Origin of the sequence: Anaerocolumna sp. AGMB13020 (assembly GCF_033100115.1) — a bacterium.
Taxonomy (GTDB): Bacteria; Bacillota; Clostridia; order Lachnospirales; family Lachnospiraceae; genus Anaerocolumna.
In genome coordinates, this window is the sequence record NZ_CP136910.1 from 57,672 (window position 1) to 115,342 (window position 57,671).

61 protein-coding genes (2 of these 61 cut by a window edge) are annotated in these 57,671 nt (G+C 37.9%); 56 read left to right on the plus strand and 5 right to left on the minus strand.

The genetic code is table 11. The features are described 5' to 3' along the window. The 15 genes from miaA to R2R35_RS00345 all read left to right on the plus strand — a co-directional run. Nucleotides 1-492, plus strand: partial view of a tRNA (adenosine(37)-N6)-dimethylallyltransferase MiaA gene (gene miaA, locus R2R35_RS00275; RefSeq protein ID WP_317732506.1) — the 3' portion only. Its footprint begins 453 nt before the window's first position; only the last 492 of its 945 coding nucleotides appear in the window; the start codon falls outside the window, past its left edge; its stop codon occupies nucleotides 490-492. Between the two features lie 23 nt (nucleotides 493-515). Next, entirely contained in the window at nucleotides 516-1,835 is a 1,320-nt protein-coding gene (locus R2R35_RS00280; protein ID WP_317732507.1) for a methionine gamma-lyase family protein, read from the plus strand. An 84-nt stretch (nucleotides 1,836-1,919) separates the two neighbouring features. Next, complete coding sequence (locus R2R35_RS00285; protein ID WP_317732508.1) at nucleotides 1,920-2,195, plus strand: DUF4321 domain-containing protein; 276 nt, start codon at nucleotides 1,920-1,922, stop codon at nucleotides 2,193-2,195. 48 nt (nucleotides 2,196-2,243) lie between these two features. Next, the gene (radC, locus tag R2R35_RS00290) at nucleotides 2,244-2,942 is read left to right on the plus strand and encodes a RadC family protein (RefSeq protein WP_317732509.1); all 699 of its coding nucleotides are present in this window, start codon (nucleotides 2,244-2,246) and stop codon (nucleotides 2,940-2,942) included. Nucleotides 2,943-3,014: 72 nt separating this feature from the next. Further along, nucleotides 3,015-4,037 (plus strand): rod shape-determining protein, encoded by a 1,023-nt coding sequence (locus R2R35_RS00295; protein WP_317732510.1) that lies wholly within the window; start codon nucleotides 3,015-3,017, stop codon nucleotides 4,035-4,037. 33 nt (nucleotides 4,038-4,070) lie between these two features. After that, on the plus strand, nucleotides 4,071-4,925 hold the full coding sequence (gene mreC, locus R2R35_RS00300) for a rod shape-determining protein MreC (RefSeq protein ID WP_317732511.1): 855 nt from the start codon (nucleotides 4,071-4,073) through the stop codon (nucleotides 4,923-4,925). Nucleotides 4,926-4,940: 15 nt separating this feature from the next. After that, the gene (mreD, locus tag R2R35_RS00305) at nucleotides 4,941-5,450 is read left to right on the plus strand and encodes a rod shape-determining protein MreD (protein WP_033166365.1); all 510 of its coding nucleotides are present in this window, start codon (nucleotides 4,941-4,943) and stop codon (nucleotides 5,448-5,450) included. Further along, nucleotides 5,451-8,387: a penicillin-binding transpeptidase domain-containing protein gene (locus tag R2R35_RS00310; RefSeq protein ID WP_317732512.1), complete on the plus strand. Its 2,937-nt coding sequence runs from the start codon at nucleotides 5,451-5,453 to the stop codon at nucleotides 8,385-8,387. It begins immediately after the preceding gene. A gap of 73 nt (nucleotides 8,388-8,460) precedes the next feature. Further along, nucleotides 8,461-9,126, plus strand: coding sequence for a septum site-determining protein MinC (minC, locus tag R2R35_RS00315; protein WP_317732513.1), 666 nt, complete (start codon nucleotides 8,461-8,463; stop codon nucleotides 9,124-9,126). A 22-nt stretch (nucleotides 9,127-9,148) separates the two neighbouring features. Beyond that, the gene (minD, locus tag R2R35_RS00320; RefSeq protein WP_033166362.1) at nucleotides 9,149-9,940 is read left to right on the plus strand and encodes a septum site-determining protein MinD; all 792 of its coding nucleotides are present in this window, start codon (nucleotides 9,149-9,151) and stop codon (nucleotides 9,938-9,940) included. A 16-nt stretch (nucleotides 9,941-9,956) separates the two neighbouring features. Next, the gene (gene minE / locus R2R35_RS00325) at nucleotides 9,957-10,229 is read left to right on the plus strand and encodes a cell division topological specificity factor MinE (RefSeq protein WP_033166361.1); all 273 of its coding nucleotides are present in this window, start codon (nucleotides 9,957-9,959) and stop codon (nucleotides 10,227-10,229) included. Between the two features lie 21 nt (nucleotides 10,230-10,250). After that, nucleotides 10,251-11,372: an FtsW/RodA/SpoVE family cell cycle protein gene (locus R2R35_RS00330; protein WP_317732514.1), complete on the plus strand. Its 1,122-nt coding sequence runs from the start codon at nucleotides 10,251-10,253 to the stop codon at nucleotides 11,370-11,372. Between the two features lie 8 nt (nucleotides 11,373-11,380). Next, on the plus strand, nucleotides 11,381-11,779 hold the full coding sequence (locus R2R35_RS00335; protein ID WP_033166359.1) for a methylglyoxal synthase: 399 nt from the start codon (nucleotides 11,381-11,383) through the stop codon (nucleotides 11,777-11,779). Beyond that, nucleotides 11,760-12,770 carry a D-alanyl-D-alanine carboxypeptidase family protein gene (locus tag R2R35_RS00340; protein ID WP_317734860.1) on the plus strand — a complete coding sequence of 337 codons (1,011 nt, stop codon included), beginning with the start codon at nucleotides 11,760-11,762 and terminating at the stop codon, nucleotides 12,768-12,770. Before R2R35_RS00335 ends, R2R35_RS00340 begins: the two co-directional genes overlap by 20 nt. A gap of 211 nt (nucleotides 12,771-12,981) precedes the next feature. Next, nucleotides 12,982-13,401: a twitching motility protein PilT gene (locus tag R2R35_RS00345; RefSeq protein WP_317732515.1), complete on the plus strand. Its 420-nt coding sequence runs from the start codon at nucleotides 12,982-12,984 to the stop codon at nucleotides 13,399-13,401. Between the two features lie 63 nt (nucleotides 13,402-13,464). Here the strand turns inward: R2R35_RS00345 and R2R35_RS00350 are convergent, their stop codons facing one another. After that, nucleotides 13,465-13,683 (minus strand): DUF378 domain-containing protein, encoded by a 219-nt coding sequence (locus R2R35_RS00350; RefSeq protein WP_081848686.1) that lies wholly within the window; start codon nucleotides 13,681-13,683, stop codon nucleotides 13,465-13,467. A gap of 355 nt (nucleotides 13,684-14,038) precedes the next feature. Between R2R35_RS00350 and R2R35_RS00355 the strand changes: the two genes are divergently transcribed. From R2R35_RS00355 to R2R35_RS00405, 12 genes are all read left to right on the plus strand, one after another. Continuing rightward, the gene (locus R2R35_RS00355; protein WP_317732516.1) at nucleotides 14,039-15,427 is read left to right on the plus strand and encodes an HlyD family efflux transporter periplasmic adaptor subunit; all 1,389 of its coding nucleotides are present in this window, start codon (nucleotides 14,039-14,041) and stop codon (nucleotides 15,425-15,427) included. 59 nt (nucleotides 15,428-15,486) lie between these two features. Next, nucleotides 15,487-16,194 carry a YggS family pyridoxal phosphate-dependent enzyme gene (locus tag R2R35_RS00360; protein ID WP_317732517.1) on the plus strand — a complete coding sequence of 236 codons (708 nt, stop codon included), beginning with the start codon at nucleotides 15,487-15,489 and terminating at the stop codon, nucleotides 16,192-16,194. A 35-nt stretch (nucleotides 16,195-16,229) separates the two neighbouring features. Continuing rightward, nucleotides 16,230-16,793: a cell division protein SepF gene (locus R2R35_RS00365; protein WP_317732518.1), complete on the plus strand. Its 564-nt coding sequence runs from the start codon at nucleotides 16,230-16,232 to the stop codon at nucleotides 16,791-16,793. Nucleotides 16,794-16,825: 32 nt separating this feature from the next. Next, entirely contained in the window at nucleotides 16,826-17,065 is a 240-nt protein-coding gene (locus R2R35_RS24615; RefSeq protein WP_442872307.1) for a YggT family protein, read from the plus strand. A 1-nt stretch (nucleotide 17,066) separates the two neighbouring features. Continuing rightward, the gene (locus R2R35_RS00370) at nucleotides 17,067-17,828 is read left to right on the plus strand and encodes a YlmH family RNA-binding protein (RefSeq protein ID WP_317732519.1); all 762 of its coding nucleotides are present in this window, start codon (nucleotides 17,067-17,069) and stop codon (nucleotides 17,826-17,828) included. 13 nt (nucleotides 17,829-17,841) lie between these two features. Next, a complete protein-coding gene (locus tag R2R35_RS00375) occupies nucleotides 17,842-18,462 on the plus strand; it encodes a DivIVA domain-containing protein (protein WP_317732520.1) in 621 nt (206 codons plus the stop codon). Between the two features lie 164 nt (nucleotides 18,463-18,626). Further along, nucleotides 18,627-19,760: a 3-dehydroquinate synthase gene (gene aroB, locus R2R35_RS00380; RefSeq protein ID WP_317732521.1), complete on the plus strand. Its 1,134-nt coding sequence runs from the start codon at nucleotides 18,627-18,629 to the stop codon at nucleotides 19,758-19,760. After that, complete coding sequence (gene lspA / locus R2R35_RS00385) at nucleotides 19,748-20,338, plus strand: signal peptidase II (RefSeq protein WP_317732522.1); 591 nt, start codon at nucleotides 19,748-19,750, stop codon at nucleotides 20,336-20,338. The genes aroB and lspA overlap by 13 nt, the downstream gene beginning before the upstream one ends. Before the next feature lie 79 nt (nucleotides 20,339-20,417). Continuing rightward, nucleotides 20,418-21,341 carry an RluA family pseudouridine synthase gene (locus R2R35_RS00390; RefSeq protein WP_317732523.1) on the plus strand — a complete coding sequence of 308 codons (924 nt, stop codon included), beginning with the start codon at nucleotides 20,418-20,420 and terminating at the stop codon, nucleotides 21,339-21,341. Nucleotides 21,342-21,361: 20 nt separating this feature from the next. Further along, on the plus strand, nucleotides 21,362-22,684 hold the full coding sequence (locus tag R2R35_RS00395) for an AAA family ATPase (RefSeq protein ID WP_317732524.1): 1,323 nt from the start codon (nucleotides 21,362-21,364) through the stop codon (nucleotides 22,682-22,684). Nucleotides 22,685-23,209: 525 nt separating this feature from the next. Then, the gene (locus R2R35_RS00400; RefSeq protein ID WP_317732525.1) at nucleotides 23,210-23,575 is read left to right on the plus strand and encodes a BlaI/MecI/CopY family transcriptional regulator; all 366 of its coding nucleotides are present in this window, start codon (nucleotides 23,210-23,212) and stop codon (nucleotides 23,573-23,575) included. A 127-nt stretch (nucleotides 23,576-23,702) separates the two neighbouring features. Beyond that, nucleotides 23,703-25,088 carry an NADP-dependent glyceraldehyde-3-phosphate dehydrogenase gene (locus tag R2R35_RS00405; protein WP_317732526.1) on the plus strand — a complete coding sequence of 462 codons (1,386 nt, stop codon included), beginning with the start codon at nucleotides 23,703-23,705 and terminating at the stop codon, nucleotides 25,086-25,088. A 697-nt stretch (nucleotides 25,089-25,785) separates the two neighbouring features. Here R2R35_RS00405 and R2R35_RS00410 read toward each other — a convergent pair. Then, nucleotides 25,786-26,997: an alanyl-tRNA editing protein gene (locus R2R35_RS00410; RefSeq protein WP_317732527.1), complete on the minus strand. Its 1,212-nt coding sequence runs from the start codon at nucleotides 26,995-26,997 to the stop codon at nucleotides 25,786-25,788. 701 nt (nucleotides 26,998-27,698) lie between these two features. On the opposite strand from R2R35_RS00410, the gene R2R35_RS00415 reads away from it, so the two are divergent. Together R2R35_RS00415 and R2R35_RS00420 are read left to right on the plus strand one after the other, a co-directional pair. Beyond that, on the plus strand, nucleotides 27,699-29,582 hold the full coding sequence (locus R2R35_RS00415) for a peptidase U32 family protein (protein WP_317732528.1): 1,884 nt from the start codon (nucleotides 27,699-27,701) through the stop codon (nucleotides 29,580-29,582). 82 nt (nucleotides 29,583-29,664) lie between these two features. Further along, complete coding sequence (locus R2R35_RS00420; protein WP_317732529.1) at nucleotides 29,665-30,909, plus strand: aspartate aminotransferase family protein; 1,245 nt, start codon at nucleotides 29,665-29,667, stop codon at nucleotides 30,907-30,909. Nucleotides 30,910-31,146: 237 nt separating this feature from the next. On the opposite strand, the gene R2R35_RS00425 is transcribed toward R2R35_RS00420, so the two are convergent. Continuing rightward, nucleotides 31,147-31,686 carry a PadR family transcriptional regulator gene (locus R2R35_RS00425; protein WP_317732530.1) on the minus strand — a complete coding sequence of 180 codons (540 nt, stop codon included), beginning with the start codon at nucleotides 31,684-31,686 and terminating at the stop codon, nucleotides 31,147-31,149. 481 nt (nucleotides 31,687-32,167) lie between these two features. Between R2R35_RS00425 and rplU the strand changes: the two genes are divergently transcribed. From rplU to R2R35_RS00475, 10 genes are all read left to right on the plus strand, one after another. Next, the gene (gene rplU, locus R2R35_RS00430) at nucleotides 32,168-32,476 is read left to right on the plus strand and encodes a 50S ribosomal protein L21 (protein ID WP_033166343.1); all 309 of its coding nucleotides are present in this window, start codon (nucleotides 32,168-32,170) and stop codon (nucleotides 32,474-32,476) included. A gap of 17 nt (nucleotides 32,477-32,493) precedes the next feature. Continuing rightward, nucleotides 32,494-32,811: a ribosomal-processing cysteine protease Prp gene (locus R2R35_RS00435; RefSeq protein ID WP_033166342.1), complete on the plus strand. Its 318-nt coding sequence runs from the start codon at nucleotides 32,494-32,496 to the stop codon at nucleotides 32,809-32,811. A gap of 40 nt (nucleotides 32,812-32,851) precedes the next feature. Further along, nucleotides 32,852-33,139, plus strand: a complete 288-nt coding sequence (rpmA, locus tag R2R35_RS00440; protein ID WP_033166341.1) for a 50S ribosomal protein L27 — start codon at nucleotides 32,852-32,854, stop codon at nucleotides 33,137-33,139. 109 nt (nucleotides 33,140-33,248) lie between these two features. Continuing rightward, nucleotides 33,249-34,535 carry a GTPase ObgE gene (obgE, locus tag R2R35_RS00445; protein WP_317732531.1) on the plus strand — a complete coding sequence of 429 codons (1,287 nt, stop codon included), beginning with the start codon at nucleotides 33,249-33,251 and terminating at the stop codon, nucleotides 34,533-34,535. 108 nt (nucleotides 34,536-34,643) lie between these two features. Then, nucleotides 34,644-34,955 carry a ribosome assembly RNA-binding protein YhbY gene (gene yhbY / locus R2R35_RS00450; RefSeq protein WP_317732532.1) on the plus strand — a complete coding sequence of 104 codons (312 nt, stop codon included), beginning with the start codon at nucleotides 34,644-34,646 and terminating at the stop codon, nucleotides 34,953-34,955. A 40-nt stretch (nucleotides 34,956-34,995) separates the two neighbouring features. Beyond that, nucleotides 34,996-35,649 carry a nicotinate-nucleotide adenylyltransferase gene (gene nadD, locus R2R35_RS00455; protein ID WP_317732533.1) on the plus strand — a complete coding sequence of 218 codons (654 nt, stop codon included), beginning with the start codon at nucleotides 34,996-34,998 and terminating at the stop codon, nucleotides 35,647-35,649. Further along, on the plus strand, nucleotides 35,609-36,193 hold the full coding sequence (yqeK, locus tag R2R35_RS00460; protein WP_317732534.1) for a bis(5'-nucleosyl)-tetraphosphatase (symmetrical) YqeK: 585 nt from the start codon (nucleotides 35,609-35,611) through the stop codon (nucleotides 36,191-36,193). Before nadD ends, yqeK begins: the two co-directional genes overlap by 41 nt. 10 nt (nucleotides 36,194-36,203) lie before the next feature. Then, nucleotides 36,204-36,563 (plus strand): ribosome silencing factor, encoded by a 360-nt coding sequence (gene rsfS / locus R2R35_RS00465; RefSeq protein ID WP_317734861.1) that lies wholly within the window; start codon nucleotides 36,204-36,206, stop codon nucleotides 36,561-36,563. Nucleotides 36,564-36,827: 264 nt separating this feature from the next. Then, nucleotides 36,828-38,246, plus strand: a complete 1,419-nt coding sequence (locus R2R35_RS00470) for a polysaccharide biosynthesis tyrosine autokinase (protein ID WP_317732535.1) — start codon at nucleotides 36,828-36,830, stop codon at nucleotides 38,244-38,246. Between the two features lie 85 nt (nucleotides 38,247-38,331). Beyond that, nucleotides 38,332-39,081 carry a CpsB/CapC family capsule biosynthesis tyrosine phosphatase gene (locus R2R35_RS00475; protein WP_317732536.1) on the plus strand — a complete coding sequence of 250 codons (750 nt, stop codon included), beginning with the start codon at nucleotides 38,332-38,334 and terminating at the stop codon, nucleotides 39,079-39,081. Here R2R35_RS00475 and lexA read toward each other — a convergent pair. Further along, nucleotides 39,078-39,692 carry a transcriptional repressor LexA gene (gene lexA, locus R2R35_RS00480; protein WP_317732537.1) on the minus strand — a complete coding sequence of 205 codons (615 nt, stop codon included), beginning with the start codon at nucleotides 39,690-39,692 and terminating at the stop codon, nucleotides 39,078-39,080. The genes R2R35_RS00475 and lexA overlap by 4 nt on opposite strands. 314 nt (nucleotides 39,693-40,006) lie before the next feature. Here lexA and yneA point away from each other — a divergent pair, with 314 nt between their 5' ends. The 3 genes from yneA to R2R35_RS00495 all read left to right on the plus strand — a co-directional run bounded on the left by yneA (nucleotide 40,007) and on the right by R2R35_RS00495 (nucleotide 42,755). Continuing rightward, nucleotides 40,007-40,369 carry a cell division suppressor protein YneA gene (gene yneA, locus R2R35_RS00485; RefSeq protein ID WP_317732538.1) on the plus strand — a complete coding sequence of 121 codons (363 nt, stop codon included), beginning with the start codon at nucleotides 40,007-40,009 and terminating at the stop codon, nucleotides 40,367-40,369. Nucleotides 40,370-40,570: 201 nt separating this feature from the next. Then, entirely contained in the window at nucleotides 40,571-41,890 is a 1,320-nt protein-coding gene (locus R2R35_RS00490; protein ID WP_317732539.1) for a nucleotide sugar dehydrogenase, read from the plus strand. Continuing rightward, a complete protein-coding gene (locus tag R2R35_RS00495) occupies nucleotides 41,841-42,755 on the plus strand; it encodes an NAD-dependent epimerase/dehydratase family protein (protein ID WP_317732540.1) in 915 nt (304 codons plus the stop codon). Before R2R35_RS00490 ends, R2R35_RS00495 begins: the two co-directional genes overlap by 50 nt. Nucleotides 42,756-42,883: 128 nt before the next feature. Here R2R35_RS00495 and R2R35_RS00500 read toward each other — a convergent pair whose 3' ends face one another. Then, on the minus strand, nucleotides 42,884-43,216 hold the full coding sequence (locus tag R2R35_RS00500; protein WP_317732541.1) for a hypothetical protein: 333 nt from the start codon (nucleotides 43,214-43,216) through the stop codon (nucleotides 42,884-42,886). A gap of 195 nt (nucleotides 43,217-43,411) precedes the next feature. On the opposite strand from R2R35_RS00500, the gene R2R35_RS00505 reads away from it, so the two are divergent. The 14 genes from R2R35_RS00505 to R2R35_RS00570 all read left to right on the plus strand — a co-directional run. Continuing rightward, nucleotides 43,412-44,527, plus strand: coding sequence for a UDP-N-acetylglucosamine 4,6-dehydratase family protein (locus R2R35_RS00505; RefSeq protein ID WP_317732542.1), 1,116 nt, complete (start codon nucleotides 43,412-43,414; stop codon nucleotides 44,525-44,527). Between the two features lie 69 nt (nucleotides 44,528-44,596). Then, nucleotides 44,597-45,274, plus strand: coding sequence for a PIG-L deacetylase family protein (locus tag R2R35_RS00510; protein ID WP_317732543.1), 678 nt, complete (start codon nucleotides 44,597-44,599; stop codon nucleotides 45,272-45,274). Nucleotides 45,275-45,355: 81 nt separating this feature from the next. Next, nucleotides 45,356-45,955, plus strand: coding sequence for a sugar transferase (locus tag R2R35_RS00515; protein ID WP_317732544.1), 600 nt, complete (start codon nucleotides 45,356-45,358; stop codon nucleotides 45,953-45,955). A 35-nt stretch (nucleotides 45,956-45,990) separates the two neighbouring features. Continuing rightward, complete coding sequence (locus tag R2R35_RS00520) at nucleotides 45,991-46,674, plus strand: WbqC family protein (RefSeq protein ID WP_317732545.1); 684 nt, start codon at nucleotides 45,991-45,993, stop codon at nucleotides 46,672-46,674. Continuing rightward, on the plus strand, nucleotides 46,671-47,786 hold the full coding sequence (locus R2R35_RS00525) for a glycosyltransferase family 4 protein (RefSeq protein ID WP_317732546.1): 1,116 nt from the start codon (nucleotides 46,671-46,673) through the stop codon (nucleotides 47,784-47,786). Before R2R35_RS00520 ends, R2R35_RS00525 begins: the two co-directional genes overlap by 4 nt. Before the next feature lie 62 nt (nucleotides 47,787-47,848). Further along, nucleotides 47,849-49,210, plus strand: coding sequence for a phenylacetate--CoA ligase family protein (locus tag R2R35_RS00530; protein ID WP_317732547.1), 1,362 nt, complete (start codon nucleotides 47,849-47,851; stop codon nucleotides 49,208-49,210). A gap of 25 nt (nucleotides 49,211-49,235) precedes the next feature. Beyond that, the gene (locus R2R35_RS00535) at nucleotides 49,236-50,216 is read left to right on the plus strand and encodes a glycosyltransferase family 2 protein (RefSeq protein ID WP_317732548.1); all 981 of its coding nucleotides are present in this window, start codon (nucleotides 49,236-49,238) and stop codon (nucleotides 50,214-50,216) included. Between the two features lie 26 nt (nucleotides 50,217-50,242). Next, a complete protein-coding gene (locus tag R2R35_RS00540) occupies nucleotides 50,243-51,550 on the plus strand; it encodes a hypothetical protein (RefSeq protein WP_317732549.1) in 1,308 nt (435 codons plus the stop codon). Nucleotides 51,551-51,601: 51 nt separating this feature from the next. Further along, the gene (locus R2R35_RS00545) at nucleotides 51,602-52,738 is read left to right on the plus strand and encodes a polysaccharide biosynthesis C-terminal domain-containing protein (RefSeq protein WP_317732550.1); all 1,137 of its coding nucleotides are present in this window, start codon (nucleotides 51,602-51,604) and stop codon (nucleotides 52,736-52,738) included. A gap of 77 nt (nucleotides 52,739-52,815) precedes the next feature. Continuing rightward, nucleotides 52,816-53,835, plus strand: a complete 1,020-nt coding sequence (locus R2R35_RS00550; RefSeq protein ID WP_317732551.1) for a polysaccharide biosynthesis protein — start codon at nucleotides 52,816-52,818, stop codon at nucleotides 53,833-53,835. 111 nt (nucleotides 53,836-53,946) lie between these two features. After that, nucleotides 53,947-54,723, plus strand: coding sequence for an NAD-dependent epimerase/dehydratase family protein (locus R2R35_RS00555; RefSeq protein WP_317732552.1), 777 nt, complete (start codon nucleotides 53,947-53,949; stop codon nucleotides 54,721-54,723). Then, nucleotides 54,704-55,978, plus strand: coding sequence for a glycosyltransferase (locus tag R2R35_RS00560; protein WP_317732553.1), 1,275 nt, complete (start codon nucleotides 54,704-54,706; stop codon nucleotides 55,976-55,978). Before R2R35_RS00555 ends, R2R35_RS00560 begins: the two co-directional genes overlap by 20 nt. A 99-nt stretch (nucleotides 55,979-56,077) precedes the next feature. Then, complete coding sequence (locus R2R35_RS00565) at nucleotides 56,078-57,148, plus strand: EpsG family protein (RefSeq protein ID WP_317732554.1); 1,071 nt, start codon at nucleotides 56,078-56,080, stop codon at nucleotides 57,146-57,148. Between the two features lie 35 nt (nucleotides 57,149-57,183). Next, a protein-coding gene (locus tag R2R35_RS00570) for a hypothetical protein (protein WP_317732555.1) crosses the window boundary here: on the plus strand, nucleotides 57,184-57,671 show its beginning. The gene runs 526 nt beyond the window's last position; 488 of the gene's 1,014 nt are visible here — the first part of the coding sequence; its start codon is at nucleotides 57,184-57,186; its stop codon lies off the right edge, out of view.

Below are 57,671 nucleotides of genomic sequence, written 5' to 3' on the forward strand. Positions count from 1 at the left end.
AAAGCCATTCACCCAAACAATGTAAAACGCGTTATCCGCGCACTTGAATATCATAATCAGACCGGAGATTTAATCTCTGCCCACAACGAAGAACAAAAGCAGAAAGATTCACCTTATAACTTCTGCTATTTTGTATTAAACCGAGACAGAGAGGTCCTTTATGAAAGAATCAATAAAAGAGTGGATCAGATGATAGAAGAAGGACTTGTGGATGAGGTGAAGAGCCTGCTGAACAAAGGCTGCACCAGTAATATGGTTTCCATGCAGGGACTTGGTTATAAAGAAATTATCCGCTATTTAAACGGCAACTGCAGTCTGAGTGAAGCAATCAATAGTATCAAACAGGAAACAAGGCATTTTGCCAAACGGCAGATAACCTGGTTTAAACGGGAGAAAGAAGTAAGCTGGATACAGAAAGAAGATTACCAGGAGGATGAAGATATTTTAATAGCCCTGCTTTCACAAATAAAGGATAAGGGTATTATTAAATAAGAAAGGCAAAGGGCAGATCAGTCATGAAGCAGGAACTGGAAAAGATTTATAAGGAGTTTTCGATAGAGCCGTCTATCTTAAAACTTGGAAAAGAAACAGAAGAGAAACTAAAAGAAAGATTTGATGATATCGATCTCATAGCAGAATATAACCAGTTAAAGGTAATAAAGGCTTTTCAGGAGAATCGTGTCAGTGATATACATTTTGCTGCTACCACAGGTTATGGTTATAACGATCTTGGCAGAGACACAATAGAAAGTGTCTATGCCTCCGTATTTCATACAGAAGCAGCACTTGTCAGGCCCCAGCTGATCAGCGGTACTCACGCACTCAGCACCGCATTGTCAGGTAATTTAAGGCCAGGAGATGAGATCTTATCACCTGTTGGAAAACCTTATGATACCCTGGAGGGCGTTATCGGAATTGGGGAAGACAACCTTACAGAAGGTTCAAAAGGAGTAAGGCTAACAGGCTCTTTAAGAGAATACGGAATTACGTATTCACAGGTAGACTTATTAGACAATGGTGAATACGATTATGAAGGCATAAAAAATGCCATCAACGAGAGAACCAGGCTGATTACCATTCAGCGTTCCAAGGGTTATGCAACCAGACCTACCTTATCTGTAAAACGGATCGGTGAGTTGATTGCATTCATAAAAGCTATTAAACCGGAAGTTATCTGTATGGTAGATAATTGCTATGGCGAGTTTGTAGAAACCATCGAGCCTACAGATGTAGGGGCTGATCTGGTCGTAGGCTCATTAATCAAAAACCCGGGAGGCGGACTTGCGCCTATTGGAGGATACATTGCCGGTAAAGAAGAGTATGTGGAGAATGCGGCTTTTCGTCTTACAGCACCCGGACTTGGCAAAGAAGTAGGGGCTACCCTGGGTATTAACAGCCAGTTGTTCCAGGGCCTGTTCCTGGCACCCCAGGTGGTATCCGGTGCATTAAAAGGAGCTATCTTTGCGGCAAATATTTATGAGAAATTAGGTTTTGCGGTTGTTCCTAACGGTAGTGAATCCAGACATGATATCATACAAGCAGTGACGCTTGGTACCAGAGAAGGTGTAATTGCTTTCTGCCGCGGAATCCAGGCAGCAGCACCTGTTGACAGTTATGTGGTTCCAGAGCCTTGGGCTATGCCTGGTTATACCTGCGATGTCATCATGGCCGCAGGAGCTTTTATTCAGGGGGCAAGTATCGAACTGAGTGCGGATGCACCGGTTAAACCACCTTATAACGTATATTTTCAGGGAGGACTGACCTGGTATCATGCCAAATTCGGAATCCTCATGTCTGTACAGAAAATGTATGAAGAAGGTCTTATAACCTTATAAATTATATTATTCTATTGGTGTATACAAAATCAGGTTTATATGTTAGAATATAGGGGAAATTTTTGTAGTGGAGGTGCAAATCCGATGTCCAGATTCAATGCGAAGGATACAGGTGTATTATTGATCGTACTGTTAGCTGGTGTGGTCCTGGGTGGCTTCATAGGTTATCTTGCAAAGGATATCCCCTATCTGTCATGGCTTAATTATGGACAGCAATTCGGCATCGGAAGTGCCGGTCAAAATGGTACAGTAAAGTTGAATTTGGGTGTATTGGTCATAAGCTTCGGCTTAACCATTAAAATAACCATTGGCGGTATTATTGGCATTATTCTGGCAATAATATTATACCGTAAGCTTTAAAGGTTCGAAGTATCCTGCTTTTCCCGGAGAGAGAAGGTAGGAGGATAAATGAGAAGCAAATATTATACCCTGAAAGAGATGCCCATATCGGAGCAACCTTATGAGAAATGTGAAAAATCAGGTCCGGAGGCACTTTCAGATGCTGAACTACTGGCAGTTATTATACGTTCGGGTTCAGCAGGAGCGCGTGTTGTTGAGGTGGCATCCAGGGTACTTTCTTTTTCGGCTGCCTATCCGGGACTTATTGGCTTGAACCATATGAGTCTGAAGGATTTTACATCGATTAAAGGTATAGGTCGCGTAAAGGCAATACAGCTTTTGTGTGTGACAGAATTAACAAAAAGAATGTCTAAGGCAACCAATGAAAAGAAGTTATCCCTGATAACTCCCGAAGCGGTTGCCAGTTACTATATGCAGGAATTGAGGCATCTTGGGCGAGAGGTTGTTTATCTTATCATGATGGATGCCAAAAGCAGAATACTAAAGGATATGATTATATCAACCGGTACAGTGAGTAGTTCCCTGCTGTCGCCCCGGGAGATTTTTTTGAATGCACTTAAATACGAAGCAGTCAACATCATACTTCTTCATAACCATCCCAGCGGGGACCCAACCCCCAGCCGGGAAGATATCCAAACAACACATCGAATGAAAGAAGCCGGTAATTTAATGGGAATTCGGCTTATGGATCATATAATTATTGGGGATAATAAGTATATAAGCCTTGCAGAACAGGGTTATATTTAAGAAAGGAAAACATTGCAGAAGACAGAATCCCTGATAGAATAATAAGAAGACAATTGCAATGAGATATAAAAAATGCCAGGAAAGACATATGGAATAGACTTTGGTACCAGTACCATTAAAATATACCGTAAAAACGACGGAGTCGTAGTAGATGAAAAAAACATCATCGCAGTAGAAGGCAGGAAAAAGGTAATTGCTGTAGGAAATGAAGCTTTTGAGATGCATGGAAAGGCACCGGCCAATATCAATGTCAGCTATCCTGTGAAATATGGGGTAATTGCAGATATTAATAATATGCTGGAGCTGATTAACTATACCTTTAAGGCACTTAACAAAAGAGGAGGTATGCGAGCTGCTTCCGTACTGATTGCAACGCCCACAGATATTACAGAAGTAGAAAAAAGAGCCTTCTATGATTTGATCGCTAGTTCACAGGTTAAACCCAAATCAATCAAAATAGTGGAAAAGCCTATTGCGGATGCGGTAGGAATCGGTCTTGATGTTAACAACGCAAAAGGTGTTATGGTGGTAGATATCGGAGCAGATACTACAGAGGTATCCATAATGTCCTTAGGTGGTATTGTTATCAGTAAGCTGATTCCCATTGGAGGAAACAGACTGGACGAATCAATCCGGTCAACGGTTAAGAAGAGCTACAATCTGGTAATAGGTGATAGAACTGCCGAAACCATCAAAAAAGAATTGGCAACTGCCTCTCCCATGGAAGAAAAGACTATAAAAGCGTATGGCAGAAATGTGGTAACAGGTCTGCCTACGGAAGTAGATATCAGTTCTTCCTTCGTTTATGAATCTATTATTGAATACATCTATTCTATTATAGATGCAATTCGTATCATTCTGGAAAGAACTCCGCCGGAAATCTCCTCTGATATCATTGACTCCGGTATCTATGTAACGGGTGGATCCTCTGCAATCAAAGGCCTGGATGTCCTTTTGGCAAAAGAAACCGGACTTAAGATTAATATCTGCAATGATTCTGCGAACACAGTGGTAAACGGACTCGGAAAAATAATCGAAGATGCGAACCTGAAAGATCTGGCAAGTCCATTAAAAGAGGCTACAATAAAAGGGTAATGTATTTCAAAGTAAGCAAGGGAGCAATTCAATATGAAAAGGAGAACAGGGTTTTCCATTAATCCGAAACATCTCTTTGTCGGAGGTGTCGTATTATGTCTAATACTAATGTTTATATCATTCCGCTACAGTGAAATCTTATTACCTGTAAAAGGAGCAATCGGTTATGTAGTGACGCCCATGCAGAAAGGAATCAATTCCGTTGGAAAAGCCATTGCTGACCAGGGGGATAAGTTTGTCAGCATGAATGACCTGCTGAGTGAAAACGAAGATTTGAAACAACAATTGTCTGAGATTACTTATGAAAATAAAATATTATTGCAGGATAAATATGAGCTGGACCGGTACCGTGACCTTTATAAGCTTGACAAAAAATATGCTGATTATCCTAAGGTGGGTGCAAGAGTTATCGGAAGGGACCCTAATGATTACTGGTATAGCAGCTTTAAGATCGATAAAGGCACAGATGATGGTATAGCAGTTGATATGAATGTTATTTCCGGCAATGGATTAGTGGGTATCATAGTTGAAGCTCACAAGAATTATTCTATTGTTCGCTCTATAATTGATGATTCCAGTAATGTCTACGGAATGTTCATCAAGACCTCAGATACCTGTGTGGTTAGCGGCGGGATGGAAGCATATAGCACCGGTGTTATCGATGTATCTTTGATTGGAAAAGACGCGAAGATAGCCGATGGTTATGAAGTTGTTACCTCTGCCATCAGCCCCAAATACCTTCAGGGAATATTAATCGGTTATGTCACGGAAATACAGTTAGAACCCAATAACCTGACAAAAACAGCAAAATTGATTCCGGCGGTTGATTTCAGCAGGCTGGATGAGGTACTTATAATAACCGAATTAAAAGAGGAATTGAAGGATTGATAGATAGGAGATAAAGTGAAACGATTCGTAATAGTAATGGCTGAAATATTAATATGCTTTTTATTACAGACGACGGTATTCCAATGGCTTTCCCTTGCCAGAGTGGTTCCTAATCTTCTTCTGATACTTACAGTTTCGTCGGGATTAATGAAAGGAAGAAGAGAAGGGCTATTAACCGGATTCCTTTGCGGTCTGTTTATAGATCTGTGTTATGGCGGTATCGTCGGACTATATGCACTGATCTTTATGACAATTGGATATCTGAATGGGTTCTGCTACAAGATATTTGTAAAAGAGAACCTTACGATACCTGTAATACTTGTTGGAATTAGTGATCTGATTTACTTTTTTTTCTACTATGTATTCGAATACTTACTGAGAGGCAGATTAAACATAGGCTTTTATTTCTTCCATAAAGGTCTGCCGGAGCTGATTTATACAGTGATAATATCTGTCTTTTTGTATAAGCTGCTGAACATAATCCGAATTAAGACAGAGAAAAAGGAAGAGGAGGAGGCGTTTTAAATGTTGGATATTATATGGGAAAAGATAAAACAGGTATTCACCTCCAGAATGTTTCCGGTTACAATAATATTTCTGTCACTTATTGCTGTCCTGATCAGCAGAATGTATACCCTCCAGATCATCAAAGGGGATCAATACGAAGAAATCTCCCAAGTCAGAGAAACAAGAGAGCGTGAGATTAAAAGTACCAGAGGTAATATTTACGATGTAAAAGGTAAGCTTCTTGCCTATAATGAGATAAGTTACTCAGTGGTACTGGAAAATATTTCTAAAATCGCTTCCAATGAAGAGCTAAATAAGATGCTGTTTCATTTGATTACCATATTAGAAAAGTATGACAATACTATAGAGAATAATTTTGGAATAGCTCTAAATAAAGAAGGAAAGCTCTACTTTACCGTAAAAAATACTGCGGAGCAGCGTTTTAAGATGAATGTATACGGTAAATCTAATATTAATAAACTTTCCGAGGAACAAGTAGATGCTACGCCGGAAGAAGTGTTCGACTATCTTAGGAACGGTGATAAAAGTGTTGCCATGTTTAAGATATCGAAGGATTATACAAGGGAGGAAGCCCTTAAGATAATGGCACTTCGTTATGCTATTTTTAGTAACTGGCCTGCATACAATCAGATTATCATAGCTTCTAAAGTTAGTGATGAAACGGTAGCTGCAATTTATGAAAACAGTGCTGAACTACCAGGTGTGGAGATTAAGCAGCAGTCCTACCGTGTGTATAATGACAGTATTTACAATGCACATATTATTGGTTATACCGGACTTGTCAATGATACGGAGATGCAGAGCATGGGAGAAGGTTCCGGCTATAACACTTCTGATATGATTGGTAAACTGGGTGTGGAGAAAGTCTTTGAGGAAGAGCTTGCCGGAACGAAAGGTATTGAGACCATATCGGTTAACTCTTCAGGTAAATATCTTGAGACCATTAAAAGAACAGAGCCTGTTGCCGGCAAGGATGTCTATCTGACCATAGACAGCGATCTTCAAAAGGCTTATTATAAGATAATAGAGCGCGTACTGGCAGGAATTCTGCTCTCTAAGATAAACAACAGTACGGATGCGGGAACCAGAGGTGAATCAGCGAAAGATATCAAGATTCCTATCTACGATGTCTACTTTGCTTTGATTAACAACAGTGTGATAGATGTCACAAGCTTTAAGGCAGACGATGCAACGAATCTGGAAAAGCAGGTCTATCGTAAATACACTGATAAAAGAGATGATGTTTTAAAGGATTTAAAAGCAAAACTCTCCAGTAGTTCAGATGCATTGGATTCAAATGTATCCGAAGCAATGGCAGATTATCTGGACTATATCTATACCAAGCTGAAAAGTGAAGGAATTCTCATATCCAGACAAAGTGATATGAAAGACGGAGCTTCTCTTTTGGAACCGGTTGATGCCAGCGATGACACCTATATAAAATATACCGAAGATAAAATCAGCTTAAGCAAATTTCTTCAGTATGCCTTGTCTAAGAATTGGGTGGACTTGGAGAAACTGGATGTTGGAAGCAGTTATTACAGCACGGATGAATTATATGAAATACTTGTTAAGCATGTAATGGATTCTCTGGTGGAGGACTTGGCTTTCCAGAAGAAGATATATAAAGAACTGGTATATTCCTATAAATTAACAGGAACTGAAATTTGTCTTTTATTATTTGACCAAGGTGTGTTAAAATACAATAAGGAAGATATCACCAAATTAGAGAACAATACCGTTTCAGCTTATTCCTTTATTACTGAAAAAATACGTAATATTGAAATAACGCCTGCACAACTCGCCCTTGATCCTTGCAGTGCCTCTGTTGTAATAACGGATACGAAAACCGGTGAAGTAAGAGCTATGGTATCCTATCCCAGCTATGATAATAATTATTTTGCAAATAAAATAGATTATCAGTATTATACAAAGGTAAATGCAGACTTATCCCAGCCTACCATATCAAGAGCTACCAAACAGAAAACAGCTCCCGGATCTACCTTTAAGATGGTTACCTCTATTGCAGCGCTGGAAGAGGGCGTATTAGGCCCTCAGGAAACTGTCTATGATGAGGTTGTCTTCAATAAAGTAACCTATCAGCCGCCGAAAGACTGGTCAACCTCCAGTCATGGCAAAGTAGACGTCACTACTGCACTGGAAGTATCCTGTAACTATTTCTTCTATGAAATGGGATGGCGCTTAAGTCTTAATGGAAATGATTCTAATAAGACTGCCATCGGACTTGAAAAGCTATCAAAATATGCTACCTTACTGGGTTTGAATAAAAAATCAGGAATTGAGATCGAAGAAGCTGTACCAAAGAGCTCCGATATGGATGCAGTTCGTTCCGCCATTGGACAGGGTACGAACAATTATACACCAGTACAATTAGCCAGATATGTAACCACTGTAGCCACAGGAGGAACCTCCTATAAACTTACTCTTTTAAGCAAGGTAGTTGATAAAAACGGTAAGGTACTGGATAAAAATGAGCTTGAGAAGGATAAGAAGAACAAGGAAGAGAAAGAAAATGAAAAAGCTCAGGAAGAGGAAAACAGTAAGACAGAGCAGATTGACTCTATAAGCAGTACTTACTGGAATCTGGTACATGAAGGAATGTATAAGGTTGCAAACGGTAGCAGAAGTTCTGTGTCCTACCTGTTCAAGGATTTTCCTGTAAAAATTGCAGGTAAGACTGGTACAGCACAGGAAAGCCGTTCAAGAGGAAATCATGCGTTATTTGCTTCTTATGGTCCTTATGAAGATCCTGAAATTTCTATGATTGCTGTAATACCAAATGGTTATGCCTCCAGCAACGCTGTTGAGCTGAGCAAGAATTTATACGGCTATTACTTTAATGTAGATGGCTTTACAGATCCAGAGGGAAAAGCTATTATGCCGGAATCCCAGACAACATCCTTTACTGATTAAACCAAAGCGACAGCAGCGTCTTTGGTTTTGGTTTATCAGTTTGTTTTATAAGTTAAGTTATCAGGAGGTGTTTATGAACAACCCAGTTATTATAAAAGGCAATAAATATGGTATAATAGTTGTATTAGACAGTGATATGGACTATGAAAGCTTAAGAGAAAAAATAGCAGAGAAATTTCGGGAATCGGCGAAATTTTTTGATAAAGCTCAGATGGCTCTGAGCTTTGAGGGGAGAAAGCTGACCAACGAACAGCAAAGGGATGTACTTAATATCATTGCAGAAGAGACAATGCTTCATGTAGTGTGTGTGATTGAAGATGACCCGGGACAGGAAGAGAAGTTCAAAAAAGCCTTGGATGAAAAGCTTCTGGAATTATCCAATGCCAGCGGGCAGTTCTACAAAGGGAATCTTCGTTCCGGACAAGTTCTAGAGTCAGAAACAAGCATAATCGTAATTGGTGATATCAATCCCGGAGCCAGAATCGTATCGAAAGGTAATATCATTGTACTTGGCTCTTTAAAGGGAAGTGTCTTTGCCGGCGCCTCGGGTAATAACAACTCTTTTGTAGTTGCTCTTGACATGAATCCAGTTCAGATACGAATTGCAGATACCATAGCAAGATCTCCGGATAAACCGGAAAAAACAGCAGCGAAAGAAACCAAAATTGCTTTTTTGGAAGATGGAAATATCTATATAGAGCCTTTGAGTAAAGAGGTTATAAATGATATAAACTTATAATAAGTTTTTGGAGGATAATTTAATGGGTGAAGTAATAGTAATAACATCCGGCAAGGGTGGAGTAGGTAAGACAACAACAACAGCCAATGTAGGAACAGGCCTTGCAAAGCTTGACAAGAAAGTAATTTTGATCGATACAGATATAGGTCTTAGAAATCTGGATGTAGTTATGGGCTTAGAGAACCGTATCGTTTATAACCTGGTGGATGTAATAGAGGGAAATTGCCGTGTGAAGCAGGCACTCATAAAAGATAAGAGATATCCTAATCTGTATCTGTTACCCTCAGCACAAACAAGAGATAAAACAGCAGTTACACCGGAACAGATGAAGAAACTTGCAGATGAACTGCGAGATGAATTTGATTACATAATAATGGACTGCCCCGCAGGTATCGAACAGGGATTTAAGAATGCAATTGCAGGCGCGGACAGAGCATTAGTGGTTACTACCCCTGAAGTCTCAGCTGTAAGGGATGCTGACCGTATTATCGGTCTCTTAGAGGCCAATGAAATGAAGCAGACACATTTAATTGTAAACCGCTTAAGACCGGATATGGTTAAGAGAGGGGATATGATGTCCAGTGAAGATGTTGTGGAAATACTTGCTATCAGCTTAATTGGTGTTGTACCCGATGATGAGAATATCGTTATCTCAACCAATCAGGGAGAACCTTTGGTTGGTACCAGTACATTAGCTGGACAGGCTTATATGAACATTTGCCGCAGAATTTTAGGGGAGGAAGTTCCATTCCTTGATTTAAAGGGAAAACAGGGACTGTTCAATTGGCTGGCTAACTTACTAAAGAAGAATTAGGGAGAGGAGTATTAAAATGGGATTAGCTGATTTTTTCAAAAAAAAGACTTCAAGCGGTGTTGCGAAAGATCGTCTGAAGCTGGTGCTTGTCTCAGACAGGGCAGGATGTTCACCGGAATTAATGGAGCAGATAAAGAATGATATTATTGCCGTTATTTCCAGGTATGTAGAAATTGACACAGAAGGACTGGATATTAAGATTACCCAGACAGAGTCTGAAGGTAATAATGGGACTGTACCTGCGTTGTTTGCAAATATTCCTATAAGAGATATGAAGTCCAATAAATAATTGAAAAGTTAGGGTAAAATTATGTTTCCATTTAAAAAGTACAGTATAAGTAACTATGATTTCAGTATAATGACTTTGGTGATTATTCTAAGTGGTATTGGAATATACCTGGTTCGAATTGTCGATGAGGGCTTTTTCTTAAAGCATGTAATGGGTCTTTGTCTTGGTGTTTTCATACTGGTTTTTGTATCACTGGTGGACTATCATTTCATAAGTCAGTTCTATATTATACTATACTTTATAAATCTGATACTCCTGGTAGCTGTTAAGCTGGTAGGAGTAGAACATTACAGCGCAAGACGATGGCTTGATCTAAAAGTATTTGAATTTCAGCCATCGGAATTGACCAAGATCATACTTATCATTTTTATGGCAAAACTCTTAGTGATATTTAAAGAAAAGATGAATAAATTCTATGTATTCCTACTTTTGTCGGCACTGATAGGAATTCCAACTTTTCTTATCTTAACACAAACAAATTTATCTACGAGTCTTGTTATTCTGTTTATTTTTGCTATAATGATATTTGCAGGTGGATTAAGCCTTAAAATAATTCTGCCTATTCTTTTGGTTGCCATACCAGTTTTAATTGGTACTCTATGGGGAATACAGAATAATTATGATATCTTTTTCCTTACGAATTATCAGCAGACAAGAATAGAAGCATTCTTGAATCCTGAGGCTGATAAGTCCTCCGATACCCTCTATCAGCAGGATAATTCTGTTGAGGTCATCGGATCTGGTAAATTAACAGGAAAGCTTTTTACAGAAGGCAAAGATGCCATACAAAGCGATACTTACGTTCCGGTCGCTGAAAGTGATTTTATCTTTTCGGTAGCGGGAGAAAGTCTTGGATTTTTAGGCGGCTGTGTTATTATAGTGCTATTATCAATTATCATTTTTAAGTGTCTTATCATAGCAAGCCATGCTCCTGACAGATTGGGACGTATGATTGCTACCGGGATTTCTGCTATGTTTGTGTTTCAGATGTTTGTCAATATCGGTGTAGCGACAGCTGTACTTCCTAATACCGGTATCCCACTGCCTTTTGTCAGTTACGGACTCAGTTCCATGATAAGCAGCATGATATCCATCGGAATCATAATCAATATAAATTTACAGAGAAAATATAGAAGGGGGTAACACCACACATGAATATTGGTATGATAGCACATGATGCAAAGAAAAAATTAATGCAGAATTTTTGTATCGCATATCGAGGCATATTAAATAAGCATGAGCTTTATGCAACCGGAACCACCGGTAGATTAATCGAGGAAGTAACAAACTTAAATATCCATAAATATCTGGCAGGTCACTTAGGTGGTGAGCAGCAGATGGGTGCTCAGATTGAGCATAATCAGATGGATTTAGTGATTTTTTTAAGAGATCCCCTTTCACCCAAATCCCATGAACCAGATGTTAATACAGTAGTAAGGCTTTGTGATACACATAATATCCCCTTGGCTACCAATTTAGCATCAGCCGAATTAATGATAAAGGCTCTTGACAGAGGTGACCTTGACTGGCGTGAAATATTACGCTCTTGATATGAAAGCTGATAAGACAATGAAGAAAAAACTGTTTTGTATTGTAGTGTCTGTTTCACTGCTCACCGGGTGCAGCAGTAACGAAAATCTTGCGTTGCCCTTTTCAGATACTGCTGACACGAATCAGGTGTATACTAATTATACCGATGAGTTAAGCAGTGATCAATCTGATTTTTTTGCATCTGAGCTTGTAGTAATACCGGACGAACTAAATCACATGTCGGATTCTGCTATAACGGCAGAATCTTCTTTAATTGTCAATGATACGGATAATGATGTGATTTTTGCCAATAATGTATATGAAAGATTATATCCAGCCAGTCTTACGAAATTGATAACTGCACTGGTGGTACTGGAACAAGGTAATCTGGAGGATACTGTAACAGTAAGTTATAATGCTTCTCACATAACGGAAAGCGGAGCTAAGTTATGTGGACTGAAAGAAGGCGATACCATTAAGTTAAAGGACCTTCTTTATGCATTTCTTATCTATTCCGGAAACGATGCAGGGATCGCTATAGCAGAGCATATAGGAGGTACGGTAGGTGAATTTGCAAAAATGATGAATAAGGCTGCCAAAGATGCAGGCGCGGTTCATTCAAACTTTGTGAATCCCCATGGATTACATGATGATAATCACTATACCACTGCATATGATTTGTATCTGATATTTCATCAGTTGGTGAAGTATGAGGAATTCCTTTCTATTATTAAAACTACGGAATATACTGTAACATATGAAGATGCTTCTAAGGAATCAGTAACTAAGACCTTTCTTACGACCAACCGTTATCTTAAGGGGACAGAGAATGCACCAGAGGGAATAACTGTACTAGGCGGTAAGACAGGAACAACCAGTAAGGCAGGTAACTGCCTCATTTTGTATAGCCAGGATAAAGATAATAAAGATTATATCTCCCTTATTTTAAAAGCAGATAACGGTAACAGTCTTTTCACACAAATGACAGATCTACTGAAAATGATTAAATGACCGATTTCTATATTATAAGAACATAAAGCTGTTCCTATAATCGGATGGATGGCGGAAAAGCACCGTTTTTTATCAGAAAATTAATTTGCAATTTCTGATAAGGTATATTATGGTTGTGCTTTAGGTGAAAATATACTATAATGAAACTGTATTAAGGAATTATTTATAAGTTTTCACCTAATTAAATACACATCTTAAGGAGGAGATTACAATGATACAGATAATAGCAGGCGAAAAAGGTAAAGGCAAGACCAAAATACTGATCGAAAAAGCTAATCTCGCAGCAAGAGTAGCAAAAGGCAATGTAGTTTATCTGGATAAGAACAATAAGCATATGTATGAGCTAAGCAACAGGATAAGGCTTATTAATGTGAAAGATTATTGTATTGAGAATCCCAGCGAATTTATTGGTTTCTTATGCGGTCTTGTATCACAGGATCATGATCTGGAAGCTGTTTTTCTGGATAGTTTTCTAACCATCGCCTTTGTTGAAGGTGATCTCTTAACTCCCACCTTAAAGAAAATCGAGAAAATTTCAAAAGAATATGATGTGGATTTTACCCTGAGCATTTCCATGGCAGAACATGCCTTTCCTGAATTAATGAGAGAAAATATAGCAGTAGCTTTATAAAATATACACAAAATAGGAGGCAGGTTATGATTAACCTGCCTCCTATTTTTACGCCCATCGTTATTATTCGCTGCGAAGTCTTCCGAAATAACTCAGAGCATACAAACCTGCAATACCTACCAGAGCGTAAATAATTCTGGATACTACTGTCATGTCACCAAATATTACTCTTACAAGGTCAAATCCCAAGAAGCCGATAAGACCCCAGTTGATGGCGCCGATGATAACAAGCGTCAATGCGATATAATCTAATGTTTTCACTTGATTACCTCCTTCTTGCATTCAATATTGTTTCCAATTATGTACAAAATATTCTTCCTGAAAAATGTAGGTATTTACAATTTATTTTCTGTTAAAATATGAGTCTAAAAATATTAATTTAGGGCTTTCATTCTTCTCTGGTAGAAAGTATAATAGATAAAGATATATAGAAGTTAAGTTAAGATTTTTTACCACTTACAACATAAAAAAGGTGCATATAAACAGAATTATTTCTTACAGTAAGAGGAAAATATTATAAGTTAGCTTGTATAGAAGAGTAGAAGATTTCAAGCGCAGATATTGATTTTTCTAATGCAGTAAAGCTGTTAAAGAAAATAAAATCGATTCTGTATCAGAAATCGGAGGGGGTTTTAATTTGGGTTCTGATAAAAAAGTTGCAAAATTCAGAAGAGCCAGGACAATCAATATTGGATTCATAACATTTTTTATTATTTTTGTCTATGTGATTGTAAATATTTATATGTACTTCACAACGGAGCATTTAACCATATATGAAGTGAAGGAAGGTTCAGCTGCTGATGACTTTGTATTGGACGGGCTTATTTTTCGAGATGAGAAAATTGTAAGTACAGATACTGCCGGATATATAAATTATTATCATCGTGATGGAGAACGCGTTGCCAAGAATTCGGTGGTTTATTCCGTAGATGAAGGTAACGCCTATGCAGAAGAATTGGCTGCTGATAATACCAGTACTTCAATATCTTCCGATGATTCCCTGGCTATCAAAAGCGAAATCACAGATTTTCAGAAAGATTATAACAGCGGTGATTTTACATATGTATATCAACTAAAAGAAGAACTAAAGAATTCATCCATGCAGATATACAATGACAGTATGCTGACAAACTTAAAAACCTTAATGAAAGATAAGACTGCTTCCTTAAAAGTTGCAAAAAGTGATACAAGTGGAGTGGTATGTTATTATACGGACGGATATGAAAATCTGAGTGCGGATGCCGCTACTTCCGCCACTTTTGATAAAAGTACCTATCAGAAGACGCAGTTGCGAACCAACAAGCTGCAGGATAAGGGGAATGCGGTATATAAAATTATAACAAATGATAATTGGAGTATCCTGTATCTTCTTGATGAAGAACAATATAATAAAATAAAGGACAACGAAAAAGTTACAATAATCTTTACCTCGGACGGACTGAAACAAACTCTGCCGGTTAAGATATTTCAGAAAGGCAATGATTATTATGCACAAGTAACCTTAACACGCTATATGCCAAGATATATCAATCAGAGATTTATTTCTACGGAAATTGTTATAAATTCAGCAGAAGGGTTAAAGATACCCATTACTTCCATTGTTGAGAAGAAGTTCTATCAGGTTCCTCTTTCCTATTTTAGAAAAGGCGGGGATTCCAACAAAGAGGGTTTAACACGTGTTGTTACCTCTTCAAGTGATGGTAATGAAAAAACTACTCATGAATTTATCGCTACGGATATCTATTATCAGGATGAAAAATATGCCTATGTTGACACAAATCTTTTCGGAACAAGAGATATGATAATCGGGGAAGATGAAAAGGATACTTTTATCTTGGATAAGACGGAAACCTTTAAAGGAGTTTTTAATGTAAATAAAGGATATGCAGTTTTCCGCCAGATTGAAATACTTTATCAAAATGAAGAATACTGTATCGTTAAGAAAAATACAGTTAACGGATTATCCGTGTACGACCATATAGCTTTAGATAGCAGTACGGCAACAGAACAAGCCTTAATATATTAATGAAAATTTAGCATAATAATATAGCTCCTTAAAATCAACCAGGAAAGGATGACATAATTTTGAGTTCTGAAGCAATCAAAAAAAATCTTGAAGAAGTGGAATTAAGAATAAATGCTGCCTGTACCAGAGCAGGCAGGAAGCGGAAAGATGTAACATTAATTGCAGTCAGTAAGACAAAACCTGTTTCGGACATTGAAATAGCTATCAAGGAAGGAATGGGGGTATTTGGGGAAAACAAAGTACAAGAATTGACAGAAAAGTATGAAGTTCTATCGAAAGATTTACAATGGCATTTAATTGGCCACCTGCAGACAAATAAAGTCAAATATATTGTAGATAAAGCTGCGCTCATACATTCGGTTGATACCTATAAACTGGCTCAGCAGATTCAAAGAGAAGCAGAGAAAAAAGGTGTAATCTGTAACATTCTGATTGAGGTAAATGTTGCCAGAGAAGAGAGTAAATACGGTGTTTTTGAAGAGGATGTGTTGCCTTTGATTACAGAAATCGCCAAACTTCCGAATGTTCGGATTTGCGGTTTAATGACAATTGCCCCCAATGTGGATGAACCTGAAAAAAACAGAAAGTATTTTAGAAAATTGCGACAATTAAATGTTGACATAAAAATGAAAAACATTGATAATGTTACTATGGATGTGCTCTCAATGGGAATGACAGGGGATTACGAAGTCGCCATTGAAGAAGGAGCAACAATGGTCCGCGTAGGAACAGGTATTTTTGGGGAACGTAATTATACAAGCCTTTAGAGGGCAGATATAATTACAGATAGGAGACAAGGAGTATGGAAAATATATTTAAAAGTATTTTGGATTCACTAAAGCTTACTGAAGATGAATATGAAGATGACGATTTTGATGAAAAAGAATATAAGCGTGCAGAGAGACAAGAAAAGAAAGCGGTAAAAAACGCCTATCAGCCTGCCTATGAAACAGAAATGTCTTCCCAAACGGTCAATAATGTATTAAATGAGGCAAGAAAAGAAAGGCAGATGAAGATGGAAAGGGACAAATCCGGGCCGAGCAAGGTAGTGCCAATCAGGACAAGCCCCAAGGGTTTTGAAGTTTGTATCATGAAACCTGGTACATTTGAAGACTCTCAGGAAATCTGCGATATGCTGTTATCAGGAAGAGCTGCTGTAATCAACCTGGAAGGTCTGGATGTTGATCTGGCTCAGCGTATTATGGATTTTATATCAGGCGCAGTGTATTCCTTAAATGGTAAATTGCATCAGATATCCAGTTTTATTTTTATCATATCACCGGAATCCGTTGATATATCCGGAGATTATGCAGATATACTACAGAATAATGGCTTTGAAGTGCCTACACTAAATAAGGATTTCTAATAATGGTACAAACAATCTATTCAACCTTTTATATGTTTTTTGTAGTATTGCAGGTAATACTGCTATTATATATGATATCCTCCTGGTTTTCTGGGGGTGAAAAATTCAAAAATCTTCTATCCTTATTAATTGAACCGATTTTAACACCGGTACGTTTTTTGCTGAAATATTCGATTTTCGGCAATCCTGCCGCTGATTTATCGCCTTTGATCAGTTTTGTGTTAATCATGTTTCTACAGGATTTATTTGTAAGATTATTAAACGGGAGTTAAGATGAACACGGATAAAGAAGATAATCTATTAAAGAAGCGGTTATTGGAGTTAGCAAGGACTGCTTATAACAAGAACATAAATACTTATACTGATTTTCTTACACTCCATGATATCAGTATTTTTCATAGTATAAAACCGGAATTACCAAATGTAAATCATGAGCTTTTCGGCGGGTTTGAAACTGCTGAAAGGAAAATTCTATGCTTTTGCGGAGATTCCTCCGTGAAAGCTTTTTCCGATTATATTGCATGTATAAAGATTCTTCCTAACAATAAGAAATTCAGTGATGAATTCAGTCACAGAGATTTTTTGGGTTCTATTATGAATCTGGGAATTGAGAGAGGCAAAATAGGAGATATTCTTGTTAAGGAAAAAGAAGGATTTGTATATTGTGAAGCAAGAATAGGAAATTTTCTGGCAGATAACTTAGAGAAAATAAAACATACAAAAGTTAACTGTGAAGTTATTTATGGGGACTTACCAGATTTTCCGCCGGATTTCAAAGAAATTAAGGGCAGCATAGCTTCGCCAAGACTGGATGCAGTTATAGCCCTTGCTTTTCAATCCTCCAGGAGCGGTATATTGTCATTGATAGCAGGAGGTAAGGTCTATGTTGATGGAAGGCTTATAGAAAGTAACAGCTATCAGCTAAAAGTAAATGAGACGGTATCCGTAAGGGGATATGGGAAATTTATTTATAAAGGCCTTGAGAATCAGACGAAAAAAGGACGGTATTATGTATCGTTATTAAAATACATTTAGGAGGGGAAAAGTTATGATAACGCCGATTGAACTGCAAAGTAAAACTTTTAAATCAGGTATTGGATATGACAAAAAGGATGTAGAAGGTTTTCTTTCTGAATTGCAGAAAAGTTATGAGACCATGTACAAAGAAAACATGGAGTTAAATGATAGGGTTAATACTTTAAATGAAGGTATTAATTATTATAAATCTATCGAAAAGACCCTTCAAAAAGCATTGTTGCTTGCAGAACAGGCAGCAGAGGATACAAAAGAAGCAGCCAGAAAACAGGCAAAAGCAATTGAAGATGAAGCGAACGGTAAGGCACAGCTGATTATATCAGAAAGTTATAAAGAAGTCGTGATGCTGAAACAACAGACAATAAAATTGGTGCAGCAATACGAGGCATTTAAAACACAATTTAAACATCTTGCAGCTATGCAGACAGAGCTGCTGGAAAGTGAAGCCTTTAAAATACATACGGACGAGCTTGATCTGTCCCTGGAAAATATCGGAGCAGTTATTTCTAATAAACAGGCTGCAGTAACCTTGGAGCCTGGAGAGCAGACCGATAAAGAGGAGAAACCCAATGATGCGGGTGTAACGGCGGAAGAGTTAGATGCATTTGAATTCTTTCACTCCTCAGAAGCATAATATATAAGCAATGCCATATTAAATTGCAGCAAGACATGAGTGTCCGGATATAATGAGTCAGAACTGAACGGTTCATTGATACCGCTCTTTAGAAAATATGATATTTCACGTAAATTAATGCCTGCGGTCTATGTTTGCAGGAGTGAGAAAGGCATGGTTCTATAATGCAGAATTCCAATCGGATTACAATTAAAAAAGATAACTCACCCATTTATGATATTGTTCTTGCAGAAGATTATAACCCTTTTCTGAAAGAATTAGAAGCACTTAATCTGGCTGGCAGAAAGGTTTGTATTGTCACTGATTCCAATGTCAGTAAGCTTCACTTAAATAACCTGTTAGAAATCGTAAAAGACTATGCAAGAATTGTTGAAACCTTTACCTTTCCAGCGGGAGAAGACAGTAAAACACTGGCAACAGTAGAGCTTTTATATGAGAAATTAATACAATCCAATTTTGACAGAAATGACATGCTTTTTGCTTTAGGCGGCGGAGTGGTAGGTGATCTTACCGGATATGCAGCAGCAACCTATTTAAGAGGAATAGCCTTCTTACAAATACCTACGACCCTCTTAGCCTGTGTAGACAGCAGTATAGGCGGTAAAACAGGTGTTGATTTTAAGGCATATAAGAATATGGTAGGCGCTTTCCATCAGCCCAGACTGGTGTATATTAACCTTGCTCATCTTCATACCCTGGATGACAGACAATTCTGTAATGGAATGGGTGAAGTCATAAAGCATGGTCTGATAAAAGATATAGCATATTATGAATGGCTTAAGAGTAATAGAGAGGAAATCTTAAGGAGAGAACCCCAGGCCTTAAAAGAAATGGTACTGCGTTCCTGTGAAATAAAACAAAGGGTAGTCGAGATTGATCCTACAGAAAAGGGTGTCAGAGCTTTATTGAATTTTGGTCATACGCTGGGGCATTCCATCGAAAAATTAATGGAGTTTAAGTTATTACATGGAGAATGTGTATCCATTGGCATGGTCTCGGCGGCTTACCTTTCTCAGATACATGGCTATCTTAACAAAGACGATGTAACAGAAATTACAGATACTTTAAGCTCATTTAATTTACCGGTTAACATATCGGATACGGACATTCCTTCGGAAGAATTTGTAAGAGTATGCTTTCATGATAAGAAAGTAGATGGAAATCTGATTAAATTTATTCTTTTAAAAGAAAAGGGTGATGCAGTGATTGATACATCAGTAAGCAGAGAGGATATTCTGGATGCTGTGAACTGTTTTAAAAAAATGAAATTATTATCGGAGGCAATATGCGAAAATTAAGGCATTTAATCTATCTTATCCTGTTAATAGGATTTGACCAGTTCACAAAATACCTGGTAATACAGAATCTGCAGGATAGCCCATTTATCTTAATCCCTAAAATTTTTCAGTTTACCTATCATGAAAATGATGGTGCTGTTTGGGGCATATTAAGCGGACGAACAATTTTTCTGGTCCTTATGGCGGTAATTTTATTGAGCTTTATGGTATTTATTTATATAAAAGTGCCCGCTGAAAAAAGATATAATGCTCTTCATATTATCCTTATATTTATCTGTGCAGGAGCAGTTGGAAATCTCTTGGACCGAATCCTTAAAGGTTATGTTGTGGACTTTCTGTACTTTGAACTCATTGATTTCCCTATCTTCAATGTAGCGGATTGTTATATCACCATATCCTCTGTATTGTTGGTGCTTTTAGGCCTGTTTTATTACAAGGATGAAGACTTTGCTTTCCTTAGCTTTAAAAGTGACAAAGCAGTTACAGCAACCGTTCATGACGCTGGTGAGAAGGCTGTTGTGAATGACAATACCGAAGATTCACAGGCCGAGGAAAAAGAAGAGGACCAGATTCAATAACGAGTATTTTAAGCTATTTTACATGCAATATTATAAGAAATTCTAACTACATTAAGTAGAAATAAGAAAGTGGTATCTCATGAATGAAGAAATACTGGACTTCTTTGTGGAACAAGAGGAAGGTGGTCTGAGAATTGACCGTTATCTTGCTGAAGCTCAGGAGGATTTGACTCGTTCCTATCTTCAGAAGCTTATTGCAGAAGGCAGGGTAAAAGTAAATGAGAACACAGTGAAAGCAAATTACAAAGTGAATGATGGAGATATGATTCAATTGATTCTTCCGTCTCCAGTGGATTTAGATCTGAAACCGGAGAATATACCCTTAGATATTGTGTATGAGGACAAAGATATCATAATAATCAATAAAAGAAAAGGTATGGTAGTGCATCCTGCAGCTGGTCATTATTCGAATACTTTAGTAAATGCTTTACTGTATCATTGCAAAGATGAACTCTCCGGTATCAACGGTATTTTGCGTCCCGGAATCGTTCATCGTATTGATATGAATACAACAGGTGTCCTGGTTGCCTGTAAAAATGACAAAGCACACCAATGCATAGCGGAACAGCTCAAAGTGCACTCTATAACCAGAAAATACAATGCAGTTGTCTTTCAGCCCTTTAAAGAGCTTACAGGGACGGTAGAAGCTCCAATTGGACGTCATCCTGTAGATAGAAAAAAGATGGCTGTCAATCACAAAAATGGAAAACATGCAGTTACACATTACCAGCTCCTTGAAAATTTAGGAGGACGGTATGCACATATTGAATGTACCCTGGAAACAGGCAGAACACACCAGATAAGAGTTCATATGGCCAGTATTGGACATCCATTGCTTGGAGATGAACTATACAGCAATAATAAAAGTAATTTCAGCCTGGAAGGGCAGGCTTTACATGCTCGGGTTTTGGGATTTATACATCCTGCAACCGGAGAATATGTAGAATTTGAAGCTCCTCTTCCTGCTTATTATGAAGAACTTCTTAATAAATTAAGAAGATAAACAATGATAAGGAGTAAGCATTGAAACGAAAATTATTCGCTCAACTTAAAATCTGGAAAGAATCCTTACAAAAGAAACCATTAATATTAACCGGAGCCAAAGGAACGGGTAAGACTTACCTTGCATTAACTCTGGCAAAAGACTTTTACAAAAGATATATCTATATAAATTACGAATTGCAGGCAGACAAAGACAAATTGGCTGCCTGTTTTGAACGTTTTCTGTTAACTGGAGTAACTTCAGGACTTACACCCTTAGAAGGCTCACCGGAGGAGAGCGATAAAGGTCTTTTCCTTGTAGATGATATGAACTGTATAGAGGAAATCGATGGGATTGTAATGAAAATCAGCAAACTTTACCCCGATTGGGACATTCTAATAATATCCGGATATGCCACCTATCTTCAAAGAGATACCTATGGGATAAATAAATACACAACCTTCAAATTGTATCCCATGGATTTTGATGAATTTCTTTCTGCTGCCGGACATGAATGGTATGTTGAAATGATTGATGAGTCTGTTATAAAGAAGAGCAGTCTGCCGCAGATTTTTCATGAAGCTTTGGTAAATCTCTTTGAGACCTACCTTATTGTGGGCGGCTTACCAGCAGCTGTGAATGAGTACATAAATAATGAAAATACAGAGAATATTACACAAATACACAGGGACATACTCTATTCGTATTTCTATGAAACTGATATGAAAGAAGAAAATTGTGCCCTGAAAGTCAAACAGATGCTCTTTACACTGCCACAGCAACTGTCAAAGCGTAATAAAAAGTTCCAATTCAATCAAATAAGAAAAGGAGCTACGGAAAATCAATACAAAGAAAGCCTGACCTTTATAAAAAGCAGTTTTTGCGGCATGATATGCCCAAGGATATCAGATGAAAGAATCAGCAGTTATGAAAGTGAGGAGATTAGTAATAACTTTTCTGCATTTAAGCTATATCTTTTTGACATAGGGTTATATCATTCTCTGTCAAAAATCACAGGTTGTGACCTGAAGGAAGGGTTTCGGGAAGGATTGATTGAAAGTTACATTGCGCAAGTATTAACTGGGGCCGATATTCCTTTTGGATACTGGGAGACAGCCTCTGGAAACCATTCTTTGTTTTTGTTAAAGGCAGCTTATAAGAATAATTATCCTGTTTTACCACTGGAAATTAGAACAAAAATACAAAAGCGTTCCAAGCTTTTAAGTACACTGAAAGAAAAGCAACCTAAAATCAATCAAATGTTGGTAACCACTGATGAGTTTAGCAATGAAGATGTTTCAGGAGATATTATCCCTCTGTATGGAGTCAAAAATATCATTGACAACTTGATTCTATTTAGATAGAATAATGATAATGGTAAAAACTACTAGTGTAGATTTTAAATTGGTTCGATGTGCAACATCATTCGACAACTGTAGACTTATGATTCTACAATCAGCCATAGACAGACAGAAATGACCATATGCGCTAATGTGAATGATTAGGAAGTATAAATTATAGCCTGATTTGTGACAGTACCATAGCCGTACCACGCTATGAGCACTTCTTATTCTGACAATGCAGCAAGTGGACCTACGATGCGAGTAGTACTGTGAATTATTGATAGATTTCCTTCACTCAATTAGCTTAGAAGCATTGTTTTAAATCTGTGGGCATTGAGGGAGACTAGTGGTCCTTACAACGTTTATAATTTCTTAAATTACAATAATAAACCTGTTAATACACCTTGATTCTACAAATGTAGTGTGTAAGCAATCATCCTTTTTCAATCCTAATAGAGGAATCCAGACAGGAATCTTTATCAGGATTTCATATAGATCTCTTACTATATTTAAGCACAAAAAACGAAAGTGCAGATTGGAGCAAGAATGAATGAAATACGTCTACATGAAGGAGAATTAAATATTATGGAGCTTTTATGGTCAAATAAGGTTTTGGCCGCAAAAGATATCTCCAAAATAATAAAAGAATACATAGGCTGGGAAAAGAATACTACGTATACCGTTATTAAACGTCTGATTGATAAAGGTGTCGTAAAGAGAGAGGACCCTGGATTCTTATGCAGGGCAACCATTTCTAAAAGAACTGTGCAGAACACAGAAACACAGGCATTGCTTAACAAGTTTTATAATGGTTCTTTGTGTAACTTTTTTACGGATTATTTAAAGAACCAGAAATTAGCGGCCGGAGAGCTGCTGGAGTTAGAGAGGATAATTAGTGAACAGAAGCTCTGATTGATAATCATTATCAATGTAACTTAGTCACATACGAAATATTATTTTGCGTTTAAAATACCTTTATAATTTACACATATTTGATGGATAATAAACAATAATTGTGTTTATTTGAAAGGAGCTCTATATGCAAGAGATTAAGATTTTTTCTCCCCTTGATAACAGTCTTTTAGGTTCCATTAAGTCAATGTCAAAGGAAGAAGTAGATAAAGAAGTAGGAAAAGCGAAAGAAGCTTTCTATAGCTGGAAAGAAATGCCCTTAAGCCAAAGAGCGGATATAATGTATAAAGCCGCAGACCTTCTGGTTGCAAATACAAAGAAACTTGCGGATTTACTCATGATGGAAGTTGGTAAGGATCAAAAGAGTGCAACATCAGAAGTGACCAGAACAGCTGATTTTATTCGCTTTACAGCAGATACCGCTAAAAGTATCCATGGAGAGAGTATCCAGGGTGATACGTTTTCCGGCTTTAGCAAAGAAAAAATAGCAATGGTTACAAGAGAACCGGTAGGCGTTGTACTTGCCATCTCACCCTTTAATTATCCTATCAATTTGGCGGCTTCTAAGATAGCGCCTGCACTGGTTTCTGGTAACACCGTGGTATTTAAGCCAGCAACAACAGGAAGCCTCTGCGGAATAGAGCTAGCAAAGTTATTTATGGAAGCCGGACTTCCAGAAGGAGCCTTAACTGTTGTCACAGGAAAAGGCAGTGAGATTGGTGATTATATTGTAACCCATCAGGATATTAATTTTATTAATTTTACAGGAAGTACCGAAGTCGGTCTCGATATTTCAGGAAAAGTTCATATGGTACCGCTGCTTATGGAACTTGGAGGAAAGGATGCGGCAATAGTTCTTAAAGATGCCGATTTGGAATTTGCAGCGAAAAATATCGTTGCAGGAGCCTTTTCCTATTCAGGGCAGCGCTGTACAGCGGTTAAAAGAATTCTTGTATTAGAAGACGTAGCGGATAAATTGATTCATTATCTGAAAATTGAAATAGAAAAGCTGAAGGTTGGAAACCCCTTAAATGTCCAGGCGGATGTAGTGCCGCTTATCAGTGAAAAAGCTGCGGATTTTGTCTGGGAGCTTATCGAAGATGCAAAACAAAAAGGTGCAAAGCTTGTTATTGGTGGCACACGAGAAGGAACCCTGTTATATCCTACTTTATTTGATGAAGTAACGGAGGATATGCGAATTGCCTGGGAAGAACCATTTGGACCCGTACTTCCGATTTTACGTGTTAAGACAGTAGATGAAGCGGTAAAACTGGCAAATAAATCTGAATATGGTCTCCAAAGTTCTGTATTTACTGAGAATCTAACAGATGCATTTCATGTGGCAGGTAAGTTAGAGGTAGGAACCGTACACATAAACAATAAAACAGAACGCGGACCCGATCATTTCCCTTTTCTTGGTGTTAAGAAATCAGGTATTGGTACCCAGGGGATACGTTATTCTATCGAAGCTATGACAAGAGTGAAGGCAACTGTAATTAATCTGAACAGATAAAGGATGGAAGCTTCTGATTATGAATATGTCTGCAAGACAATAGAAGCGAACCTTTGGAATATATGTGGTTGCATTTACATGTATAGCAACAATGAAATTGAATAAATGTAATGACCTTAATGAAATAGGAAATCGAATATTGTAAATGTAATAGTATAAGTGTAATTGTTAAAATAAGTTAGATTGAATGAAATATATTAATTTCTAAAAATTATTTCCATTAGATAGGTAACTATTATAAATTTAAAATCCATGATATTTAATCAGGTCTATATGAATAACCTAACCTGTTAAATAATCATGGATTTTTTATAAATAATATTAAATGCTGAAAATAACTAAAACAGCATAATGCATAAATAAATTATCTGAAACTGCAATCCAAACAGCATCAGAAATAACTATCTGAAACAACATAATCTAAAACTGCATAAGCTGAACTGAACTAATTAGAACCGAACTAATTGTAAAGCATAAGCTGAACTGAACTAACTAGAGCTGAACTAATTAAACAGCATAATCCAAAACTGAATTAATAAGAACTGAACAATTAAAACAGCATAATCCAAAACTGTATTAATAAAAACTGAACAATTATAACAGCATAATCCAAAACTGAATTAACTAGAGCTGTGAACTAATTGAAACAGCATAATTTATACAGAACTATCTAAACTACATAATTTAAACTGAGCTCCTAAAAAGTGAAATTCTTTAAAAAATCAGCGATATCTGTTCTTCTCCCAGTTATACTGCCCTGGACCATTTCCTTACTGCCGCCGCCTCGTCCAAGAAAGCTTTTATTTAATTCGGCTCCCATAGGTCTTACATCCATAGCTTTAGCACACATAACGTAACGGTATTCAAGTGGTTCGTCTGTTTCCATTATTAAAGAATCCTTAGCAGAAGGAATGAAGATTCCAACAACGCCATTTCTGCGTTCTTTCACAAGATTCGCAAAATGCCTTAACTGATTATCCGGTATTTCGTAATCAAATAAGATATAAGGTTCCTCGCCAGAAGGTATAGAATCCGCTTTTAAATTTAATAGTCTGATAGTAAGATTGGTAAGCTTGGCTTCAAGAGATAATTTCTCGTCTTTGAGCCGCTTGACAGCTTCATCGGTTTCATAGATTTTAGCAGAAAGAGTAACAGATATATTCTGTATATTCTTTTCCTTCTTGTTATAATCTGTTAAAGCCCGTTTACCACATTGGAGTTCAAGTCTTGTTCCTCCCTTATAGTTTTGATAAGAGGTTACTTTTATTAGGCCTACTTCTCCTGTAAACTTAACATGGGGAGCACAGCAGGCACAGGTATCAACACCCTTTATGGTTACAATCCGGATTGCACCTGATAATTCCTTTTTGCTGCGGTAGTTCAGGGATTTTAAAGTTACTTTATCCGGATAAACAGCAACAACCGGTATATTATGAAATACAGCATCATTTGCCAGTTCCTCTATCCGTCGAATGTCTTCTTCTGTAAAGGTTCCGCTAAAATCAACCGTAACAGTATCTGTCCCCAGGTGAAAACCAACATTGTCATAACCAAAATTCTTAAAAACTAATCCGGATAAAATATGTTCCCCAGTATGCTGCTGCATAAAATCGAACCTTCTCGTTTGGTTTACAGATCCGTTAATCACCTCACCCTCGGTCAAAGGTGCTGTTAAAGTGTGATAAATAATTTCATTCTTCTCCTGTACATCAATAACCGGGATGCCATTTAAGATTCCGGTATCAGAGGCCTGTCCACCGCCCTCCGGAAAGAAAGCAGTAGCTGAAAGTATAACTTCGTATAAGGGCTTCTGATGATCAATTTGTTTCGCAGTACAGGAGATTACAGTAGCAGAAAAATCAGACAGATAACTGTCTTCATCATATAATTTTATCGTATTAGTTGACATATTAAAACCTGTTATCGCAGTATTAATGCGTTATTACCACATATTATTGTGAAAGTATAATAAGCTTTCAATGTGGCAGCCTTTCTTTTTGTATTTTATCTTATCTTAAAAGCATATCTCTGGATATAAGTATTACTCTGTATAAGTATTACTCTGTATATGTTTATTTTTGCTCTGATATTCAATATGCTCAATCAGTCAAAAGACTTAATATACAAGACTTATACTGAAACGGGTAAAAGCTTAAGCCAACTTATAAAACACTATATGTTACTAAGGATATGCTTCTGTATTAACAATAACTTAGAAGCATGTGGGATAGCAAACACAGAAATATACTTTATAATGAAATTCATTTTATCAGTTTTAGGTGGTTTTTACCAGTGTTTTGTTATACGTATAAATAACAAAAAGAAGAAGACACAATGTACAGATGATAACGAAACTGGAAGTATAGCAGGAGTTCTTTCTATTAGGTGCAACTCCTTTTTTCCTTATGAAAAACCAACCCTCCTTCGCATGGATGAATATAACCAGCTGGTGCAAAAAGAGAAAACAGCAAAATGGCTTGTGAATATTCCATCATAAGAAAATACTTGCATAAAAGAATAAATAGTCTTATCATAAATATGTTTAAAAACAAGAAAAATGTGATTACATATACTCACAATGACAACACTGGATAATATAGGAGATAAGAAATGGCCAGATTTTTTAACGGAAAACCCATAGAACTGCTTGCTCCCGCAGGTAATTTTGAAATATTCAAGGAAGTGATTCAACTGGATTGTGATGCCGTATATTTTGGTGGTAAAAACCTGAATATGCGTCTACATCGCAAGGACTATAATTTCTCGGATGCAGAGCTTGAAGAAGCTGTAAAGCTTGCTCATTCCTGTGGTAAGAAAGCATATATCACTGTAAATAATCTTTACGGTGATCAGGAGCTCTCTGAGCTAAAAAGCTTTCTTATAAAACTGGAAGGGTATAAGCCGGACGCATTGATTGTACAGGATTTAAGCGTAATAGCACTTATAAAGGAATTAGCCTTGGATCTGACGGTACATGCCTCTGTAATGATGAATATACATAATCAGCAGAGCATATATGCCTTAAAGGATTTGGGCGTAACAAGAGTAGTAATCTCCAGAGAAGCCTCCCTTACTTACAGCAAATATCTGGCTGATACAACACAGATGGAAATAGAATATTTTATTCATGGTGATATGTGTATTGCTCACGGAGGACAATGTCTCTACAGCGGAATGTTATTTGGACAGAGCTCTAACCGTGGACGCTGCTTAAAACCATGCAGATGGAGCTTTGATATACATCAGGAGGGTAAGGATTACAAAACAGAGTTTCCCATGGCCGTAAAAGATATGTCCATGTATGAATATATACCGGAATTAATTGAAGGTGGCGTTACCTCTTTCAAAATTGAAGGACGTATGCGTGACATCGGTTATCTCAAAATGATAATCGGAACTTATGCAGATGCAATAGACCGGTATATCAAGGATCCTATCTGTTATGACAGGGGCAAGGATTCTGAATTATTACAGGAAAACCGTAAGCGGGATACCTCCCCGGCTTACGCTTTTGGCAGACCCGGACTTGGCAATATCAATAGGAGATATGAAGGTACTGGTACCCTCTTTAGCAGTGGGAAGGTATTCAGTACTGCAACCGAAGAACGTGACATTACAGAAGAGAAGCTGGAGAAAATTAACCAGGAACTCACAAAATATATCAAAAATAATACAGATAAAGCGAAGCTGTGTGTTAAAGTTAATAATACTGCGCAGGCACAAATATGTCTGGAGGCAGGCGTTGATGCCATATATCTTTCAGGGGATGTCTTTCTTCCTGACAGACCTTTTTCCAGGCGTGAGATTGAGGAACTGGTTTCCGGGAAGGGGAATACTGAGATATACCTTGGTATGCCTCATATGACCTTTGATATGCAGTTTCAACAGTATGGACAACTTATGGCTTCAGGACTCCCGGTAGACGGTCTGCTTGCGACAAATATTGGTGGTGTACGTGCTTTCAAAGAAAAGAATCTAATCGGTGATTACCCTTTAAATATTTTAAATGATGCATCTGCTGGTTTTTATGAAAAAATGGGCCTCAACAGGTTCACCATTACACCCGAAGCAACTCTTGCTGAAGCTATGGAACTTATTAGTTCGGCTGGTTCGAAGGCAGAATTAATCGTTTATGGTTCTCCAACCGTAATGTATATGGAGCATGATCTTTATGATAATGTGGATAAAGACAGAAGAGGGCTTTTGTATCTGGTAGATGAAAAGGGTTTTAAGCATCCTGTTTATAAGGATCAGTACGGAAGAAACCATATGATTTTATATAAAAATCTCTGCTACCTTCCTATCCTGAAAGGACTTTATGAAGCCGGTTTATTAAATTTCCGCATTGAGGCAGCACATTTAAGCGAGGAAGAATTAAAACATGTAATTGCTATCTATAAGAAAGCCTTATCTGACCTTAATAACTGCAGTAATTTATATCAGGAGATGAAAGCAGAAGGAAAGGGATTGACATTGGGGATCTTCGGTTTATAAAAGTGAGAAATGAGAAAATATATGCTCTCTGATTTGTGCCTGCGCCCAACAATAAAGGTTATAAGAAAGGTTAGGTTATTAAATGTATAATTCTGAAGAAGTATTACAGATGCGTAAAGACTATCTGATGCCCTGCCTGGGGTATTTCTATAAAAATCCTCCGGTATTTACAAGAGGAGAAATGCAGTATCTCTACGATGATCAGGGAAAAAAATATCTGGATTTCTTTGCCGGAGTTTCCGTAATGAATTGCGGACATAGCAATCCTGAAATTATAAATAAAGTAATTGAGCAGTTAACAAATCTTCAGCACGTAACCAATGTTTATTTTACGGAACCAGTAGTGGAACTTGCCAAAAAGCTTAGTGAAATACTTCCGGGTAACCTTAAGAATTCCTTCTTCTGTATGTCCGGTTCAGAAGCAAATGAAGGTGCCATGCTACTGGCAAGAATTTATACAGGGAAGAAAAAATTTATTGCATTAAGCAATAGTCTTCACGGAAGAACTCATCTGACAATGTCTGCTACAGCAATACCAATGTGGAGAGGAGACCCATTTCTTGACGATGACTTCTACTTTGTAACCAATTCTCCTGAAAAGACCCTGTCAGAAATAAATGATATCATTGAGAAAGATTCCGATATAGCAGCCTTTATTTTTGAGCCTATACAGGGAAACGGGGGTATAATAACACCGCCGGAGGGATTTTTCATAGAGATTCAAAAACTGCTGAAGGAACATGGGATTTTAATGATCTGTGATGAAATCCAGACAGGCTTTGCTCGTACTGGAACAATGTTTGCTATTGAGCAATACGGAATCGTACCCGATATCATGACTATGTCTAAAGCCTTAGGAAACGGAATTCCTGCCGCCGCCTTTTCTACAACACCGGAGATAGCCGCCCGTTTTACAGCACCTTCCGCATCGACACTTGGTGGTAATCCGGTTTCCTGTACCGCTGCTTTAGGAGTGCTTCAATACATCTCAGAGAAAGATTTATGCAGTCGCGCAAAAAGACTTGGTAAAAGACTACGAGGTAAACTATTGGATCTGAAGGAGAGATACCCCATTATAAGTGATGTAAGAGGGAGAGGACTGATGCTGGGGGCGGAGTTATGTACTCCTGAAAAGGAACCTTTGCCTGAGATAACCGATGCTATTTTAGAGCGGTTAAAGGACGAGGGCATAATTCTTGGAAAGAACGGATTATACCGTAATGTACTTGCTTTTCAGCCACCACTGGTAATAGAAGAGGCTGATATAGATTTCTTGATAGAAAAATTAGAGGATGCGCTGGCACTTAGCTATAATTATAAAGCATAAATCCACAACAGAGAATGGTTTGCCGGACAAGTTGTCTAATATAAAGGCCTATTGTTACTGGTGCAGAACGAGTTAAATAAATATAAAAAAGTTTCCATGATATAAATAAAATAAAATAGGGTATAGCAGAATAGTTCTCGTGTTTCTGATATACCCTAATCCCAACCTTATTTCTTTGATAACGAATGGAAGAAATAATTGAATCTGTGACTAAAAAAATGCAATTAATACTTCCTATTACGAAACCAATAATTCAAGTATTTCATCACACCAGGATAGAACAGCCTGAGCATTTATGATACCATAACGTAAAGGCGCATAGAGATAGAGTTCCCTCACCGGTGTTACCTCCTTAATTCCTATTTCTAAACTGTCAGCTACTGCCTGATATTCTTTCAGGCGATTAAGCTGTTGTTGCTTGTATTCAGTTATCATTTTAACAACCTCTGGTCTTGGTAAATTGCTGGCAAAGGTCAGTTTTAACATAAATTCCGATCTGACCGGCTGCTGTACGGGAGGTTCAGCCAACCATTTCAAGAATTCTTCCCGCCCGGTGGTTGTTATTGTATAAACTTTTTTTCTGGGAGAGGAAGAATCTTCTGTCTGAATCAATCCCTCTGACAACAGTTGATTTAATACCGGATAAATATGCCCAAAATTCTCATTCCAGAAATTTGAGATGACAGTATCACAGTATTTTTTGATATCATAACCAGTACCGGAATGGATGCTTAAAATACCAAGTATAGCATAACGAGTTTTATTTTTGATAGCCATTATTCCTCCAATTCTTTTAGAATTGACAGCGTTATGATACCTCTGATAATACGGTTCTCTTGCTGCCAGACTAAACATTTGAATGACATATTTAATATTAGACTATATCAGTCTGATATAAATGTCAAGAGGAATTCCACTGGTTATAATGTAGATTTGCGGAATAGGACAATATACAAAAATTTGCTGTACAAAAACCGTTGGAATGCCAATATTCTATTTAAAGTCTGTTAGAGCAGTAATTTCCAACAATTAAATAATTTTAAATTCAAAGGTGAAAATAGAAAAGTTATTGCACCCCTTAAATTCTGGGACAAATATCAAAAAAGTAAAACTTAGCGTTGACAATTAATGGTTCATATGCTAAACTGTTTTAGTGTGCCGCACAGCGAGGTTTTAAATCTTTCTATTTTATCAAATTCGTTTGATTTCTGATAGAGATACCATAGCTGGCGAGTAATGATAATAGGAGGTGTGCCATATGTACGCAATTATTGCAACAGGTGGTAAACAGTACAAAGTAGCCGAAGGCGATATCATTAAAGTAGAGAAGCTTGGTGTAGAAGCTGGAGCAACTTATACCTTTGACCAGGTACTTGTAGTAAACAATGGTTCTTTAGTAGTAGGCGAGCCTACAGTAGCAGGAGCAACTGTAACTGCATCCGTAGTTGAAGATGGTAAGAACAAGAAAGTTGTTGTTTATCGCTACAAGAGAAAGACCGGATATCACAAGAAAAACGGTCACAGACAGCCATATACCAAGGTTAAAATTGAAAAAATCAACGCATAACTAAGCAGGGTTAGGTTATGATAACTATATCCGTATATAAAGATGCAGACGGTAAGCTTACAGGCTTTCGCAGTACAGGACATGCTGGTTTCGCAGAAAGCGGACAGGACATAGTTTGTGCAGCGGTATCAGCACTGATAATAAATACCGTGAATTCTATCGAGACTTTTACCTCAGATACCTTTCAATTGAAAGAGGATGAGAAAAAGGGAATGATAGATTTTAAGATTGTTTCAAAACCTGGTAATGAATCCACTTTGTTATTGAATTCTCTGCTTCTGGGACTAAATGGAATCAGAGAAGATTACGGAAAGCAGTATATTAAATTTGTTTAGCGGGGATATCCTGCGACATATATTCAAGGAGGTGTAGGTTATGTTAAAAATGAACCTTCAGTTTTTCGCTCATAAAAAGGGTGTTGGTTCTACCAAGAACGGCAGAGATTCCGAGTCCAAGAGATTAGGAGCTAAAAGAGCAGACGGACAGTTCGTACTGGCTGGTAACATTCTTTACAGACAGCGTGGCACAAAGATTCATCCCGGTGTTAATGTAGGACGCGGCGGCGATGATACCTTATTTGCATTAGTTGATGGTGTTGTTCGTTTCGAAAGAAAAGGCAGAGACAAGAAACAGGCTTCTGTTTATCCAGTAGAATCCAAATAAGATGAAACTTTAGGACCCCAGATTCTTGATTAATTCATGAATGTGGGGTTTATTCATGATATAGGAATATCTGCTCATAATAAAGATATTCGGAAAAGAGGTGAAAAAAATGTTTGCAGATAGTGCAAAAATATATATTCGTTCAGGAAAAGGCGGCGACGGGCATGTAAGTTTTCGAAGAGAGATCTTTGTTCCTGCCGGCGGACCCGATGGCGGTGATGGCGGAAAAGGCGGCGACTTAATATTTGAGGTGGACGATAATCTGAATACCCTGACAGATTACCGTTTTATCAAAAAATATTCAGCTGAAGACGGTGAAAATGGCGGTAAGAAGAATTGTCACGGTAAAAATGGAGCAGATTTAGTTCTGAAGGTACCGGAAGGAACCGTAATCAAAGATACGGAGTCCGGTAAAGTCATTGCTGATATGTCCCATGGCAACCGCAGAGAGGTTATCCTAAAAGGAGGCAGAGGCGGCAAAGGAAATCAGCATTATGCCACAGCAACCATGCAGGTGCCAAAATATGCACAGCCCGGACAAAAAGCAAGAGACCTCAATGTTACGCTGGAACTAAAGGTTATTGCAGATGTAGGATTGGTAGGTTTCCCTAATGTTGGTAAATCCACTTTCTTATCTCGTGTAACCAATGCAAAACCCAAGATAGCCAATTATCATTTCACTACCTTAAATCCCAACTTGGGAGTTGTAGATCTGGAGAATGGTAATGGTTTTGTTATAGCCGACATACCTGGACTTATTGAAGGCGCTTCCCAGGGAATCGGGCTTGGACATGAATTCTTACGTCATATAGAACGTACAAAAGTAATTGTCCATATGGTAGATGCAGCCGGAGTTGAGGGAAGAGATCCGCTAGCGGATATCGAGACAATCAACAGCGAATTAAAAGCCTATAACGAAGAGCTCTCAGGTAAACCACAGGTAATAGCTGCTAATAAACTGGACATCCTTTACGGTGAAGAGGAAGAACAGGCGGTCAATTTATTAAAAGAAACCTTTGAGCCACAAGGAATAAAAGTATTCCCTATTTCTGCTGTTAGCGGTAAGGGTGTAAGAGAATTATTATTTTATGTGAAAGAACTGCTTGACAGCCTTCCTTCTGAACCATTGGTATTTGAGAAAGAGTTCGATCTTAATAATATGGATTTTGGTAATGAACCATATACCGTAGTAAAAGAAGACGAACATCTTTTTGTTGTTGAAGGACCCAGAATTGAAAGAATGCTTGGTTATACCAATCTTGATTCTGAAAAAGGTTTTGAATTCTTCCAGCGTTTCTTGAAAGATAATGGTATTTTGGACGAGCTTGAGGCACTTGATATTGAAGAAGGCGATACTGTTAAGATGTATGGCCTGCAATTTGATTATTATAAGTAATATATCAGCAATTATTTACGACTGATAAAAAGTATCCAAAGAAAGATTGGTACTTTAAGTAAGCCTGCAGGCAAAGTTTGCAGGTTGCAGGAAAGGCATGGTATTAATATGACAAGTAAACAAAGATCCTATCTAAAAGGTCTTGCCATGAATATCGATTCCGTATTTCAAGTAGGGAAAGCAAGCCTTACACCAGAGCTTACCCAGGGTCTGGAAGAAGTACTTGAAACAAGGGAACTTATAAAAGTAACTGTACTGAAAAACTGTCTGGACGATCCCCGTGAAATTGCACAGGTAGTTGCAGAACGTACTCATTCTGAAGTAGTTCAGGTAATAGGGAAGAAATTTGTTCTCTACAGAGAATCAAAAACCAAGAAAAAGATTGAACTGCCGAAAGAAGCAAAAGGAAAGAAAGAATAATTCAGTAACCGTTTCAATTATCAGAAGAGAGGCTTAGTTTATGAAAGTAGGAATTATGGGCGGAACTTTTAATCCCATTCATATGGCGCATCTGATACTTGCACAAAGCGCTTTGGAACAGCTGGGTCTTCAAAAGATTCTGTTTATGCCCTCTAAGAGACCGCCCCATAAACGAAGTGACCTGATTGCAGATGATATACACAGAGAGAAAATGGTGGAATTAGCTATTCAGAATAACCCCTCTTTTGAATTGTCAAAAATGGAGTTGTTAAGAGAGGGTACCACCTATACCTCAGACACCTTACAACAGTTAAACCAGGAAAATCCTGATATCACCTATTATTTTATAATGGGTGCAGATTCCCTGTTCCAGCTGGAAACCTGGTGGGAACCGGAGGTAATACTGAAGCTCGCCCATATTGTTGCAGCGGTGAGGGGTCAGGAGACAAGAGAAGAATTAAAAGCTCAGGCAGAGCATCTGACTGCAAAGTTTCATGCGACTATTCATATACTGAATACACCTTATCTGGATATTGCCTCACATGAATTAAGAGATAAGTTGTTAAAAGGAGATTCTATTCGATATATGGTTCCTGAGACAGTATATGAATATATCAACGAGCATCAGCTTTATACAGGAAAAGAGCAGAAAAATGATGGAAAATTTGTTTCAGTTGGAGAAGAGATTAGGTGAGATACTGCCAAGAAAAAGGTTCCTGCATTCAATGGGAGTAATGACCACAGCCTTCTCCATGGCAATTACTTTTAAAGAAGATTACGAAAAAGCTGCCATTGCAGGATTAATACATGATTGTGCCAAATACATGACAGGAGAGGAAATGCTTTTGGAATGTTATAAGAATAACATACCGGTTAAACCGGTAGAAAAGCTTAAGCCTGACCTGCTCCATGCCAAATTAGGAGCATTCTTCGCGAAAAATGTATATAATATTGTAGATGAGGAAATCCTTTCTGCTATTACCTGGCATACAACGGGTAAGCCGGATATGTCAAAGCTTGAGAAGATTATCTTTGTAGCCGATTATATCGAACCTAATCGATCCTCATCCACTATTCCTGAGTTGGACAGCATTCGAAAATTATCCTTTGAAAATCTGGAGGAAGCTGTATGTAAGATATTAGGCGATACCGTCAGATATCTTGAGCAAAGCGGTTTGGCCATCGATGAAACAACAGCAATAACCTATGATTATTATAAAGGAAATTATGGGAAGTAAAGGAGTATTAATGAATACAGCAAAAGAAATCGCAAAATTGACCTATAAAGCTTTAGATGATAAAAAAGCAGAAGATATAAAAGTTATTGAGATCGGTAATATTACCGTTATTGCAGATTATTTTATTATTGCCAACGGAACCAACTCTTCACAGGTTCAGGCTTTGGTTGATAATGTAATGGAAGAATTATCAAAGAACGGACATGAGCCTAAGAGAATTGAAGGTGTAAGATCCGCAAGCTGGATTTTAATGGATTACGGCGATGTAGTTGTTCATATCTTTTCCAAAGAAGACCGCCTTTTCTATGATTTAGAGCGTATTTGGAGAGATGGAAAGGTAGTTGAGAAAGAACAACTGTTTATTTCATAAACTACACCGTATATGCGGTACTATTAATATAGGTACTGTATGTTACAATCAGAAAATAAATTTCTGGTTGTAACATACAGTACCTTTTTTCGTGGAGTTTTTTCTGGTCTTAAAGTTCCCAAAGTTTAATTTCTTCATACTATAGAATAAAAGAGTTTGCCATGATAAACTCTTGCACTTAAATTCAACCAGTGCAGTTATAGAGACTTCCTATGCAGAGTCAACTAGTAATCTAAAAAGTAACGCAGAAAGGAACGGTATAGAATGGATTTTACAGTCAAAGATGTACTTCGACTTATCAGGAGATACTTCCTCCTGATATCAGTATGTACGTTTGCAGGCCTTTCTCTCAGTTTTCTTGTTAACAAATTAATGATTGACAAGACTTATACAGCTTCAGCTTCTTTTTACGTAAGTACAACAGACAGTACCCTTACAAATTTGTCTGAGTTGGATTATGCTCAGAAAATAGCAGAAACCTATATCAATTTTTTAAATACTAGGCAGTTCTTTTTAAAAGTCATTGATTTGAGCGATCTTCCTTATACCATGCAGGAGCTGCAAGCCATGACAACCATAAGTACTATTCGGAATACGGAAATATTCAGTATTACGCTAACCAGTAAGAACCCCGATGATTCCTATAACTTAGTAAAAAGTATGGAAACAGTAGCTCCACAGTTAATCAAAGATATAAAATCCAATGTAATTATCAGTGTAGTTGATCCGGTGGCATATCCCACCAGTCCTTCAGGTCCCAATACGCTGTTTAATACATTGCTGGGAGGAATTGTTACAGGATGTGGAGTATTCATTTTTGTTATTTTGAAAGAAATACTTAACATTAAGGTAGCAAATCAGGAGGATTTACTGAAACACTATGAAATTCCGCTTCTTGGCAGTATCCCTCATGCTTCTGGAAAAGCAAATTATGCAAGAGGCATTAGGAATTCAACTGTTTTTAAAATTTTAGCTGAAAGATTTGGATATAATGAAACGGTAAATACAACACTAAATGATGAAAGTAAATTTCTGGTGTCAGAAAGTTATAAAGCTTTACGTACAAATCTTAGATTTTCAGTTCGTAAAGATGGTTGTAAAAAGATATTGATTACCAGCCCGGCACCGGAGGATGGGAAAAGTACTACCAGCATTAATCTATCCATTGTTCTATCTCAGGCAGGTAATAAAGTTTTATTAATTGACTGTGACTTAAGAAAAGGTAGAACGCATCACTTTTTTAGAGCGAAAAGCGCACCCGGTCTCAGTGACTGCCTTTCCAATATGAATACTACAAAAGAAGTAATCTATACTACACCATATAACAACCTTTATAGTATACCCATGGGGTCAATTCCACCGAATCCTTCGGAACTATTGGGCAGCAGGCAAATGGAAGCACTAATAAAAGAGCTGGAAAGTGAATATGATTATATTATATTAGATACACCTCCGGTTAATGTAGTAGCAGATTCACTTAGTTTTATTAAGAATACAGACGGAGCCATACTAGTAATCAGAGAAGGCAAGACTTCCTATCCGGAAATTGAAAATGTATTAATGAAGTATCGATATGCAAAGGCGAATATACTCGGCTTTGTTCTAAATGGAGTTTCAGTGAAGGAAATGGGGATCAATAAATCCAAGTACTACTATTACCACAGATCTGAAGGCAATAAATAGGAGAAAGGCAGTAGAAGTGACAAGCGATTATGAATCCTCGGCTAATTAACTATGCGCAGTAATATACGCAGGAATGGAGGTAATAATGATTGATATGCACACACATATACTGCCTGGTATAGATGATGGAGCCACTACCCAGGAAGAAGCTATAATGCTGACTGAATATCTGCATAGGCAGCAAGTTACACAAGCTGTCTGCACACCGCATTTTTATCCCATGGAAGGAACCATGGAGAATTTTCTGCTTAACCGCACGAAAGCTATGGAAGCTGTAAATCACAGTAAGATACATTTAATAGCTGGAAGTGAAACCTATCTGCATCGGTATTTGTTCCATTACACGGATTTAAAACCATTATGTATAGAGAATACAAACTATCTTCTGTTAGAATTCCCTGATATGAAGGCTTGGAATATGGAGTACATGAAGGATCTTGACGAAATAATCGGATATTATAATATCAATCCTATAATTGCTCATATAGACCGTTACAGGCCGCTTATGAGAAGTAAGAAGCTTTTAAAAGAACTAAAGCAGAAAGGATGCCTGCTGCAGCTAAATGTTTCTGCCTTATCAAATTCTGCTACAAAGAGGAGAGCATTAAAACTAATTGAAGAGGAATATGTAGATTTATTAGGAAGTGACTGCCATAATTTATCCTACAGGCCTCCTAATATTAAGGAGGCCCAGAAAATTATCTTTCATAAATTAGGCGAGGATACCTGGGATAAATTAATGATTAATGCGAAGAATGTAATTGAACCCAAAACCATGATGGAGACACCAAAAATTCTAGAATCCGTTACGGTGATTGAGCCAATAAAAGTTTAGAACATGCGGAAGAGGCCGATAACCTTACCAAGAATCTCTAAATCCTTCAGAATAATAGGTTCCATGGTATCATTTTCTGGCTGAAGGCGATAATAATCTTTTTCTTTATAGAAGGTCTTTACAGTAACGGAGTCTTCAATTAAAGCTACCACGAAGTCTCCGTTCACTGCGTGAGACTGCTTCTGGACAAGAATCTGGTCACCGTCGAAAATTCCGGCATTTATCATGCTTTCACCTTTCACTTTAAGCATAAAGGTTTCTTCGTTAGGCATATATTCGGTTGGTATAGGGAAATAACTTTCAATATTCTCTACCGCAAGTATAGGCTGTCCGGCTGTTATTGTTCCTACGATTGGTACGCTGACCATCTCTCTTTTTGCCAGATTAAAAGTGTCATCCGTAATTTCAATGGCTCTTGGTTTTGATGGGTCTCGTCTTATGTAACCATTCTTCTCCAGAGTCTCAAGATGGGAATGAACGGAGGAAGTGGACTTTAACTTAACAGCTTCACATATCTCCCTAACGGCAGGCGGATAACCCTTAGATAAAGTCTGGCTTTTTAAATATTCCAGAATCTCTCTTTGTTTAGGACTGATTTTACCATAACTCATTATATTTCCTCCATTAAAAGCTTGCATTCTTATATTCTATTTGTATGAAAAATTCTTATACTTTCATTGTCATCATTATAACACGATTTTTCTGGAAATGCAAAACTTATGTTCGCTTTTATGTAAAAATTGCTAGAAAATTAAAAAAATACCGTTGACAAACAAATGTTCTGGTATTATAATCAGGATAACAAAACAAATGTTCGCAACATATGTTCGTTCTGGCGCTCGGTAAAAGATAAGACAGGCCCACGATAGATGGGGTACCTACTCATTCTTAATTTTTAAGATAAGTATAACAGGAGGATTATATTATGAACCAGATGTCATTATCCTTATTAAACGTTCCGTTTTTCATGCTTTATAACCACATTAAGCGTAAGAAACATTACCTTGTATTGTATGGATTCTGTATAGCTATTATACTGGTAATATCAATTCTTCTGATATCAACAAATGTAAATGCTGAGAAGCTGCAGACCTCAACGAAACATATAATAAGCATCCAGATAGAGAAAGGTGATACTTTATGGAGTATCGCAAGTCAATACATAACGGATGATTACAGTGATATGAATGAATACATCAAAGAGATAAAGAAGACAAATGGCCTTACCACGGACACTATTCACGAAGGTAAGTATCTTGTAATACCTTACTATGCACAAGGGGAATAGGTTTATATGAACCCATGAACCGTCTTGTTCCTTCAAAATACACCACTTTAAGAACTGCCGCAAGAAGTTGTCTAAGATAATTTATATCTAAGACAAAGAGCTTGCGGCAGTTTCTTTTTGTGGCAAAAACCCGCTTTTGTCATACTATTGAAATAGGGAATAACCCTTTTATAATAAATTATGGATAGAGAGGTATTGGTTATGAGTTTGGCTCAAGATTTATCCGAAAGAAAAGAAAGCCTGGCCGTCATAGGATTGGGTTATGTAGGTATGCCCCTGGCCTTGGCTTTCTCGAAAACATATAATGTGATCGGATTTGACATTAGTACTGAGGTTATCAATAAGTATAAAAATGGAATAGATCCTACAAAAGAAGTGGGAAATAAAGCCATCCAGGAAGCTAACATAGAATTTACTTACGATGAAGAGAAGCTAAAGGAAGCTAAATTTCATATTATCGCTGTACCTACGCCAGTTAACATCCACAAGACACCAGATCTTGAACCTGTTGAGGCTGCCAGCGAAATAGTCGGGAGGAACCTAAAAAGGGGCTCTATTATTGTATATGAATCCACGGTGTACCCAGGTGTAACGGAAGAAGTGTGCGTACCAATATTGAACAGAGCATCCGGACTGATTTGTGGCAAAGATTTTACAGTGGGATATTCACCAGAACGAATCAATCCTGGAGATAAGGTTCATCGTCTTGAAAATATCAGAAAAATTGTCTCAGGAATGGATGAAGAAACCTTACAGGAGGTTGCAGCAGTATATGAAGAAATTATTGAAGCCGGTGTTGTAAGAGTAAGCAGTATTAAGGTAGCTGAAGCAGCTAAAGTGGTTGAGAACAGTCAGAGAGATATCAATATCGCTTTTATGAACGAACTGGCAATGGTATTTGACCGTATGCAGATAGATACGAAGGAAGTAATTGAAGCAATGAGCAGTAAATGGAATGCATTGAACTTTTATCCGGGGCTTGTTGGAGGACATTGTATCGGTGTGGATCCTTATTATTTTATATATGAGGCTGAGCGGTTAGGTTATCATTCACAGATTATTCTATCCGGCAGAAAAATAAATGACGGTATGGGCGAATTTGTGGCAGATAATATTATAAAGAAGCTGATACTTACAAATAAACCGGTTAAGAACAGTAAGGTTGTAATTTTAGGTATTACCTTTAAGGAAAATTGTCCGGATATCAGAAATACGAAAGTATTGGATATAATCGATAAACTTAGAGAATATGGCTTAGATCCCATTATTACGGATCCCCTGGCAGATAAGGCAGAGACGAAACGTCATTATAATATTGAGCTTGTTGACCGGCAGGATATCAAGGAAGCAGATTGTCTGGTATTTGCTGTGGCACATGACGAGTATTTAAGTTTAACAGAAAATGAAATAAAAGAGATGTATACGGCTGGAAGAGCAGATGAAAAAGTATTAATCGATGTAAAAGGAATACTTGATAAGAATAAATGGATATCTGAAGGCTATCACTTTTGGAGACTTTAAAATGTCAGGGGATAAGATATTAATAATCGGTAAAAACGGTTTTATAGGCAGTTCCTTGGCTGAATGGCTAAGAAGAAATAATTATGCAGTCACAAGTGTTTCTGCCAGAAATGAAGAGTGGAGAACAGTTAATCTCTCCGAGTATAAAACTATCATCAATGCTTCTGGAATCGCTCATAGAAAAGAAGAAAAAACAAACAGCAGTATATACTACAAGGTAAACAGAGATCAGGTGCTTGAGTCAGCGGAGAAAGCAAAAGCAAAGGGAGTCAGTCAGTATATTTATATCAGCAGTATGAATGTTTATGGAGATACCGGAAAAGCAGTTAACAGAAATACCTCCATTAACCCTGACAGTATCTATGGCAAGAGTAAACGGGCAGGAGAAGATGCTATCTTGGCGTTAGAGGATAAGAGCTTTCGGATAGCAATTATAAGACCTCCCGTTGTGTATGGATATGGCTGCAAAGGAAATATACGAATCCTTTTGAAAGCCGCAAAATACCTTTTTATTTTTCCTTGTTATCCCAATCGTAGAAGCATGGTTGACATAATAAATTTATGTGAACTAATTCGAATAATTATAGATAAAAATGACAGAGGAATATATCATCCTCAAAACAAAGATTATATTTCAACCTGGAAAATGCTTCAGACCATTGCTTTCTATAATGGGAAAAAAATCCATCCTATAAAAGTTTTTAATCCTCTCATTACTTTTCTGATACCAAAGATCGGAATTATCAGAAAGATTTTTGGTGATGACTGCTATGAAAGAGAATTATCAGATTATGCGAGCTTTGATTACTGTATCAGAGACTATGAGGAATCAATTAAAGAAATGGTTAAGAAAGAAAATTCCTGAAAGACATTCCTAAATATTAGTAACATCAGAGAGTTACTTTATGTATATAGTTACAAGCATCTGTAGATTGAGCGATATCTTATATTTAGATAAAAAAAACAGGCCCATGCGGACCTGTTTTTTTCTATTTAGGTATCTCGGCGAAGTCTGCAAAGCAGCCATCCACAAAAACCAGCGATAACACCCAGGATAGCACCCACTATAAGGGCGAGAAGGATATATCTTCTTGTAAACTGCAAGCAGTCAAAGGATGCATTTAAAATTGTAAAAGTCGTAATGTCCTTGAAAATAAACAGTCCAAAAATATTTATCCAATAGATAAATAAACTGAAAATCAGGGATGTGTAAATGCTGCTGGTTTTATGACAGAAAGCGATTAGTCTGAAAATCCTGTCGGCGAAAATACCGGGTACAATAATGATCAAAAACATCGTAAAAATATCCAAACCTATAAATGGCATTTAAATTCCAGCTCCTCTCTAAACTTTGATTCATTGGGTAAAAAATCTACCATGTAGTTTCCTAATATCTTATGCGTTTGTAATCCAAATGTTACTTAAATCGACAGATATTATAGCATCAGTATGGTTCATTTTGTCACAATGGAATTCATAAAGAATATATTATTATTAGTAAGGGTAAAGGGGGTGATCCGGTTGAAGGGTTATGTGACAGGAGTAGGTAATAAACCATTCTCCATTACAAGTGAATTACTGGGACGAAAACCGGTTTACTTTGCAGAAGAGATAGAAGAAAATTACCTTAAAGGTAAGGTGATTCTTGTAACAGGTGGTGGCGGGACTATAGGTTCGGAGGTCTGCCGGCAGGTTGCTAAGAGTAAACCCAAACAACTTATCATATTAGATAATTACGAGAATACAACATATGAACTGCAGCAGGAACTAAGCAGTATGATGAAAGGTTTGGACCTGAAGGTAGAGATAGCCTCCGTTCAGGATACCGCTTCCATTGATCATATCTTCAATAAGTATCATCCTCAAATGGTATTCCATGCAGCCGCCCATAAACATGTTCCGTTAATGGAAGATTGTCCGGCAGAGGCTATAAAAAACAATATCTTTGGAACCTATAATGTTGTGATGGCTGCAAGAACATATAAAACAGAGAAATTCGTATTGATTTCTACGGACAAAGCAGTTAATCCCACTAATATCATGGGAGCCAGTAAAAGATTCTGTGAAATGATACTCCAGAGTATGAAATTCTGTAAAGAAACCAGATTTGCAGCTGTGAGATTCGGCAATGTTCTGGGTTCAAACGGTTCCGTCATTCCTTTGTTTCAGACACAAATAGCCAGAGGTGGTCCGGTTACCGTAACAGATAAAAAGGTTACACGTTATTTTATGACGGTGGAGGAAGCGGCATCCCTGGTGTTAAAAGCAGGGGAAATGGCCAGCAGTTCAGAAATTTATATCTTGGATATGGGATGTCCGATCAGTATCTTAAAATTAGCAGAAGATCTGATAAAACTTAATGGTTACATTCCTTATAGTGATATCGAGATAGTTGAAACCGGTTTAAGACCAGGAGAAAAGTTGTACGAAGAGATTTTGACAAATAGAGATGAACTCATTGCAACCGTTAATCATAAGATATTTATTGAAAAACAAGAAGAGATAGGGCTGCCCTGTATACTAAATTCCATGAAGCTGTTAAAGGAATCCATTGAGTCGGATTCAGCAGAAGTAATCAGAGAAACCTTAAAGAATATTGTACCAACCTTTAAAGACCCTGAGACAATTAACGGATGATGGAAAGTAATACAGTTAAAGCTATGCCAGTAATAAGAAAAAGTAGCCCAAGGCAGGAGCCAAACAGATATGAACTATTTATTTGTTGTTGCACATCCTGACGATGAAGTGCTGGGAGCAGGTGCTTTCATTCATAAAATTACTGCAGAGGGTAACAGAGCAGAAGTCTGCATACTATGCGGTGAAGCTGGTGCGAGAAAAAATCGTCCCGGAATAAAGAAACTTTATAAGGATACCGTAAATTGCTGCCGTATTCTTGGAGTTCATAAAGTCTATCTTGGTAAGTTTCCCAATATAGAATTCAACACGGTTCCTCATCTAAAACTTGTAAGCTTCATTGAAGAAATATTGACAGTGACACAGGCTGACGTGGTGTTTACTCATCATCCGGCTGATGTGAATAATGACCATCATCATACCTCAATTGCCTGCCAGGCGGCAGTAAGGTTGTTCCAGAGAAAAGAAAATATTAAACCGATTAAGGAATTGCTATATATGGAGATTCCTTCCTCAACCGAATGGAATCTAAATCCAACACTTCCTAACTTCACACCCAATGTGTATGTGGAGGTTAAAGAAGAGGGTATCGATACAAAAATCAAGGCATTATCCCAATATGAAGGAGTTATGCGTCCATACCCCCACCCTCGCAGTGAAACAGCAATAAAAGGGTTAGCAGCATATCGTGGCAGCCAGGCAGGGGTTTTCCTGGCAGAATCCTTTGAATGTGTTTTTCGAAGATTATAAGAAAGCTTTATAACCGTTTGAGGAAATGACTTAAAGCATAAACAGGCAGTTAGCAGCAGACGGGAGGTATTACTAGTTGTTATGACAGGCATCTATGAACGATATATGAAACAAAAGATTGAGAAGTCAGTAAGTGCAGTGTTTTTGATTCTTTTCTGTCCTTTGCTTCTTATAATAGCAGTCAGTATTAAGCTAGAAGATGGAGGAAAAGTTATCTTCACCCAATATAGACTTGGTAAAGATAAAAAACCGTTTAAAATATATAAATTCAGAACAATGAAAGAAAATCATGAAAATCCTGATACAAGAGCATACCAGGGAGATACCAGGATAACACGTATCGGCAGAATACTTAGAAAAACCAGTTTGGATGAACTGCCTCAACTCTTTAACATCTTAAAAGGAGATATGGCAATCGTTGGCCCCAGACCCATTCTGGAAGAGGAAGCACAATTCATAATAGAAGGTTATTCCTATGAGAAGAGATTTTCTGTACTTCCTGGACTATTTTGCTCCATTGATATGAAATACCGGGCAGCAGCAGACAGGGAAAAGCAATTTAGAATGGATGTTGCTTATGTTGAAAATATCACATTTCGAAGTGACCTTATTATAGTTACAAAGACAGCATTAACAGTGCTTAAAGGAAGTAATGTATATGCTGACCCAAAGGACAGATAACTTATGGTCCTTTTCGGCAGCGGAAAGAGGTAAGCATGAGAATCGCTATCCATCAGCCGGATTATATTCCCTATCTGGGTCATTTTTATAAGATATCCAAAGCTGATTTGTTTGTTTATCTGGATGATGTTCAGTTTTCCAATAATAATATGCATCATAGAAATGATATTAAGACTCCACAGGGAAGAAAAAGGCTGACGATTCCTTTAGATTATCATTTCAAGGATACCATTAACAAAGTACGTACAAAAGATGAACTCGGCTGGAAAGAAAAGCATTTAGCACTTATAACTGCCAATTATCAACACTGTAAGTATTATAATGATATCTTTCCTATGATAAAAGAACTGCTGCTTGCCAAATATGAAAGCCTTGCTGATATGAATATAACAATAAACCGTTTTATACTGGCAGGCTTCGGACTAAGGACTGCTATCGTAAAGTCGTCGGAATTAAATATTGATACCGTAAAAGAGGAGCGGATACTGGATATCTGTTCATTGCTCCATGCAAACGAATATTATTCAGGGCTTGGCGCAAGGAGTTATCAAAAGAGTGAGAATTTTGAGAAAAAAGGTATTACTCTGACCTATACGGATTATAAGTCCTTCCCTTATCCGCAGCCATGGGGTGACTTTATAGAGAACCTTTCGGTATTGGATTTTTTGTTTTCCTGCGGTTTTGATTGGAACAGAGTGCTGGAGGAGAGGAAAAAATGAAGATTATCGTCGCAGCCAGCTTTGGACCCTCCCTGACAAATTTCAGAGGAGATTTTATTAAGGAAATGGTTCATGCAGGCAATGAAGTGACCTGTGTTTCCATTGAGAGTACGGAGGAAATGAAATCCCAGGTATCGAAATTAGGTTCAGCTTATGTATCGACAGGAGGCAGCAGAACAGGCACTGGTTTTATAGAGAACCTTAAGCTTTTCTGGAGATATCTAACGATTATCCATAAATTAAAACCGGATATTTGCTTTTTGTATATGGCTAAACCTATTGTATTCGGAGGGCTAGCTTCGATCTTCCTAAGAGTCAAAAAGATATATCCGTTTGTAACTGGACTTGAAACAGCCTTTTATGGTAAAGGAATAAATAATTTACTTATTCGAAGAATATTGTGCTGCTTCTACCGGATTATCTTTCATTTCAGTAAGAGCTGTTTCTTTATGAATCAGGATGACTATGAAAAAATGATATCCATGAAATTAATAAAAAGAGGCAAAGGTGTTTTGGTCAATGGTTCAGGTGTTAATATGAATTATTTTTCAAAGCTTCCCCTGCCGGAGAAGGCCTGTATTCTAATGACTGCCAGACTGGTAGAGGGTAAAGGCATCAGAGAATACTTTATGGCAGCTTTTCAGTTAAAAAAGAAATATAAAGATATCGAATTTCTGCTGGTTGGCGGTCTGGATGAACATAAAGAGGCAATCAGTGAGGAAGAGCTTAAGCGCCTTCTATCAGATGGTGCGGTTACTTATTGCGGTTATGCGGAAGATGTAAGGCCTTATCTTAACCGTTGTTCCATATTTGTGTTACCATCCTATCACGAGGGTAACGGTAAGAGTATTGTTGAAGCAATGGCAGCCGGAAGGCCAATCGTTACAACCGACGTTCCAGGCTGCAGAGAAACGGTGGTCGATGGGTATAATGGGTTTTTGGTTAAAGCCAGAGACAGTGAGGCACTTGCAAAGGGATTAGAGCTTCTGATTGAAAACGAAAAACTACGAGAAGTTATGGGAGAATGTTCCTATCGATTATGTAAGGAGAAGTTCGAAGTAGAACACATTAATAAAATACTGCTTACAGAGATGGGGCTGCAAAAAGAATAATGTATGATAACAACAACTAGTACTGTCCCAAGGCAGTACTAGATTTATAGAAGGAGGGAGCTATGAAAAGAGTCATTTTGGGTTTATATTACAGCCTCCCGGTGTTTCTTCAGAATGCAGCTGTCAGCCTGTATGGCCTTGTTCTTTATTTCAGCAGGTATTCAGGCGACTATAAGAAATATCGTAAGCTTTTTGTAAGCCGTAAACATCAAAACATAAGAGAGGAAAAGCATATACAGAACAAGAGATTTCTGAAGCTGCTGTCTTATGCTGTTGAGAATAGTCCCTTTTACAAAGAGTTCTACAAGGAAATCCCGTTAAAGGAGATCCAATCAGTGGAGGATATCCATAAGCTGCCGATTCTCAGTAAGGATATGTTACGAGATAATATTGAGTGTATCTATACCATACCTATGTACAAAAGCTTAACCTTTCATACCGGTGGGACTACGGGTATTCCAGTAAAGGTTAGAAAGAGAAAGCAGGATGTTCAGCAGAGGATGGCTTATTTGGATGCTTATAAACAAAGCTTTGGTTTCACCAGCAATAAAATGAGAGCAGCACGATTTACAGGAAGAAAGATCGTAGAGGATAAACCGGTAAAACCAGTATTTTGGAGAAATAATTATACCTTAAGGCAAAGGCTTTATTCCACCTATCATCTTTCGGAAGAGAACCTTTTATTTTATGTAAAGGATTTGAATCGTTACAAACCCCAATCCATTGAAGGTTTTGTTTCTGCAATATATACTGTTGCCAAATTCATGGAAGAGAAGGGCTTAAAGCCTGAATTTACACCAAAGGCTGTCTTTACAACCTCAGAAACCGTACTTCCTTATCACAGGGAAACCATAGAAAAAGTATTTGGCTGTCCTTTAACCGATCAATATGCCTCCAATGAAGGAGCTCCATTTATTATACAATGTCCCTTTGGAGCATACCATGAAGCAATCGATACTGGAATCTTTGAACACATTCCGGCGAAGGAGGGTACAAGAATTCTGGTTACGGGTTTTGATACCTTTGGCACACCTTTAATACGGTATGACATCGGAGATGTGATTCGTGAGGGAGGTGAAAAATGTTCCTGCGGCAGTGTTCATCCGGTCATAAAGAGAATCGAAGGAAGAGAGGCAGATTTCATTACCACTAAAGGAGGAACTTTCAGCCAGGTGCAATTATCCTATCTCGTAAGCAGCCTGCATACACATATAAAGCAGATGCAGTTTAAGCTTAAGAGAGACGGTTCACTTATCATCCTGTGTCAGCCGGTAAGAAGCAGGCTAAACAGGAAAGACATGGGAATAGTGGAAAAGAATATAAAAGAATTTCTTGGGCAGGAAACGGAGTTTACCTTAGAATTAACTGACAATATCAACAGGACTGCAAGCGGAAAATACAGGCTTATCCTAAGGGAAGAATAAAATTAACAAGTAAAAAGGAGGTTATATGGAAGAAAAGGTATTGGTAAGTGTCATCATACCGGTTTATCAAGCTGAAAAATACCTTATGCGCTGTGTGCAAAGTGTAAGAGAACAAACCTATAAAAATCTAGAAATCTTATTAATAGACGACGGCTCCACAGACAAAAGCCCTATTATTTGTGAGAATATGGCATTACTGGACAAGAGAATAACAACAGTACATCAGAAAAACGGTGGAATATCAGCTGCCAGAAACAAAGGACTAAAACTTGCGAAGGGTACGTATATCACTTTTTTGGATAGTGATGATTTTCTTCATCACCAATTTATTAAATATCTGCTATGGTTGTGCCTGAAACAGAAAGCACAGATAGCAGAAGCCAGAATGGCTACCGGGTCGGCTTCTGATTTTCATGATGTTAAGGTGAAGGGGGATATGCACGTCTATGACAGGAAACAGGCTATATTAAGCAGAAAAATGAAGTCAGGAGTTGCTGGTAAGCTTTATCATAGGGGACTTTTTACGGAGCTTGAGTTTCCGGTCAGTGATCATTTTAATTACGAGGACGAGGCTCTTGTTTATCAACTGACCTATCGTTGTAAACGAGTGGTCTATTCTGAGAAACCCCTTTATTATTGCTATCAGAACCAGCAGAGTGTAACCCGGAATAGTAATCCTTATAAATCTACGGATTTCTATGGAGTACTTACGGACAGGATTCAGTTCTTTATGGAAATCGACAAGGAATTATTAGACCACTCATATGAGTATTTCTGTATTAATCTTATACGGTTCTATATTATCTGTAAAAGCGATTCCAACAATAAGAATGATATGGTTGCCCTTCTTAAGCTGTACGAGAAGATGTACTTTAAAGCTTTGTACAGCAGTGTCACTCCTTTAACCTACAAGCTGATGTTTACGTTCTTTTACCTTTCCCCGGAGCTTAGTGCACGAATTGCCAATCTGATTTTGCTACCGGTAAAAAAGAGATTTAAGAGGTGACTTTTTATGGAAGGGAGGTGGTTGCCATGAATTTATTACTTTTAACAGAAGAAGCCTGGAATGATAACATGTATCCCAATAATGTACTGACTAATTGGTTTGGTAATTATACGGATAATCTTGCAAACATCTACCTGGCTTCCGGTTCACCATATAATTCCTGTTGCAGTCAATATTTACAATTAACGGATAAAATGGCTGTAACAAGCAGAATCATGAAAAAGAACATGGGTAAGTGGTTTATCAGCTATACTTTTTCAGAAAAGGAGAAAAAAGCTGGTGCTGTTGTAAACGGAAATAGCAACGGTAAGAGATTACGGTATTCTAAGTATCTGAAAGCGGCAGCAGGGGGACCAGTCAGATTACTGAGGGATTTTGCCTGGTTGCACAGCAAATGGGAGGGAACTCTTCTTACTGATTTTCTGGCAGCTTATAAACCGGATGTTATTTTCAGTCTGCGATTTTACTCAAGACGGATGCTTTATATGGAGAAGCTGCTTCATGAGATGACAGGAGCTCCAGTAGTCGTATTTACAGGAGATGACGAATACTCCTTAAAGCAGCTTAATCTGTCACCCTTTTATTGGGGAAGAAAGCTGCTGTTTCGCCAGGAATTAAGAAGAAATGCCATGTTTTATGAAAAATTCTATACCCTTTCCTTAGCTCAATCCAGGAAAATAGCAGAAGAACTGGGTGTTGCCAGTGAAGTACTTTATAAAGGCGGAGAGTTTCCAGAAAAATTTGAACCTAAAATTGTTGCCAGTCCGGTTAAGATTGTATATGCCGGAAGGCTGTACTGTAACCGTGACAAAACACTAATGGAAATAGCAAAGGCTTTATCAGAAATAAATAGAGACGAAATAAAGATGATTCTTCACATATATACGAAAGATTGTTTTAACAAGAAGCAATCCAGATTACTGGAGGAGAACAGTGCCGTATCTCTTAAAGGATTTGTTAGTGCAGACAAATTAAAGGAAGTATTTAAAGAAGCTGATATTGCACTTCATGCAGAAAGCTTTGATATCAGATACCGTTGGCTTTTAAGGTATTCCTTTTCTACCAAAATTGTTGACTGCCTTGGCTCCACCTGTGCCGTTCTTGCGGTAGGACATAGTGAAAATGAGGGCATAAGGTATTTAAGAAGGAACCGCGGAGCAATCTGTATAAAAAGAAAAAGAGAAATTTACCCGGTGTTGTCACAAATAGCATGCCATCCCGATAGAATAGCATTATATCAGAAAAAGGCCTGGGAGCTTGGCATAAAAGCACATCGAATCGATGATGTACGAAATAAGCTTAATTCAGCGCTTATTTCCATTGCAAAAAAGTAAAGCATAATTGCTTGAGGCTTCCGTTTACAGGCTGTAAGAAAGGCATGATTTATGAAGATTCTGGTGACTGGGCACAGTGGGTTTTTAGGGCGCAATCTGATAGAGGCTCTTAAATCCTCTGGGCAGGAACAACATAAGATTTATACCTATGATAAATCAGATTCACTGGATAAGTTAGAGGAGTATGCCAAGGACTGTGATTTTGTATTTCATCTTGCTGCTGTCCATCGGCCGGACAGAAAAGAAGAGTTTCTGGAAGTGAATCTTGAATTTTTTCAGACCTTGTTAACCTATCTCCAGAAATATCATAATCCCTGCCCGGTACTCTATACTTCCTCCATTCAGGCAACACAGGATACAGAGTATGCCAGGAGCAAACGCCTGGCAGAAGAAGCCCTGGTAACACATGGACGTCAAAACAACAGCAGGACTATAATCTACCGTCTTACCAATACCTTCGGAAAGTGGGCAAAACCCTGTGCTCATTCTGTAGTTGCTACCTTTTGTTATCTGGTGGCAAGAGATCAGGAAATCACAATTCAAAATCCGGATACGGTGATGAATTTTTACTATATTGATGATGTGATAACTTCTTTTCTCAGACATCTGGAGGAAGAAATACCTCCCGGGTCTGACGGTTATTATCGTTTAGAAGAAGACCTCCTTTATCGAATTACCATAAAGGAACTTGCAGAAATTATAACCAGTTTTCGTTTACAGAGGCAAGGACAATATTTGCCGGATGTAGGTGACAGCCTGATTAAGAGATTGTACAGTACTTATTTAAGTTATCTGCCCCTTAAGGAGCTTGCAGTACCTTTGCAAGTGCATTCCGATAGCAGAGGAAGCTTTATGGAAATCTTTAAGACGGACAATCGGGGGCAATTTTCCTTAAACATTACCAAACCCGGAATCAAGAAAGGAGAGCATTACCACAACACGAAATGTGAGAGATTCCTAGTTCTCTCCGGCAAAGCAAAGATACAGCTTCGCAGAACAGATTCCGAAGAAATCACAGAGTATTACCTGACAGGAGAAGAACCAAGGTTCCTGGAGATTCCTCCGGGTATTACCCATAATCTCATTAATGTTGGAGATACAGACCTTTATACACTTATTTGGGCAAATGAAGTATTTGAACCATTAAAAGCGGATACTTATTTTTGCCCCGTTCTTGGTTCCATATAGAGAGTAAGTGATAACTCATTACAGTAATCTTATGACCGAAAGATATTGAGTTCAGCAGAAATAGAAGGGAGAGGCCTATGTTTGCAGATAAAGTACTGCTGATTACCGGAGGAACCGGTTCTTTTGGTAATGCAGTCCTGGACCGTTTCTTAGATAGCGACATCGGTGAAATCAGGATATTTTCAAGAGATGAAAAGAAACAGGACGATATGAGGCATCAATACCATTCACCTAAAATCAAGTATTATATTGGAGATGTCAGATCACCCGGTACCTTAAAGGAAGCCTTTTTCGGAGTGGATTATGTCTTTCACAGTGCCGCGCTTAAACAGGTGCCATCCTGTGAATTCTTTCCCATGGAGGCAGTTAAAACAAATATTATAGGTACGGATAATGTTCTGAATGCAGCAATAGAAGCCGGTGTGAAGAAGGTGATCTGCCTTTCTACAGACAAAGCGGCTTATCCCATAAATGCTATGGGCACCTCAAAGGCTATGATGGAGAAGGTAATGGTTGCAAAGGCCAGAATGCTGTCAGAAGATAGAATTCAGATCTGCGGTACGCGTTATGGAAACGTAGCTTGTTCCAGAGGATCAGTAATTCCTCTGTTTGTAGAGCAGATTAAGGCCGGGGAACCCCTCACGGTTACTGAGCCGGAAATGACAAGATTTATTATGACATTGGAAGAAGCCGTGGAACTGGTGGTCTTTGCTTTTGAATATGGACGCAGCGGAGATATTCTGGTACAAAAGGCACCTGCCTGTACCGTAAAGACACTTGCTTTGGCATTATGCGAATTGTTTTCCTACAAAGAAGGAATTAAAATTATCGGCATGCGTCATGGGGAAAAAATGTATGAAACACTTCTAACCAGAGAAGAGAGCCGTTTCGCCAAGGATATGGGAAATTATTACTGTATCCCTCCGGACAACAGAGATTTAAATTATGACAGTTATATGACCCGGGGAATGAAGAAGAAAAGAGTGAAGGAATTTAATTCGGATAATGCGAATCAATTAGGGGTTAAGGAAATGCAGGAAAAATTGTTAACAATACCTTATATCCAGAAGGAACTTTCAAAATACAAAGAAGTTTAAAGGATATTTGCTTTGCTGAAGGAATAGAATGGTAGAAAGTATGGTTAGGGCGTGTTTGAAAACTCATTGTACCCTTTTGAGTTTCCAAATACACCCTTATGAAGGACAGCTATGAAGGTTCTCGTAACAGGAGCAGGAGGTTTTCTTGGCAGGCATTTAGTATCCGCCCTGCAAGAGTTAAAAGAGGTGATATTGTTAGAATGCTATCATAACACCGAGGAAGCTACATTTAGACGTTATCTTTCCGATTGCGATTTTATCTATCATCTAGCAGGGGTGAATCGCCCAATGAAGGAAGAAGAATTTATAGAGGGAAATATAGAATTCACCAAAATGATTACAGAGTATTTAAAGAAATGTAAAAAAAACTGTCCGGTGCTGTATACCTCCTCCGTTCATGCACAAAGCGGTACACCTTATGGTAGCAGTAAAAAAGCAGCTGAAGATCTGTTATTTGATTATGAGAACACTACAGGAGGACAGGTCTATATTTATCGCCTTCCAAATGTCTTTGGCTCCAATGCCAGACCGAATTACAATTCGGTAGTTGCTACCTTCTGCTATAATATCTCCCAGGGACTTCCTATAACCATTCATGACAGCAGTACCAGACTGAAGCTGTGTTACGTTGAAGATGTGGCAGAGGAGTTTCTTCAGTTGCTGAAACCGAAAGATTTCGTACAGCAGAAATATTATTCCATAACAAAGGAATACGAGATAAATCTGGGAGTGCTTGCCGAAACACTGTATTCCTTTTCAAAAGGCAGGAAGCTGGAGGAGTGTAAGACGGAGCTTGAAAAAAAGTTATATGCTACTTACAGCAGTTACAGCTGCCCAAAGCCTGTTACGAACACACATGGAGGTAAGGATGAGAGTTCTTGTGATTAATGAAGTTTACGGAATATTAAGTACCGGCAGAACGGTAAAGGAACTTAGTGAAGGTATAACCAGACTGGGGGATGAATGCTTCTTAGCAACCGCTTATGGTATGAAGAATAAAGAAGAAATCAGAAAAATGCGCAGAAAAGGGCATTATATTATTGGTTTTCTGGCAGACAGAAAGCTCCATGCCCTATGTTCAAGAATAACCGGGCTGCAAGGTTATTTCTCACATATACCAACGCTGGGGCTGATAAGATACATAAAGAAATTAAAACCGGAGATTGTCCAGCTTGAAAATGTACATGGGAATTATCTTAATTTGAATATGCTGCTAAAATTTTTAGGGAATGAAAATATACCGACAGTTTTATTATTACATGACTGTTGGTTCTATACCGGCCGGTGCACTCACTATACCGTCAATGGATGTTATCAGTGGAGGGAAGAGTGCAGGAAATGTCCCAACAACAGGAATACACCTCCCACCTGGTTTTTTGAACGCTGTAATAAAATGTGGAAGGATAAAAAGGAGTACATTCAAAGAATTAACAAACTTGCGGTTATCGGAGTATCAGACTGGATTACCAATCAGGCTAAATGCTCCTTTTTAAAAGATGCCTGCCTGATTAAGCGGATCTATAATTGGATTGACTTTGAAAATTTTAAACCAATGGATGCTGCGGATATCAGAAAGGATCTTCACTTAGAAGATAAGTTCATAATTTTGTCTGTGGCTTCCATATGGGATAATACAAAGGGGCTGAAAGGCTTTCTTAAACTTGCGGAAAAATTAGAGGAAGAAGCCCAAAAAAAAGGCGGAAATGCTGATTATAAGGAATGCGTATTTCTAATGGTGGGCAGTGTACCGGAGAATACGGAGGTACCCGATAATGTACGCCTTATTCCAAGAACCAACAGTCTAGTTAGTCTGGCAAGACTTTATAATGCTGCAGATGTATATATTTCCTTGTCGAAAGAAGAATCCTTTGGTAAGACCATAGCCGAAGCACTTGCCTGTGGTACACCAGTTATTACTTTTTCTGCTACTGCCTTACCCGAACTGGTAGGTAAGAACTGCGGATATCTTGTAGCGGATAATACACTGAGAAGCATTTATAAAGCCCTCAGTAAGATAAGGAGCAAAGATAAGGCTTTTTATTCGGAATCCTGTACAGACTATGCGAGAAGATATTTTTCAATGGAGGAAAATGTGAAGGAGTATCAAAAGGTTTACAAAAAGCTAATCACCAAAACACCTTGAAAAAGCAAAAATGAAAATCAAACTTATCATATTAAGACAGACACTATTTACTTTCCTGTACATATTCTAACAAAGGAGTGATAAACAGGGAGGTGCCTTATGCTTGTATATATTTTAGTGCTGTCGATGCTTGCTTTTTCAGCTTTGTTTACGCTCAGAAGACCGGTTTATGCAAAGGAGACGGCAACCGGTAAAAATGATACAGTTCTCTTTTTTTCCTGCTCCTTAATCTATCTTGTGATGATTTTAAAAGCATCTCTTACCGGTGATTATAGCAGATATGCAGATAATTTTTACGACTCGGTAAATAAGACGATTCAATTTTATTGGGAACGGAAGAATGATTCGGGTTTTTATATTTTTACGAAGCTTATAGGTGAAATAAACTACAGTTCTGTTTTTTACTTTGCTGTAACCTCGGCTGTTATTTGCATCAGCCTGTTTATTTTTATCAAACGATATGGTGATTATAAGAGATATGCCGTCTTTTTCTATCTTACCATCGGTCTCTTTGCCTTTACCCTTGCAGGTCTTCGACAAGCACTTGCAATGTCAATCTGTTTATTTGCTTATGAAGCTGCAAGAAAAAAAAAGCTGATTCCTTTTGTTCTACTTATCGCTGCAGCATATCCCTTTCATAAATCTGCGCTATTTTTTATACCTGCCTTTTTTATAGCACAGGTTCCCTGGAAAAAAAAATACCATTTGGCTGTTCTGGGAATTTACGGTGGAATTGCACTTTTTTTTACCAGGATTCATACAATAGTTGCTAACTGGCTGGGTTATGATTACAGTATAGAGCAAACAGGCAATGGCGGCATATTTTTATTGATATTGCTGCTGATTGGATTCCTTGGAATCATTTATCGAAAAGAGCTTTTTGAACGTTATGACGACAGTGTTTTTTTTCTGAATATGCATATGGCAGTAATTCTCATCTGGCTGTTACGAATGTTCACCAGAACAGTGGAAAGACCGGCACTGTACTATCTGTACGCAAGTATTATATTAATGGATCGAATCTTGTCTTTGAAGAGTGACAATGCAGATAAAGAAAATACAAGAAAATGTCTTGTTTTATTATCGGTAGTTTTCTTTGGGCTATTGTTTATTTACAGAACCTTAAGGGATGGCAATCTTGTGCCATATATATGGATTTTTGATAGGTAATCAAATATTTAATGGTGGTGTCTGGAGGGGTATAATTGAAAGAATCAAAAATTGATATTGCTGTATTAATGATATTCTTTGCACGACCTGCTAACTTTGAAAGGGTCTTTGAAGTGGTAAAAGAAGCCAGACCGTCGAAGCTGTACCTGTACCAGGACGGTCCAAGAAAAGGAAGAGCAGATGATCTCTCCGGCATCATTAAATGCAGGGCAATAGCCTTTGATATTGATTGGAACTGTGAAATACATACGTATTTTCAAAGTGAGAATATGGGCTGTGATCCTTCGGAATATATAGCTCAGAAGTGGATGTTCCAAACCGAGGAATATGGAATCGTATTAGAGGATGACGATGTTCCGTCCTTAAGTTTCTTCCCTTTCTGCAAGGAACTGCTGATAAAGTATAAGGATGATGAGAGAATAAACATGATCTGCGGTATGAATAATACCGGTGTCTGTGAATATACCCCGTATGATTATCTGTTTACAACCTCCGGTTCCATCTGCGGCTGGGCTTCCTGGAA

Coding starts and splice junctions, on each gene's coding strand:
- R2R35_RS00280 (WP_317732507.1), top strand. CDS start 516: ATGAAGCAGGAACTGGAAAAGATTTATAAGGAGTTTTCGATAGAGCCG.
- R2R35_RS00285 (WP_317732508.1), top strand. CDS start 1,920: ATGTCCAGATTCAATGCGAAGGATACAGGTGTATTATTGATCGTACTG.
- radC (WP_317732509.1), top strand. CDS start 2,244: ATGAGAAGCAAATATTATACCCTGAAAGAGATGCCCATATCGGAGCAA.
- R2R35_RS00295 (WP_317732510.1), top strand. CDS start 3,015: ATGCCAGGAAAGACATATGGAATAGACTTTGGTACCAGTACCATTAAA.
- mreC (WP_317732511.1), top strand. CDS start 4,071: ATGAAAAGGAGAACAGGGTTTTCCATTAATCCGAAACATCTCTTTGTC.
- R2R35_RS00310 (WP_317732512.1), top strand. CDS start 5,451: ATGTTGGATATTATATGGGAAAAGATAAAACAGGTATTCACCTCCAGA.
- minC (WP_317732513.1), top strand. CDS start 8,461: ATGAACAACCCAGTTATTATAAAAGGCAATAAATATGGTATAATAGTT.
- minD (WP_033166362.1), top strand. CDS start 9,149: ATGGGTGAAGTAATAGTAATAACATCCGGCAAGGGTGGAGTAGGTAAG.
- minE (WP_033166361.1), top strand. CDS start 9,957: ATGGGATTAGCTGATTTTTTCAAAAAAAAGACTTCAAGCGGTGTTGCG.
- R2R35_RS00330 (WP_317732514.1), top strand. CDS start 10,251: ATGTTTCCATTTAAAAAGTACAGTATAAGTAACTATGATTTCAGTATA.
- R2R35_RS00335 (WP_033166359.1), top strand. CDS start 11,381: ATGAATATTGGTATGATAGCACATGATGCAAAGAAAAAATTAATGCAG.
- R2R35_RS00345 (WP_317732515.1), top strand. CDS start 12,982: ATGATACAGATAATAGCAGGCGAAAAAGGTAAAGGCAAGACCAAAATA.
- R2R35_RS00350 (WP_081848686.1), bottom strand. CDS start 13,683: ATGCAAGAAGGAGGTAATCAAGTGAAAACATTAGATTATATCGCATTG.
- R2R35_RS00365 (WP_317732518.1), top strand. CDS start 16,230: ATGGAAAATATATTTAAAAGTATTTTGGATTCACTAAAGCTTACTGAA.
- R2R35_RS24615 (WP_442872307.1), top strand. CDS start 16,826: ATGTTTTTTGTAGTATTGCAGGTAATACTGCTATTATATATGATATCC.
- R2R35_RS00370 (WP_317732519.1), top strand. CDS start 17,067: ATGAACACGGATAAAGAAGATAATCTATTAAAGAAGCGGTTATTGGAG.
- R2R35_RS00375 (WP_317732520.1), top strand. CDS start 17,842: ATGATAACGCCGATTGAACTGCAAAGTAAAACTTTTAAATCAGGTATT.
- aroB (WP_317732521.1), top strand. CDS start 18,627: ATGCAGAATTCCAATCGGATTACAATTAAAAAAGATAACTCACCCATT.
- lspA (WP_317732522.1), top strand. CDS start 19,748: ATGCGAAAATTAAGGCATTTAATCTATCTTATCCTGTTAATAGGATTT.
- R2R35_RS00390 (WP_317732523.1), top strand. CDS start 20,418: ATGAATGAAGAAATACTGGACTTCTTTGTGGAACAAGAGGAAGGTGGT.
- R2R35_RS00400 (WP_317732525.1), top strand. CDS start 23,210: ATGAATGAAATACGTCTACATGAAGGAGAATTAAATATTATGGAGCTT.
- R2R35_RS00405 (WP_317732526.1), top strand. CDS start 23,703: ATGCAAGAGATTAAGATTTTTTCTCCCCTTGATAACAGTCTTTTAGGT.
- R2R35_RS00410 (WP_317732527.1), bottom strand. CDS start 26,997: ATGTCAACTAATACGATAAAATTATATGATGAAGACAGTTATCTGTCT.
- R2R35_RS00415 (WP_317732528.1), top strand. CDS start 27,699: ATGGCCAGATTTTTTAACGGAAAACCCATAGAACTGCTTGCTCCCGCA.
- R2R35_RS00420 (WP_317732529.1), top strand. CDS start 29,665: ATGTATAATTCTGAAGAAGTATTACAGATGCGTAAAGACTATCTGATG.
- R2R35_RS00425 (WP_317732530.1), bottom strand. CDS start 31,686: ATGGCTATCAAAAATAAAACTCGTTATGCTATACTTGGTATTTTAAGC.
- rplU (WP_033166343.1), top strand. CDS start 32,168: ATGTACGCAATTATTGCAACAGGTGGTAAACAGTACAAAGTAGCCGAA.
- R2R35_RS00435 (WP_033166342.1), top strand. CDS start 32,494: ATGATAACTATATCCGTATATAAAGATGCAGACGGTAAGCTTACAGGC.
- rpmA (WP_033166341.1), top strand. CDS start 32,852: ATGTTAAAAATGAACCTTCAGTTTTTCGCTCATAAAAAGGGTGTTGGT.
- obgE (WP_317732531.1), top strand. CDS start 33,249: ATGTTTGCAGATAGTGCAAAAATATATATTCGTTCAGGAAAAGGCGGC.
- yhbY (WP_317732532.1), top strand. CDS start 34,644: ATGACAAGTAAACAAAGATCCTATCTAAAAGGTCTTGCCATGAATATC.
- nadD (WP_317732533.1), top strand. CDS start 34,996: ATGAAAGTAGGAATTATGGGCGGAACTTTTAATCCCATTCATATGGCG.
- yqeK (WP_317732534.1), top strand. CDS start 35,609: ATGATGGAAAATTTGTTTCAGTTGGAGAAGAGATTAGGTGAGATACTG.
- rsfS (WP_317734861.1), top strand. CDS start 36,204: ATGAATACAGCAAAAGAAATCGCAAAATTGACCTATAAAGCTTTAGAT.
- R2R35_RS00470 (WP_317732535.1), top strand. CDS start 36,828: ATGGATTTTACAGTCAAAGATGTACTTCGACTTATCAGGAGATACTTC.
- R2R35_RS00475 (WP_317732536.1), top strand. CDS start 38,332: ATGATTGATATGCACACACATATACTGCCTGGTATAGATGATGGAGCC.
- lexA (WP_317732537.1), bottom strand. CDS start 39,692: ATGAGTTATGGTAAAATCAGTCCTAAACAAAGAGAGATTCTGGAATAT.
- yneA (WP_317732538.1), top strand. CDS start 40,007: ATGAACCAGATGTCATTATCCTTATTAAACGTTCCGTTTTTCATGCTT.
- R2R35_RS00490 (WP_317732539.1), top strand. CDS start 40,571: ATGAGTTTGGCTCAAGATTTATCCGAAAGAAAAGAAAGCCTGGCCGTC.
- R2R35_RS00500 (WP_317732541.1), bottom strand. CDS start 43,216: ATGCCATTTATAGGTTTGGATATTTTTACGATGTTTTTGATCATTATT.
- R2R35_RS00510 (WP_317732543.1), top strand. CDS start 44,597: ATGAACTATTTATTTGTTGTTGCACATCCTGACGATGAAGTGCTGGGA.
- R2R35_RS00515 (WP_317732544.1), top strand. CDS start 45,356: ATGACAGGCATCTATGAACGATATATGAAACAAAAGATTGAGAAGTCA.
- R2R35_RS00520 (WP_317732545.1), top strand. CDS start 45,991: ATGAGAATCGCTATCCATCAGCCGGATTATATTCCCTATCTGGGTCAT.
- R2R35_RS00525 (WP_317732546.1), top strand. CDS start 46,671: ATGAAGATTATCGTCGCAGCCAGCTTTGGACCCTCCCTGACAAATTTC.
- R2R35_RS00530 (WP_317732547.1), top strand. CDS start 47,849: ATGAAAAGAGTCATTTTGGGTTTATATTACAGCCTCCCGGTGTTTCTT.
- R2R35_RS00535 (WP_317732548.1), top strand. CDS start 49,236: ATGGAAGAAAAGGTATTGGTAAGTGTCATCATACCGGTTTATCAAGCT.
- R2R35_RS00540 (WP_317732549.1), top strand. CDS start 50,243: ATGAATTTATTACTTTTAACAGAAGAAGCCTGGAATGATAACATGTAT.
- R2R35_RS00545 (WP_317732550.1), top strand. CDS start 51,602: ATGAAGATTCTGGTGACTGGGCACAGTGGGTTTTTAGGGCGCAATCTG.
- R2R35_RS00550 (WP_317732551.1), top strand. CDS start 52,816: ATGTTTGCAGATAAAGTACTGCTGATTACCGGAGGAACCGGTTCTTTT.
- R2R35_RS00555 (WP_317732552.1), top strand. CDS start 53,947: ATGAAGGTTCTCGTAACAGGAGCAGGAGGTTTTCTTGGCAGGCATTTA.
- R2R35_RS00560 (WP_317732553.1), top strand. CDS start 54,704: ATGAGAGTTCTTGTGATTAATGAAGTTTACGGAATATTAAGTACCGGC.
- R2R35_RS00565 (WP_317732554.1), top strand. CDS start 56,078: ATGCTTGTATATATTTTAGTGCTGTCGATGCTTGCTTTTTCAGCTTTG.